Origin of the sequence: Bacillus sp. AFS012607, from assembly GCF_002558005.1 — a bacterium.
Lineage (GTDB): Bacteria > Bacillota > Bacilli > Bacillales > Bacillaceae_G > Bacillus_A > Bacillus_A thuringiensis_S.
This window is the reverse complement of sequence record NZ_NTVM01000039.1, coordinates 1-51,631: the sequence shown is the minus strand read 5'-3', so window position 1 is coordinate 51,631 and position 51,631 is coordinate 1. Positions and strand designations below refer to the sequence as shown.

Genomic DNA, 51,631 nt, shown 5'->3' with positions numbered 1-51,631 from the left:
ATGCCGAATATGATGCCAATCATGGATAACAATCAAATGCCGAATATGATGCCAATTATGGATAATAATCAACCACCGAATATGATGCCATATCAAATGCCGTATCAACAGCCTATGATGCCGCCGAATCCATATTATCAACAACCAAATCCATATCAAATGCCATATCAGCAAGGGGCGCCGTTTGGACCGCAATATACGTCTATGCCAAACACGAATATGATGCCAATGGATAATAATATGCCGCCGCTTGTGCAGGGTGAGGAAGATTGTGGATGCGGAGGAGAAAGTAGACTATATAGTCCACAACCAGGCGGTCCGCAATATGCGAATCCTTTATATTATCAACCAACTCAATCTGCATATGCACCACAGCCAGGAACGATGTATTATCAACCAGATCCACCAAATGTATTTGGAGAGCCCATTTCAGAAGAAGAGGCCGAAGAAGAAGTTTAAAAAGGCGGGAGTATTTCCGCCTTTTTTGCATGCGTGTTAATTAAGGAAATGAAGGGTTTTTATGAAGTGCTAGAAAATTCCCAGTGAAATATTAACAGTGTAAAAACCCTCTCTGTTACTCATCATAAGAGGGAGCTTTTCAGAAGAGAAGCTCATTCTAACAGAGGGGGTTTTTGTATTGAATACGAAAGTAAAAGTGATTGCTGCTTCTTTGTTAGTTACCAGTGCATTAGCTGCATGTGGTACACCAAAAGATAACAATGCAATGGATGGACGTAACTACAATTACGAGCGTACATCTTATAATGATACACACCAGTATCGTGATAATGTAACGCGTAATGATCGCTATACAGATTATGTAACATATAGAAATGGTCGTAACGATACAGGATATAACAATTATTACCGAGATGTAAATTACAACGGTCAAATTGCTAATCCACATCCAACACGTAATATTACAATGAACAATTCATACATTAACAATGATGGTAAAACAGCAGAAAAAATTACAAATCGTGTGAAACGTATGAATAACGTGGACCGTGTGTCTACAGTTGTATATGGAAACGATGTGGCGATTGCGGTAAAACCGCGTAATACAGTGACAAATGAAACGGCGATGGCGAACGAAATTCGTCAAGCTGTTGTAAATGAAGTTGGAAACAGAAATGTCTATGTTTCTGTAAGAAATGATATGTTTACTCGTGTCGATGCAATGAGCACACGTCTACGTAACGGTACAGTTACAAACGATTTTAATCGTGATATAGGAAATATGTTCCGAGACATTCGTTACGGTTTAACTGGTACTATGCGATAGCAAAACAAAAGAGGAAGGGATAGCCCTTCCTCTTCATTCATCGTTGTCTTGTAAACGACGTTTTTTAATAAAATAACTAACGGAGTAAGAAACTAAAAAGCATATGAGGAAAACACTACCTGTTAGAATAGCTTTAAATAGAGGTCTTTCAGGAATGAAAATGAGATAAATAATAGTAATAATAATTCCAATAAGAAGAGAGCGTAAAACAAGCTTGTAATAAGGGGTTAATTTTATTTCCTTTTCGCCTTCTTCTACATCGATTGAAACACTTAACTGTAAATAAGCAAGTAAAATACTCGTAAGCATAAATAATAGCCATAATGGAGATTTCGTAATTTGATCAATTCCTTCAGTGAATCCGATATAGCCTAAAATCTCAACTACCCCAATGTATTGAAAAAGAAAGGCCATACGTATGTTTTTTAACGTTTGAAGAATGAGACGTTCATCCTTTATTTTTTCACAATATTCATCCCCTACTTATTATGATTTCGCTTTTATATCTATTGTAATATATATTACAATTATCAATTTATAATTTACATAAAATAATTTGGATGAAAGAGGAAATAAGATATTTTTATAAACATGTTGCACTTATACTTTATTAATGTTATATTAACAAAGCGATGAGCTAATTTACGTAAGACGAGAGATATGCTTAAGTGCTAAACACGCGAATGTGGTCGCCTGGTCTCTCGCCGTAAACGCATCAAGACGCCTGCTTTGCAGGCGTCTTTCATTTTATATAAAAGTAAATGATACATGCAGATGAGGTAAATGCCTATCTGCATTTTTTATTTTTTCGAAAGAAATGTAATATGGATAAAACCCCCATTTCCGGAAAAACTACTAATGAAAGTTTGATTTTGCCTAGAAGAGGTGAACGGAAATGAAATGGATACTGATTGCGGTGCAAGCTTTCGTTATGATGTTTTGTTTCGTTTATGAAACGAATGTGAAGGCGGAAGGGCCAGTACCAGAAGTAACGAAAAAAGAACCCGAAGTTACAATTTTATTAGAGCGTATGTATGTTGATGGAGAAGTAAGTGAGGAAATACTTACAGAAAAAGTGGTGGATTTAGAAAAGTTTTTACAGCAGTATAAAGAATGGCAGCTCGTTGATCGTGATGATGTACAAATTGTATTGCAAAAGAAAGTTGATGATATTTCTCCGTTATTAAAAACGAGCGGTTATTTTGGCGTGTCAGAGGAAGGGATATTACAAATTTTCAAAGGTGTACCGAAAAGTGATAATGCGATTCACTCCTTCTTCCAAATTGATATGAAAAAGCTTGAGAGTTATGAGCGTGCGAAATTGAAGCGTGGTATTCGGATTAAATCAAAAGAAGGTTTTGTGAGAACGATTGAAAAAATGAAGCAATACGCAGTGCAAAATAAGAAAAAAAGCAGCTCATGGTGAGCTGCTTTTTCTTACTTATTCTTAGCTAAAATTTCTTTTGCGATTTCATCGATTAGCATATCTTTTCCGATTGGATTGAATGCTTTCGTATTGAAGATTTCGTTTGATACTTCATATACATGATTGTTTTTCACAGCTTTATTGTCTTTCCAAACGGCACTGTTTTTGTAGTCTTCGTAAACTTTATCAGCTTCGCCGCCAAAGTTTACAATAAACATTTGATCAGGTTGGAATGCAACAAGACCTTCTAGCGATACTTGCGCCATTGTTTGTTTTAAATCTGTACCTTTTGTTGCTGGAAGTTTTAAGTCATTAAAGATGATGTCACCGTATCCGAAGCTGCCGTATACGCGGAAGTTTTGTGGTGTAACTGCAACGAACATAAAGTTCTCATCTTTTGTTTTCTCTTTAATTTTTTTAGATAAAGAGTCTGCTTTCTTATCGTAGTCTGCAATCCATTTGTCTGCTTTCTTCTCTTCGCCAAATAGCTTACCTACTTCTTTAAATTTACCACGCCAGTCTTCTAAGTTTGTTTCTAGAACAACTGTAGGTGCAACCTTTTCTAGTTGATCATAAATTTTTAATTGACGGTTGTTTAAAATAATTAAGTCTGGTTTTAAAGCAGTAACAGCTTCTAAATCAACTTTAGGTGCCCAGTACCAACCTACTGCTTTTACTCCATCTAACTTATCTGTTAAGTGATTTTGGATTTTATCTTTATATGTATTTGCTGTACCAACAGGTTTGTGTCCAAGAAGTAATAGTTCTTCTGTTGATCCAGATAAGTCAACAATTCTCTTTGGATTTACTGGAATTGTTGCTTCACCTTTAGCATGTTTTACAACTTTTGTTTTCGGTTGTTCTTTTGCTTTCGATTCTTCTTTTTGAGAAGAGCAGCCAACGATAGAAAGAACAACAAGCATAATAGTAAATAAAATAAATAGCTTACGTTTCATCCTGATGTAACCCCTTTAATTAGTATTGATAATCATTATCGACCTCTGTATATTAAGGTGCTTTAACCTTTCTGTCAATGGAAAATAACAGAAGTTTCAAGTGGAGAACATTTGTTGGGGCAGTCTCGCTTTTCTATCATTAAATATGTTAAAATGGAATACATGATTTAAGAGGGAGAGATCGTATTTTGTTTGAATATGTTACAGGTTACGTGGAGTATGTAGGGCCGGAATATGTCGTAATTGATCATAATGGAATTGGTTATCAAATTTTCACACCGAATCCGTATGTATTTCAAAGAAGTAAGCAAGAAATCCGTGTCTATACATATCATTATGTGAGAGAAGATATTATGGCACTTTACGGGTTTAAAACACGTGAAGAGCGTTTATTATTTACAAAGTTGTTAGGCGTGTCTGGCATTGGGCCAAAAGGCGCTCTTGCAATTTTAGCTTCTGGTCAAACAGGACAGGTCGTTCAAGCGATTGAGCATGAAGATGAGAAGTTTTTAGTGAAATTCCCAGGCGTCGGAAAGAAAACAGCACGCCAAATGATTTTAGATTTAAAAGGAAAACTAGCAGATGTCGTACCAGATGCATTTGTTGATTTATTCTCAGACACAGAACGTTTTGATGAGAAGAAAGGTTCATCAGCTGAGCTTGATGAGGCACTGGAAGCTCTGCGCGCACTTGGATACGCAGAACGCGAAGTTTCTCGCGTTGTACCAGAGTTATTAAAAGAATCATTAACGACGGATCAGTATATTAAAAAGGCACTTAGTCTTTTACTAAATGGTAAGAGGTGAGTATAATGGACGAACGTCTCCTTTCAGGGGAATCTGCATATGAAGATTCGGATTTAGAATATTCATTACGGCCACAGACGCTCCGTCAGTATATTGGCCAAGATAAAGCGAAACATAATTTAGAAGTATTTATTGAAGCGGCGAAAATGCGTGAAGAAACGTTAGATCATGTGCTTTTATATGGACCACCAGGTCTTGGTAAAACGACGCTTGCGAATATTATTGCTAATGAAATGGGCGTTAATGTTAGAACAACTTCAGGTCCGGCAATTGAAAGACCAGGAGATTTAGCTGCTGTATTAACAGCGCTTCAGCCAGGAGATGTATTATTTATTGATGAAATTCATCGTTTGCATAGATCAATTGAAGAAGTATTGTATCCTGCAATGGAAGACTTTTGCCTTGATATCGTAATTGGAAAAGGGCCTTCAGCACGTTCTGTACGCCTAGATTTACCGCCATTTACATTAGTTGGAGCAACGACACGCGCCGGAGCATTATCAGCGCCGCTTCGTGACCGATTCGGTGTACTTTCAAGGTTAGAGTATTACACAGTAGATCAGCTTTCTGCGATTGTTGAACGTACAGCAGAAGTATTCGAAGTTGAAATTGATTCGTTAGCTGCACTAGAAATTGCAAGGCGTGCTCGTGGTACACCTCGTATTGCAAATCGTCTTTTAAGACGTGTACGTGATTTCGCGCAAGTTCGTGGTAACGGAACGGTTACGATGGAAATTACACAAATGGCATTAGAGCTACTGCAAGTAGATAAATTAGGTTTAGATCATATTGATCATAAATTACTGCTTGGTATTATTGAGAAATTCCGTGGTGGTCCAGTTGGATTAGAAACGGTTTCAGCAACAATTGGAGAAGAATCTCATACGATTGAAGATGTGTATGAGCCGTATTTATTACAAATTGGCTTTTTACAACGAACGCCAAGGGGCCGAATTGTAACGCCGCTTGCGTATGAACATTTCGGAATGGAGATACCAAAAGTATGACGGAGATGCCAAAGCTGCTTATTACAGCGGGGATCTTACTCATTGTTGTTGGATTAGCTTGGAAGTTCATTGGAAGGCTTCCAGGCGATATTTTTGTTAAAAAAGGAAACGTTACCTTTTATTTTCCTATCATTACATGTATTGTGTTAAGTATTGTATTATCTTTTATTATGTATATAATAAATCGATTCAAATAAGAAATAGGTGGATATAGCTATGGATATAAATCTGTTTGATTTTCATTTACCAGAAGAACTTATTGCACAAGTCCCGTTAGAAGATCGTGAAACATCAAGATTAATGGTGTTAGACCGTGAAACAGGTGATATTGAGCATAAACATTTTACGGACATTCTTTCCTACTTACATGAGGGGGATTGTTTAGTTTTAAATGAAACGAAAGTTATGCCTGCTCGTTTGCATGGTGTGAAAGAAGATACAGGCGCACACATTGAAGTACTTCTTTTAAAACAAGAAGAGGGCGATAAGTGGGAAACGCTTGTAAAGCCAGCGAAACGTGTAAAAGAAGGAACTGTTATCTCTTTTGGCGAAGGAAAATTAAAAGCAACTTGCACAGGAACTGCAGATCAAGGTGGACGTCAGCTTGAATTTTCATATGACGGCATCTTCTATGAAATTTTAGATGAACTTGGGGAAATGCCACTTCCTCCATATATTAAAGAGACGCTAGAAGATCGCGATCGCTATCAAACAGTATATGCGAAAGAAATTGGTTCAGCAGCAGCGCCGACTGCGGGACTTCACTTTACAGAAGAGTTACTTGAGAAGTTAAAGCAAAAAGGCGTTCAGTTAGCATTCATTACACTTCACGTAGGACTTGGAACATTTAGACCAGTTTCTGCAGATACGATTGAAGAACACCATATGCACGCAGAATATTACCATATGTCTGAAGAGACAGCGGCATTATTAAATCGTGTAAAAGAGAATGGTGGACGTATTATTACTGTAGGTACGACATCAACTCGTACGTTAGAAACAATTGCAACAGATCATAACGGTAAGCTTTGCGCCGCTTCTGGATGGACAGATATTTTCATGTATCCGGGATATGAATTTAAAGCAATTGATGGTTTAATTACAAACTTCCACTTGCCGAAATCAACATTAATCATGCTTGTAAGTGCATTTGCAAATAGAGATAATGTACTTCATGCTTACAATGAAGCAGTAAAAGAAAAATATCGTTTCTTTAGCTTCGGTGATGCAATGTTCGTTGCATCTCACGCTAAAATGAGAAACAAATAAAAGGAGTAAGTTATGACAGCAATTCGTTATGAATTTATTAAGACATGTAAACAAACGGGTGCCCGTTTAGGTCGTGTGCATACACCGCACGGTTCATTTGATACACCAACATTTATGCCAGTTGGTACACTTGCGACAGTTAAGACAATGTCACCAGAAGAATTAAAAGCAATGGATTCTGGCATTATTTTAAGTAATACGTATCATTTATGGCTACGTCCAGGTCATGAAATTATTCGTGAAGCAGGCGGCTTGCATAAATTTATGAACTGGGATCGTGCAATCTTAACAGACTCTGGTGGTTTCCAAGTATTCAGTTTAAGTGACTTCCGTCGTATTGAAGAGGAAGGCGTTCACTTCCGTAACCACTTAAATGGAGATAAATTATTCTTATCACCAGAAAAAGCGATGGAAATTCAAAATGCATTAGGTTCAGATATTATGATGGCATTTGATGAGTGTCCACCATTCCCAGCTACTTTTGAATATATGAAGAAGTCTGTAGAACGTACAAGCCGTTGGGCAGAACGTTGCTTAAAAGCGCATGAACGTCCACAAGATCAAGGTTTATTCGGTATTGTACAGGGCGGGGAGTACGAAGAGCTTCGTCGTCAAAGTGCAAAAGACCTTGTTTCAATGGACTTCCCTGGTTACGCTGTAGGTGGTTTATCTGTAGGTGAGCCGAAAGATATTATGAACCGTGTACTTGAGTTTACAACACCACTTCTTCCAGATAATAAGCCACGTTACTTAATGGGAGTAGGTTCTCCTGACTCATTAATCGATGGTGCAATTCGTGGTATTGATATGTTTGACTGCGTACTTCCAACTCGTATCGCTCGAAATGGTACATGTATGACAAGTGAAGGTCGTCTAGTTGTAAAAAATGCGAAATTTGCAAGAGACTTCGGTCCGCTTGATCCAAATTGTGATTGCTATACATGTAAAAATTACTCTCGTGCGTACATTCGTCACTTAATGAAATGTGATGAAACGTTCGGAATTCGTTTAACGTCTTATCACAACCTTCATTTTCTGTTAAACTTAATGGAGCAGGTGAGACAAGCTATTCGTGAAGACCGTCTTGGCGATTTCCGCGAAGAATTCTTTGAACAGTATGGCTTTAATAAACCGAATGCTAAAAACTTCTAATACATAATTTAAAAGGAGGAACAAAAGATGAATGCAGGTATGATGAATATCGTTATGATTGTTGCGATGTTTGCGATTTTCTATTTCTTATTAATTCGCCCGCAACAAAAGCGTCAAAAAGCAGTTGCTCAAATGCAAAACGAATTAGCAAAAGGTGATGCTATCATAACAATTGGTGGCTTACACGGTACAATCGAATCAGTAGATGACACGAAAATTGTTATTAAATCTGGTGGTTCACACTTAACTTTCGATCGCAATGCGATTCGTGAAGTTGTGAAAAACTAATGTGGAAGGCCCTGCATGAAATGTGCAGGGCCTTTTTTAGTTACTTTGCTTTGACATATTTACACCGAAAATACCACCGAGTGTACTCGCCCCCATTAATGCTAATTGATAAAGTAATTGTGAGTTCGATAAAGTTTGAGAAAAGCCTAAATAGTTAACTAGAAAAACGAGTATAGTGAACGTGAGACCTGTTGTGAGACCTACCAGCCACCCTTTCCCCTGTGCTTTGTTGCCAGCAATAAAACCAGACATAAGCATAGATAAAAGAGCGAGTATAAAAATAGTAACGGCTAATGTCCCTTCGTTTATATTCGTAAACTTTAATAAAAGAGCCATAATCATGCTAGTAAGAGATGCGAGAATTAATAGTGTAGTAATACCGAATCCGATTGCAGTGGATAATTTTTTCGTTCCATCCATTTATACATTCCCCCTTTTTAATACAAGCATATTTTCCTTTTGTCTAAGTTAGACTAGTTTCTTTTTTATAGGGGAGTCTATACGTAAAAAAGGAGATGTAGAAATGGAATGGATATCAATAATTGGACGGACAATGCTTTTGTATACCATCATCTTAATTATTTTTCGTCTTATGGGTAAACGTGAGATAGGAGAGCTAAGTGTATTAGATTTAGTCGTATTTATTATGCTTGGAGAAATGGCTGTAGTAGCAATTGAAAATACCGATAAATCACTTTGGCATCAATTAATTCCGATGACTTTTCTTATGTGCATCCAAATTATTTTGTCAGTCATTTCCCTAAAGTATCAACGCTTTCGGCATTTAATAGAAGGTGAGCCGGCTATTCTTGTAAACGCGGGGAAGATTGATGAAAAGAAGATGAGAAAGCAACGTTATAATATAGATGATTTAATGATGCAATTAAGGGAGCAAGGAGTTGGAGATATTCGGGATGTAGAATATGCTATTTTGGAACCGTCTGGGAAGTTATCTGTCTTTCAAAAACAAAAAAATAAACAGGATGTATTGCAGTTTACTCTTCCTCTTATTATTGATGGAGAAATTCAATCTAGTCATTTACAAATGATTGAACATACAGATGAATGGCTTATTGAGAAATTAAAAAACTTAGGTTATAACGATGTGACACAAATTTTATACTGTAGTTTTCAAAACGGAAAATTTTTTGTTGATGTAAAAGAAAATTAGAGATTTATTCTTTGAAAGAGTAAGAATGATTAGTTTAACTAATAATCAGTGGAGATTACCCCACTGATTAAAGTTTCAACTTATTTCAAAAATGAAAGTTTACGAATGATAGGGAGACGACTTAACTCTTCTTTTCGAATGAGTTTGAAGGTGAAGAGAAGTACGATATAAACAATTGTTGTTAAAGTGATTTCCCATAATGTTTGTATGCCGAGGGAATGAGAGAAAATAATATATTTATGAATATAAAAACCGAAGGCGCCTGCGATACCGATGGCAAGTCCGCCGAAAATATAGTCTTTTGCGTAAATGGTAAATGTAATCTTTTTTAAAACAGTAGCGTAGTGAAGAAATGTTACTGTTACAATATTTGCAGCGATAGCGAGAGCAACTCCCATCATTTGAAATTCTGGCCTTGAGGCTAGTACAAAAATAACAATTAATTTCACGGTGGCGCCAATAAATGTATTCATCATTGCAGCTCTTGCTAAGTTTAAAGCTTGCAAAACAGAGGTCAGTGGACTTTGGAAATAATGAAATAAAAAGCAAGGTGCAAGAAGTTGAATGAATGCTGTTGCGCTGTCTGATCCGTACATAAGAGTTAAAACAGGAGAAGCGAATACATATAATATAACGACAGACCATCCCCCGGTAATTAATGAAATTCGAAGTGCTTGTTGTAAGCGGTGCTCCACTAATTTATGTTGTCTTTTTGCCATCGCTTCACTAATAGAAGGGACGAGCGCTGTAGAAAGAGCGTATGTAATAAAGGCGGGTAGTGATAGGAGCGGGAATGCATAACCGTTTAACATGCCGTATTGCTGGGTTGCAACAGAAGCAGCGACACCAGCGATTGCTAAGCTTTGCATAACGACAATAGGTTCAAAAAAATATGAAACGGAGCCGATTAAACGACTTCCTGTAGTGGGAAGAGCTATATCCATAAGGGAATAAAATGTTCCTTTGCTCTCCTTTACAGTAGTGAAAAATCCAGAGCGTATTGATAAATGTTTTTCGCGCTGAAATAACGTGAGTAAAAATAATAAGGATGCAACTTCACCGAGAACAGCTGATAACATAGCACCGGCTGCAGCATATTCTACGCCGTAAGGTAAAAATAATTGAATGCATATAGCGATAATGGTAATGCGGACAACTTGTTCTAGAACTTGTGCATAAGCGCTAGGTTTCATATTTTGTTTCCCTTGAAAGTAACCGCGCAAAACAGAAGAAATGGCAATAACAGGAACGACGGGCAAAATGGCTATTAATGGATAGTACGTTCTTTCGTCGGTTAATAATGTTTTTGCTAAAATAGGTGTGAGGAACATAATTCCGATTGTTAATATGATACTAATAACGGATGTAACAGCTAGTGATACAGTTAATATTTTTTTAACTCTTTGTTTATCGTTCACAGCTTCCGCTTCTGCTACAAATTTTGCGATTGCGACAGGAAGACCGATTTGTGTTAATGTAATTGCTAAAATGAATGTAGGAACGGCCATCATATAAAGACCAACGCCTTCTTCACCTAAAATACGTGCCATTACTATACGATTGATGAAACCGAGTATTTTTGTAATAAATCCGGCTATCATTAAAATAAATGCGCCTTTTAAAAAGCTTTGTCTCGTCATGTTCTTCTCCTACCTTCTCAAAATCAATGGAATGATTTACAATAATTTATATGCACGTACGAGACAAGAATGACAAGCATTTAAGAGAGTGAACTATGATAGCGCTCTTGAAAGTAGTTATTGCTGTCCATTAGAGCGGGATTAAAGCGACTTTTTCGTGCTGAAATAAGAAGGAGATGTTATAGATGTTAGATAAAGAGGCTTTGGTAGAATCATACCGCGGACAGTTACAAGTCGTTTTAGAAAGTAAAGTAGAAGAGTTTCACATGTTCGGTTACGACCGAGTGACAGATGATGATATTTGGAAGTTTCTCAAAGTGAAAAAGTGGAAAAAGATAGACAGTGATGTTAGATTATATGAATTGGTAAATGATGTATTAAGAGTAAGTGCTAATGAGTATATGACATATTTAACTGTTGAAGCGTACCAAGCGCCACTTTGGTCATTTGATGAGTACGAAAATAAATAACCGACTGCAATTGGTTTGTTCTTCCTTTTGCAGTATAATGATATGTATTGATAAAGAGGAAATAATTATGTCTAAGATTATATATAAAGGAGGTAGTGAAGAGGAAAATAAATGATGAAAGTCTAGGTAGTGTAAAAGCTTACCTATACAGCTAGTGATGAACTAGCAAAAATTATAGAAAGGAAGTCTACTAACTAGGCGTATGCACACGTATAAAAGTGAATCGTAAGAGATTTATTTAAAGTGTTAGTAGCAGAAAGAGGGTACATATGGCAAAGCGTGGTACGAGAATTGCCGCCTTTTTCCTCATCGTCTTATTAATCGGTGGAGTAATTGGTGCGGCGGGAAAAGACATAGCAAAAGGAATTAGTCTAGGACTAGACCTTCGCGGTGGTTTTGAAATTCTGTATGAAGTAAAACCAGCCAAAAAAGGTGATAAAATCGATCGAGACGTACTTGTAAGTACAGTAGGTGCTCTTGAAAATCGTGTCAATGTTCTCGGTGTAAGTGAGCCGAACATTCAAATCGAAGGGCAAGATCGAATTCGTGTACAGCTTGCTGGTGTACAAGATCAGCAAAAAGCACGTGAAATGTTATCAACACAAGCGAAATTAACATTCCGTGATGTGGATGATAACCTTCTTATGGATGGAACGGATTTAAAAGGCGGCGGAGCGAAGCAAACATTTGATGAGCAAGGCCGTGCGAGCGTAGGTCTTACACTGAAAAGCGCTGAAAAATTCCGTGCAGTAACTGAAAAAATTTCTAAAATGCCACCACCAACGAATTTAATGGTAATTTGGCTTGACTTTGAAGAAGGAAAAGATTCGTATAAAGCAGAATCTGCAAAACCGAATCCGAAGTTCTTATCAGCGGCAACAGTAAGCCAAGTATTTAACCAAGCTGAAGTATCTATCGTAGGTGGAAACTTCACAGTTGAAAGTGCGAAACAACTTTCATCTTTATTAAATGCAGGTGCACTTCCTGTTGATTTAAAAGAAATGTATTCAACATCTGTTGGAGCGAAATTTGGTCAACAAGCGTTAGAGCAAACGATTTTCGCTAGTGCGATTGGTATCGCTCTTATTTTCTTATTTATGCTTGTATTCTACCGTTTACCAGGACTTGTAGCGGTTATTATGTTAGGTCTATACATTTTCGTTACATTACTTGTCTTTAACTGGATGCATGCAGTTCTTACGTTGCCAGGTATTGCGGCGTTAGTGCTCGGGGTAGGTATCGCAGTTGATGCGAATATTATTACGTACGAGAGATTGAAAGAAGAGCTGAAAATTGGTAAGTCCATGATGTCGGCATTTCGTGCTGGTAACCATCGTTCATTAGCAACAATTCTAGATGCAAACGTTACGACTCTTGCAGCAGCTGGTGTGTTATTCGTTTATGGTAATAGCTCTGTAAAAGGATTCGCAACAAGTTTAATCGTAAGTATTTTAGTTGGTTTTATTACGAACGTATTCGGTACTCGTTTCTTACTAGGTTTACTTGTAAAGAGCCGTTACTTTGATAAAAAACCAGGATATTTTGGTGTGAAACAAAAGGATATTATTCCATTAACAAAAGGTGTAGTACATCCGCCAACGAGATTTGATCGTATTAACTTTGTAAATATCGGTCATAAATTCCTTATCTTCTCGATTGTAGTTGTGATTGCGGGTGCAATTATCTTACCAATTTTCAAATTGAATCTTGGTATTGACTTTGCAAGTGGTACACGTATTGACTTGCAATCAAAACAAGCCGTTACGGTGTCTGATGTTCATAAAGATTTTAAAGAATTGAACATTGATGTGAAGGAAGAAAATATTGTACCGACTGGAGATGACAATAAAGGTTTCGCAGTTCGTACATTAGGTGTTTTATCAAAAGATGAAATTGCGAAAACAAAAACATTCTTCCACGATAAATATGGTACAGATCCAAACATAAGTACAGTTTCACCGACAATCGGGAAAGAAATTGCACGAAATGCATTTATCGCTGTACTGATTGCTTCTGCAGTTATCATTTTATACGTAAGTATTCGATTCCGATTTACGTATGCGTTATCTGCAGTGCTTGCGTTACTACATGACGCATTCGTTATGGTTGTTATGTTTAGTATTTTCCAATTGGAGGTAGACTTAACGTTTATCGCTGCAGTACTAACAATCATCGGTTATTCTATTAATGACTCGATTGTTACATTTGATAGAAACCGTGAATTATACAAACAGAAAAAACGAGTTCGCGATATAAAAGACTTAGAAGAAATCGTAAATGCAAGTATTCGCCAAACGCTTGGTCGTTCGATTAACACAGTATTAACAGTGTTATTCCCAGTAATTGCACTGCTTATCTTCGGTAGTGAGTCATTACGTAACTTCTCGTTTGCGTTACTTGTTGGATTAATTGTAGGTACGTACTCTTCTGTTTTCGTTGCTTCTCAAATTTGGTTAATGCTTGAAAACCGTCGTTTGAAAAGAGGTAAAAACAAGAAGAAGGTTGAGAAAGTAGAATCTGAACCGCAAGTATAGAAAAGATGATGTCTCTTTATGAGGCATCTCTTTTTTCGTTTGTGGATACAATAAGATAGCAACTTTTTAATGGGAATAATATGGAAGAAAGTGGTGGTTTTATCGCTGTTTTTGTTAAAATAAAATGATAGGTTAAGAAAAGAAGGGATTTTAATTATGGAAAAAGATGAACGTTTTAAACAGGCCGAGTTTGGTGCTATTGTCGGGATCGTTGGTAATATTATATTAGCAATTGTAAAGGCGGTAATTGGTTATATTGGGAACAGTAAAGCACTGTTAGCAGATGCGGTGCATTCTGCATCAGATGTAATTGGTTCGCTAGCTGTACTTTTTGGATTGCGAGCGGCAAAGCAGCCACCTGATGAAGATCATCCGTATGGTCATGGTAAAGCGGAATCGATTTCAGCGATTATTGTTGCGGTATTATTATTTATTGTGGGACTCGAGATAGCGATTTCGTCTATAAAAGCTTTTTCGCAGGAACTAGAACCACCGAAAGGAATTACGATTTTTGCTGTTGTTCTTTCGATTATCGTGAAAGAAGGAATGTTCCAATATAAATTCCGATTAGGGAAGAGGGTAAATAGTGATGCAATTATTGCAAATGCATATGAGCACCGTTCGGATGTATTTTCTTCAATTGCAGCTTTAATCGGTATTTGTGCAGCTATAATCGGTGGTAAGCTTGGTGTAGACTGGCTTGTATACGCTGATCCGATTGCAGGATTAGCTGTTTCACTTCTTGTTGTAAAAATGGCATGGAGCATTGGAGCGGAAGCAATTCATGCAACGCTTGACCATGTTCTTCATGAGGAGGATGTTATTCCGCTTAGAGAAGCAGTTCTTCAATTAGATGGTGTGAAAAAAATTGGTTCTTTATATGCACGGGAGCATGGTCATTATGTTATTGTCGATATTAAAGTGTCTGTAGATCCATACATTACTGTAGAAGAAGGACACCGCATTGGAAAACATGTGAAAGAAATACTTATGAAACAAGAGAATGTACAAAATGTATTCGTACATATAAATCCGTATTCTCCAAATTAAACATCATTAACATTTTTGTATATAGATATTGCATCGTAGTTTGCATTATATTGTCACCCCTTAATCTGTCTTGTATAATAAACAGGTTAAGGGGTGATTTCGTGTTACAACCGAAGACGCGTTGGAAAGAAAAAGAATATAATGACGAGCGAGTGAGTGAATTAGCAAGTAAATTACAGTTATCGCCACTTGTCGTTTCATTATTCCTCGGTAGAGGACTAGATACAGAAGATAAGATTTTAGATTTTTTAAATACAGAAAATCAAGAATTTCATGATCCATTTTTATTAGAAGGAATGGATAGAACGGTAGAACGTGTAAATAAGGCGATTCAAAATGGAGAGCAAATATTAATATTTGGTGATTACGATGCGGACGGAGTAAGTAGTACGACGGTTTTATATCTTGCTCTTCAAGAATTAGGTGCAGAAGTAGAATTTTACATTCCAAATCGTTTTACAGAAGGGTATGGACCGAACGAAGAAGCGTTTCGTTGGGCGCATAGCGCAGGGTTCTCACTGATTATTACTGTCGACACTGGCATCGCAGCAGTACATGAAGCGAATGTAGCAAAGGAGCTTGGAATAGATCTAATTATTACAGATCACCATGAGCCACCGCCAGAATTGCCAGAAGCACTTGCGATTATACATCCGAAATTAGATGGCGGTGTATATCCGTTTCACTATTTAGCTGGTGTAGGTGTTGCGTTTAAAGTTGCGCATGCACTATTAGGCCGTGTACCAGAACATTTATTAGAGATTGCAGTAATCGGTACAGTAGCCGATTTAGTATCACTTCATGGTGAAAATAGGTTGCTAGTGAAACGCGGTTTAAAACATATGCGTATGACGAAAAATATCGGACTAAAGGCGCTATTTAAAGTTGCTAACGTTTCGCAAAGTGAAATTACAGAAGAGAGTATTGGCTTCTCACTCGCACCGCGTATTAATGCGGTCGGACGTTTAGAAGATGCAGCGCCGGCTGTACACCTTTTATTATCAGATGATCCAGAGGAAGCGAAAGAGTTGGCCGAAGAAATTGATGAGCTGAACAAACTGCGAAAAGATATTGTAAAGCAAATTACAGAAGAGGCTATCGCTGAAGTTGAAAATAACTTCCCACCAGAAGAAAACAAAGTATTAGTACTTGCAAAAGAAGGCTGGAACCCAGGGGTAATTGGAATTGTTGCTTCTAAATTAGTTGAACGTTTTTATCGTCCGACGATTGTATTAAGCATTGATCCTATTAAAGAAACAGCAAAAGGCTCAGCGCGTAGTATTGCAGGATTTGATTTGTTTGCAAACTTATCAGATTGTAGAGAGTTATTGCCACACTTCGGAGGGCATCCGATGGCAGCGGGAATGACGCTACATATGAATGATGTAGATGAATTACGTCGCCGCTTAAATGAACAAGCAGATGCAATTTTAACAGAAGAAGATTTTATTCCAATTACAGCAGTTGATGTTTTTTGCAAAGTAGAGGATGTAACGCTAGCGGCAATTGAAGATATGCAAAAACTAGCACCGTTTGGTATTGGAAATCCGAAACCACGTATTGCAGTGAAAGATGCAGAGTTAGAAAGTATTCGCGCAATCGGATCAGATGGCTCTCATTTAAAAATGGCTCTTCGTGATGGACAAGCAACACTGGATACAATTGGATTCGGTTTCGGTGCATATGCGAAAGAAATCTCTCCAGTTGCAAAGGTATCTGTAATAGGGGAAGCATCCATCAATGAATGGAATAATTTTAAGAAGCCACAACTAATGGTACAAGATATTGCTGTAGAGGCGTGGCAATTATTTGATTGGCGTAGTATGCGTAATGCAGAAGCAAATTTAGCAGAACTTCCGAAAGAAAAAATAACAATGGTGTATTTTTCTGAAGAGGTATTGAATAAATTTTCTTTAGAGGACTATAAAGAAAAGCTTATGCATGCGTCAGAAGTAACGCATTTAGATGATCAATACATCGTGTTACTCGATTTGCCAAAAGGAACAGATGAATTACGTGAGTTATTTAAAGTAGGATTCCCAGCGCGAATTTATACGCTGTTTTATCAAGAGAATAACCATTTATTTAGTACAGTTCCTACGAGAGAACATTTTAAATGGTACTATTCTTTCTTAAACCAAAAAACACCATTTTCTTTAAGACAATATGGAGAACAACTATGTCGTCATAAAGGTTGGTCAAAAGATACAGTAAATTTCATGACACAGGTGTTTTTTGAGTTAGAATTTGTTACAATAAAAGATGGCGTCATTTTTATGGCAGACAAAAAACAAAAGCGTGATTTAATTGAATCGAACACATATCGTGAGAAAATGAACCACTTACAATTAGAAAAAGAATTGGTTTATAGCACATATCAGCAACTATATACATGGTTTGAAACGATTCGTAATCATAAAGAAGTAGAACAGTTAGGGTAAAGGATTTGTATTTACAAACCTTTTAGATCTGAGGAGGATTCAGAAATATGGATTTCAAGCAACATATCGCAATTGTACCGGATTATCCGAAAGAAGGTATTGTGTTCAAAGACATTACACCTTTAATGAATGACGGTAAAGCATACAAAGCAGCAACAGATGCAATCGTTGAGTACGCAAAAGAAAGAGATATCGATGTTGTAGTAGGACCAGAAGCTCGTGGTTTCATTATCGGTTGCCCAGTTTCTTATGCGTTAGAAGTAGGATTTGCACCAGTTCGTAAATTAGGGAAATTACCACGTGAAGTAATTACAGTTGACTACGGTAAAGAATATGGTAAAGATGTTTTAACAATCCATAAAGATGCAATTAAGCCAGGTCAACGCGTATTAATTACAGATGATCTATTAGCTACAGGTGGAACAATCGAAGCGACAATTAAGTTAGTTGAAGAGCTAGGCGGAGTTGTAGCAGGAATTGCATTCTTAGTAGAGCTTACTTACTTAGATGGTCGTAAAATGTTAGATGGTTACGATGTATTAGTATTAGAAAAATACTAATCACTATATAGGTAAAACTACGGTGATAAAAAGTACCCGTGAATCTCTTGGAGAGGAGCGGGTACTTTTGTATAATTGAACAAAAAATCATGGTGAAATGTCAGTAAAATCTTTTCCTTTTCACAATTCACAATCATTGGGTTATAATGATAGAATATAATTTATTCTATTAAATAAAGATAAAGTCAATTTTCAATAAAAGGTGATTCGATGGCAAATGAGCAGGTACTAACAGCTGAACAGGTACTCGAGAAAGCAAGTCAATATTTAGCGGATGAAGATATTGAGCTAGTGGCACGTGCCTATGAATATGCACGTGATGCGCATAGCGAACAATATAGAAAATCGGGTGAACCGTATATTATTCATCCGATTCAAGTTGCAGGTATTTTAGTTGATTTACACATGGATCCAGCTACGGTATCAGCAGGTTTCTTACATGATGTAGTGGAAGATACAGAGATTACGTTAGAAGATATTGAACGGGAATTTAACAAAGAAATTGCTATGCTTGTTGATGGTGTTACAAAGCTTGGGAAAATCAAATATAAATCTCACGAACAACAACAAGCAGAAAACCATCGCAAAATGTTTATTGCAATGGCTCAAGATATTAGAGTTATTTTAATTAAACTAGCTGATCGTCTTCATAACATGCGTACATTGAAACATTTGCCTCAAGAGAAGCAGCGTCGCATAGCGAATGAAACGTTAGAAATCTTTGCACCTTTAGCACATAGACTCGGAATTAGTACTATTAAATGGGAGCTAGAGGATACGTCACTTCGCTATTTAAATCCACAGCAATATTATCGTATTGTAAATTTAATGAAGCGTAAACGTGCAGAACGTGAAGAATATTTAGACGAAGTAATGACTGGTATTCGTGAGAAATTAAAAGAAGTTGCAATTCAACCTGAGATTTCTGGAAGACCGAAACATATTTACAGTATCTATCGTAAAATGGCACTGCAAAATAAGCAGTTCAATGAAATTTACGATTTATTAGCTGTACGTGTTGTTGTAAATAGTATTAAAGATTGTTATGCGGTGCTTGGAATTATTCATACGTGCTGGAAGCCGATGCCAGGTCGTTTTAAAGATTATATTGCAATGCCAAAAGCAAATCTATATCAATCTCTTCATACGACCGTAATTGGACCGAAAGGTGACCCACTTGAAGTGCAAATTCGTACGAAAGAAATGCACGAAATTGCAGAATTCGGGATTGCGGCACACTGGGCGTATAAAGAAGGAAAAACAGCAGAAACAACAGGTACATTAGAGAAGAAACTCACATGGTTCCGTCAAATATTAGAATGGCAAAATGAAGCTTCTAATGCAGAAGAATTTATGGAGTCATTAAAAATTGATTTATTCTCTGACATGGTATTCGTCTTTACACCGAAAGGCGATGTAATGGAATTACCACTTGGATCGGTTCCGATTGATTTCGCGTATCGTGTCCATTCGGAAATTGGGAATAAAACAATTGGTGCAAAAGTAAACGGTAAAATGGTGACGCTGGATTATAAATTAAAAACAGGCGACATCATTGAAATTTTAACGTCGAAACATTCCTATGGCCCAAGTCAAGATTGGGTAAAACTTGCTCAAACATCTCATGCAAAAAATAAAATTCGTCAATTCTTTAAGAAACAACGTAGAGACGAAAATATTGAAAAAGGCCGTGAACTTGTTGAAAAGGAAGTACGTGGTCTAGAGTATGAGATGAAAGAAGTATTAGCGCCTGATAACTTAAAACGCGTCGCTGAGAAATTTAACTTTGCAAATGAAGAAGATATGTTTGCAGCAGTTGGATATAGCGGAATTACAGCTTCGCAAATTGTTACGCGACTAACGGACAAGTTCCGCAAACAACGCGAAGAAGAAGAGATTGTTGAAGTTAAAGAAGTTCGTAAACCGATGAAAATTCGAAAATGGGATTCTGGTGTAAAAGTAAGCGGTGCTGATAATTTATTAATCCGTTTATCGAAATGCTGTAACCCAGTTCCGGGCGATGATATCGTTGGATATATTACAAAAGGCCGAGGCGTATCGATTCACCGCCGTGATTGTGTAAATGTTCATACAGAAGAAGCTGTAGAAAGATTATTAGAAGTAGAGTGGGAAGGTAGCCCTGAAAAAGAAATTGAGTATAACGTTGATATTGAAATTTCAGGTTACGATCGCCGTGGTTTATTAAATGAAGTACTGCAAGCTGTTACAGAGACGAAAACGTACATTTCAGCTGTTTCTGGTAGAAGTGACCGTAATAAGATGGCGACAATTAATATGTCAATCTCAATTCGTAACTTACAACATTTGAAAAAAGTAGTAGAACGCATTAAACGTGTTCCGGAAATTTATGCAGTACGACGCATGATGCATTAATAGGGAGTGTAGAAAGATGAGAGTTGTTTTACAACGATCAAAGAAAGCGTCTGTCACGGTAGACGGTGAGATCGTAGGACAAATTCCGTTCGGTTTAACATTACTAGTTGGCATTACGCACGAAGATACAGAAAAAGATGCAACTTACATTGCGGAAAAAATTTCAAACTTACGTATTTTTGAAGATGAGAGCGGAAAGATGAATCATTCTGTACTTGATGTAGAAGGACAAGTTCTATCTATTTCGCAATTCACATTATACGGAGATTGTCGCAAGGGGAGACGTCCAAACTTTATGGATGCTGCGAAACCTGACTATGCAGAGCGTTTATACGATTTCTTTAATGAAGAAGTTCGCAAACAAGGATTGCATGTAGAAACAGGGAAATTCGGAGCAATGATGGACGTTTCTTTAATCAATGATGGTCCGGTGACCTTAATTGTAGAAAGTAAATAGTGTTGATAAAAAAGAGAGGGTTATATAATCCTCTCTTTTTTATACATTGTTGTATGTTTTGTTCATTTATCATACGATTAATTTGAAGGGGAATAAAAGGAAAAGAAGGTGTAGTATGCTTCAAGAATTTAATATAGCTTTACGTTTTATGCTAGAGTTATGTATTCTTGGGATTGTTGGATACTGGGGGTTTCGAGTAGGAACAACAACAGCTATAAAAATTACACTTGCTATTATTATTCCGATTGTTGTTGCTGCCATTTGGGGGTTATTTGGAGCTCCACATGCAGAATGGGAAGTAAAAGGTATATTACATGTATTATTAGAAATTATCGTATTTGGAGTAGGTGTTGCAGCATTATATCATTTGAAGCATCATATGCTAGCAAGTGGACTGGCTATTGTTATTGTTATAAATCGAATACTAATGTTTATTTGGAATCAATAGCAGTTTCGGTTATGTATAACTCTCTCATCAATATGGAACAATAAAAAGTAAAACATCCATATTGAATGTGAGGGATATACGTATGCGCATGAATGAAAAAGGGCATTCTGTTACAAATGGTGCAAATCAACTATTTAACGTGAATTTTCATGATTTTATTTCAAAAGAGCAAAACAATACTTCAATGGAGCTTGCTTCCGAGTTTGGGATTTCTCTTCAAGATGTAAAGCGTCTAAAGAAGCAGATTGAACGTTCTTAGAGCACTTGACAATCCTACTTAACAAACGTATAGTAATTTTATATTTACATATGAATATAACCGTTGATAGAGAAGAGTAAATGAGACACACATGGAAAGAGAAGGAATGTCTTAGGCTGAAAACATTTCTGCATGATGACTGATTGAATGACACTCTAGAGGTTTCAACTTGAACGGCATATATGCTTAGTAGGGATGAACGCATATTTAAGCGTTATTAAAAAAGTGGAAGCATACGTGCTTCAATTAGGGTGGCACCACGGGTATAATACTCTCGTCCCTACTGTTTAAACAGTAGAGGCGGGAGTTTTTTTATTTTTATTAAGATTAAAACAATTTGAGGAGGAACTGAATATGTCTATTCAAATCCCACGCGGAACGCAAGATATTCTTCCAGGCACTGTTGAGTTATGGCAGTATATCGAAGGGCAAGCACGCGAAATTTGCCGTCGTTACAATTATAAAGAAATTCGTACACCAATTTTTGAGCACACGGAGCTATTTTTACGTGGTGTTGGTGATACGACAGATATCGTACAAAAAGAAATGTACTCATTCCAAGATCGTGGAGAGCGCAGCTTAACATTACGTCCAGAAGGTACTGCACCTGTTGTACGTTCTTACGTTGAAAATAAAATGTTTGGTGATGCAACACAACCAACGAAATTATACTATATCGGTCAAATGTTCCGTTATGAAAGACCACAAGCAGGTCGCTATCGTCAATTCGTACAATTCGGTATCGAAGCAATCGGCAGTAATGATCCTGCAATTGATGCAGAAGTAATTGCACTTGCTGTTGAATTTTACCGCGGCATGGGCTTAAAAAATATTAAAGTTGTATTAAACAGTTTAGGTGATGCAGCGAGCCGTCAAGCACACCGTGATGCATTAATCGCACACTTTGAGCCACGTATCGGCGAATTCTGCTCTGACTGTCAATCTCGCTTAGAAAAGAACCCACTTCGAATTTTAGACTGTAAGAAAGACCGTAACCATGAATTAATGGGAACAGCACCATCTATTACAGAATACTTAAACGAAGATTCAGCAGTATACTACGACAAAGTTCAAGAACTATTAACGATGATGGATGTTCCATTTGAAAAAGATCCGAACTTAGTACGTGGTTTAGACTACTATCAACACACTGTTTTTGAAATTATGAGTGAGGCAGAAGGTTTCGGTGCGATCACTACATTAAGCGGTGGTGGCCGTTATAACGGACTTGTACAAGAAATCGGTGGACCAGAAATGCCAGGTATCGGTTTTGCAATGAGTATTGAACGTTTAATTATGGCGCTAAAAGCTGAAAATATTGAATTACCACTTGAACATAGCATTGATTGTTACGTTGTAGCGCTCGGTGAAAAAGCGAAAGACCATGCTGCAAAAGTTGCGTTCAATCTTCGTAAAGCTGGATTGTCAGTTGAAAAAGATTATTTAGATCGCAAAATGAAAGCACAATTTAAATCAGCAGATCGTCTAAAGGCGAAATTTGTAGCTGTATTAGGAGAAGATGAGCTGGATAAAGGTATCATTAACTTAAAAGATATGGCAACAGGTGAACAAGAAGAAGTAGCGTTAGATGTATTTGCTTCATACGTAGCAGAGAAATTAATATAGGGGGAACTTACAGTGGCTGAAAGAACACATGCATGTGGAAAAGTAACAGTAGAAGCTGTTGGACAAACAGTTCAATTAAAAGGTTGGGTACAAAAACGCCGTGACTTAGGTGGATTAATCTTTATCGATTTACGTGACCGCACAGGTATCGTACAAGTTGTATTTAACCCAGAAACATCAAAAGAAGCGTTAGAAGTAGCAGAAACAATTCGTAGTGAATACGTATTACACGTAGAAGGTACAGTTGTTGAACGTGGTGAAGGCGCAATTAATGACAATATGGCAACTGGTCGTATTGAAGTACAAGCAACAAAAGTAAATGTACTAAATGCAGCGAAAACAACGCCAATTATCATTGCTGATGATACAGATGCATCAGAAGATGTGCGTTTAAAATATCGTTATTTAGACTTACGTCGTCCTGTAATGTTCAACACATTCAAAATGCGTCACGACGTAACAAAAACAATTCGTAATTTCTTAGATACAGAAGAGTTTTTAGAAGTCGAAACACCAATTTTAACGAAAAGCACGCCAGAAGGAGCTCGTGACTATTTAGTACCAAGTCGTGTACATGATGGTGAATTCTATGCATTACCACAGTCACCACAGTTATTTAAACAGCTTCTTATGGTCGGCGGATTTGAGCGTTACTATCAAGTAGCACGTTGTTTCCGTGACGAAGATTTACGTGCGGATCGTCAACCAGAATTCACGCAAATCGATATCGAAGCTTCATTCTTAACACAAGATGAAATTTTAGATATGATGGAGCGTATGATGACGAAAGTTATGAAGGATGCAAAAGGTGTAGAAGTTAGTGCACCATTCCCTCGTATGAAATATGCTGATGCAATGGCTCGCTACGGTTCTGATAAGCCAGATACACGCTTTGAAATGGAACTAACAGACTTATCTGAGTTTGCAGCAGGTTGTGGATTTAAAGTGTTTACAAGTGCTGTAGAAAGCGGCGGACAAGTAAAAGCAATTAATGCAAAAGGTGCTGCAAGTAAATACTCTCGTAAAGACATCGATGCATTAACTGAATTTGTGAAAGTATACGGTGCAAAAGGTCTAGCTTGGCTTAAAGTTGAAGAAGACGGCCTAAAAGGACCGATTGCGAAATTCTTCGGTGAAGAAGATGCAAACGTGTTAATGACTACATTAGAAGCTACTGCTGGCGACTTATTACTATTTGTAGCAGATAAGAAGAGCGTTGTTGCAGATAGCTTAGGCGCACTTCGTTTACGTCTAGGTAAAGAGCTTGAGTTAATTGACGAAAGTAAATTTAACTTCCTATGGGTAACTGATTGGCCACTTCTTGAGTACGATGAAGATGCAGATCGTTACTTCGCAGCTCACCACCCATTCACAATGCCATTCCGTGAAGATGTTGAGCTACTAGAAACAGCACCAGAAAAAGCACGTGCACAAGCATATGACCTTGTATTAAACGGTTATGAGCTTGGTGGCGGATCACTTCGTATTTACGAGCGTGACGTACAAGAAAAAATGTTCAAAGCACTTGGATTCTCACAAGAAGAAGCGCAAGAGCAATTCGGATTCTTATTAGAAGCATTCGAATACGGTACACCACCACACGGCGGAATCGCATTAGGTTTAGACCGTCTTGTTATGTTACTTGCAGGCCGTACGAACCTTCGTGATACAATTGCATTCCCGAAAACAGCAAGCGCAAGCTGCTTATTAACAGAAGCTCCAAGCCCAGTTGCAGAAGCACAGCTTGAAGAATTGAACTTAAAATTAAGCTTGAAAGAAGAGAAGTAAGAATAGGGTCTAGATGGTTATACTATAACCGTCTAGACTTTTTTTGAGAGGAAGTTTAAAAAAGTCCGGTTCAGATGGAGGTCGCATCTCGTCGTTACTTCGCCAGTCCGGTGCTCGAGTAGTTAAAGCTACACTGCGCTCCTCCTGGCATAAGCGCCTCGAGCTGCTCGTCCCTCTGAATCCTCCTTTTTAAACATGTATTGAAGAGGAAGTTTAAAAAAGTCCGGTTCAGATGGAGGTCGCATCTCGTCGTTGCTTCGCTAGTCCGGTGCTCGAGTAGTTAAAGCTACACTGCGCTCCTCTTGGCATAAGCGCCTCGAGCTGCTCGTCCCTCTGAATCCTCCTTTTTAAACATGTATTGAAAGGGAAGTTTAAAAAGTCCGGTGTACACTATGTTTTCATTTTCGAAATATGTATTTTTAGGAATTCTATAACTTTTTCTATACAAATAGTCGGAAAAACGCTAGAATACATGGTAGACCATTTTTGTAATAGGAGTGTAGAGCTGAATGTTACATCAATTTTCACGTAATGAATTAGCCTTCGGTAAAGAAGGACTTGAAATATTAAAAAATAGTACAGTCGGTATTTTAGGAATTGGTGGCGTAGGGTCATTTTCGGCAGAAGCGTTAGCACGTTCTGGCGTAGGACGTCTCGTATTAGTTGATAAAGACGTTGTAGATATTACAAACGTAAACCGTCAAATTCATGCTTTAGTATCTACTGTAGGACGTTCAAAAGTAGAATTAATGAAAGAGCGTATTGCAGACATTAATCCGGAATGTGAAGTAATTGGACTAGAAATGTTTTATACAGATGAAACATATGAAGAGTTCTTTAAACACGGTTTAGATTTCGTAGTGGATGCATCTGATACAATTACGTTCAAAATCCATTTAATTAAACAATGTTTACGTCGTAAAATTAAAATTATCTCATGTATGGGTGCAGCAAATAAAATGGACCCAACTCGTTTCCGTATTGCGGATATCTCTAAAACACATACAGATCCAATTGCGAAAGTAATTCGTACGAAGCTTCGTAAAGAGGGTATTAAAAAAGGTGTAAAAGTTGTCTTCTCTGACGAGAATCCAATCGTAATTCGTGAAGAAGTACGTAAAGAGATCGTACCAGACGAAAATGCAAAAATTCGTAAAGCGAAATTACCACCTTCATCAAATGCATTCGTACCATCTGTGGCAGGCTTAATTATGGCAAGTCACGTTGTACGTGAACGTATTAAAAACGTAGAAGTGAAACGTGTGGGGCAAGAATAAAGTGAAAGCATATATCCATTTTGGATATATGCTTTTTTATATGTATTAAAGAAATAAAAATATTTGCATTACTACTAGTTCAAATGTGAGCAAGGCTAGTAAGTAATGATTATATTTACCCAATCTATTTTGGGCGTTTCTTTGTATGACAGGGAGGAATGTTATTGTCAATCTTTGTCGTTAAATCGATATCCTTTGTCGAATCGTTGATATATTGCAAGTTGTGATAGATATATTTGAAAAATCGTTGATATAATTTCAATTACCGATATATATGGTTCACCGAAAACAAACAAGGATGTCACTTTTTTAACTAAGTGACATCCTTGTTTTTAATTCTCTGCAGAATAAATAATATCTAAATTCCCGTTTTGATCGGTTTTGAAAATCGGGGCAATTTGATCTTCTTGCTCTTCGACTGAAACAAGTTTTCGAGCACGATCCATAATTCTAACAAGCATCGCGTAATCTTCTTCGATTGCTTGTTGTTTTTTTGTGAGTACCGCTAATTTTGCTTCAAGTTCATTATTCGTTTTTTGTAGGGAAGTGAGCTGATTTTGTAATACATCATTTTCAGTTTGCAACTTTGCGATTGAAGGGTTATTATGTTCCATGTTTTGCAAAAATGAGATGACATTTTGCATTGTAAGTTCCTGTTTACTTGGCGTAATATCTTCTGAAAACTCAGCATCGATTACGAGTTGTTTCGTTTTCGTGAACTGATCTTTTTCTATTTTAGCTTCAGAACGTTTTAATTCTTTACGTTGTTTTTTTGCAATCTGCACTGCATCTTCGTAATTCGCTCGTACTTCAGCATTCCATCTAAAGCCACAAGCTGCTGAAGTGCGGTTCAACGCATCGCCGACTTCATCAAATGCTTTTATTTGTGTACTTCCGCTGCGAATATGTCGTAAAACAGTTTCTGCTAAAAGGAGATCATCTTCTTTTGTCCATGCATCTTGACGTGTTTTCATAAGCGAAGCCTCCATAATGGTGACGTTTTCGTTTATGTTACCCTTTATTTTTCGTTTTATTCGAAGTTTGTAATCTTTCATAAACAGTAGAAAGTGCTTGCTCAAATTTTCCTGTCGTTTTCGGTTTATAATATTGCTTGTTTTTTATTTTATCAGGTAAGTATTGTTGCCTTACCCAGCCGTTTGGATGGTCGTGTGGATATAAATATCCAATGCCTCTTCCAAGTGATTCTGCGCCTTTGTAATGACTATCTTTTAAATGGCTTGGAATATCACCTGTTTGATCGTTACGTAAATCATGTAGTGCAGCATCCAGTGCTTTATAAGCTGAATTTGATTTTGGTGATAAGCATAGCTCGATAACGGCATTTGCAAGTGGGATGCGTGCTTCTGGGAATCCGACTCGTTCAGCTGATTCAATTGCAGCTAGTGTACGCGGTCCAGCTTGTGGGCTAGCAAGTCCAATATCTTCATAAGCCATAATAAGAAGGCGTCTGCCAATACTTTGTAAATCACCTGCTTCAATAAGGCGTGCTAAATAATGGAGCGCTGCATTTACATCACTTCCGCGCACTGATTTTTGAAATGCTGATAATACGTCATAATGAGCATCGCCGCCTTTGTCGTGAACGAAGCTCTTCTTTTGTAAGCATTCTTCTGCAATCTCGAGTGTGATTTCAGCCGCTTGATCGTCTGTAGTAAAGCTGGATAATACAGCAAGCTCAAGTGCGTTATAAGCGGAACGCATATCACCACCAGAGGCGTTTGTAAAGTGATGTAGTGCTTCATCTGTTATCGTTACAGCATATTCTCCAAGGCCTTTTTCTTTATCTTCTAAAGCTCTTTTTAACCCAATTAAAATATCATCTTCTGTTAGTGCGTGTAATTCGAAAATTTGACATCTGCTTCGAATAGCGGAGTTTATTGCATGGAATGGATTACTTGTCGTTGCACCAATTAAAGTAAGAAGTCCGCTTTCTAAATGAGGTAATAGAAAGTCTTGCTTTGCTTTATCTAGACGGTGAACTTCATCTAAAATTAAAACGAGGTGTCGATGCATCTTCGCTTCTTGTACGACAACTTCCATATCTTTTTTATTGTGAGTAACAGCGTTTAATAGACGAAACGGGGTACCGGTACTTCCTGCAATTGCACTGGCAATGGATGTTTTTCCTGTACCTGGAGGACCGTATAAAATCATAGATTGAAAATGATTTGCTTGGACCATTCGCCATAAAATCTTTCCTTCACCAACTAAATGCTGTTGCCCAATAATTTCTTGAATATTTGTAGGGCGCATTCGATGTGCGAGTGGTTGTTTCATTTAGACCGTCTCCCTTAACATATAATCTCGTTCTATCGTATCATTTTTTTCTACGGAATTTGAAATAGTATGCTGTTTTATGGGAAAAATGAAGATGAATATTTTCATTTTTCTTTCAATTGTAATAATTCCCGAGTTTTTCAATGTGATTTTATGTTATCATTTTGATACACAAGTTGAAATTTCTTATAATACTATATTATGCTATAATTTCATAGGATTTTAAATTGTGTTCTTTTTATAAATAAGATATAACCAATAGAAGTGAAAATTTGAAAAGAGGTGCAAAATAGATGAAGATTTCAACAAAGGGCCGCTATGGCTTAACAATTATGATCGATCTTGCAAAAAAGTTTGGTGAAGGTCCGATTTCATTAAAATCAATTGCGCAGGCGCATGACTTATCGGAGCATTACTTAGAGCAATTAATTTCACCACTTCGTAACGCTCGTCTAGTGAAGAGTACGCGAGGTGCATATGGCGGATATGTATTATCTGATCAACCAGCTAACATTACAGCTGGGGATGTGATCCGTGTATTAGAGGGACCGATTAGTGTTGTAGAAATGATAGAAGAAGAAGAGCCAGCACAGCGCCAGTTATGGATGCGTGTTCGTGATGCGGTGCAAGAAGTGTTAGATAGTACAACGTTAGAAGATTTAGTACGTTATGAGGAAGAAAATCACGGGGGCTATATGTTTTACATTTAATTCCTTGTGAAACGATTTGGAAAGAAGGAGATTTAATGGAACGCATTTACTTAGATCATGCTGCGACATCTCCGACTCACCCAGAAGTGGTCGAAAAGATGATTCCATATATGACAGAAATATTCGGGAACCCGTCTAGTATTCACTTTTATGGACGTCAAACTCGTCACACAGTAGATGAGGCGAGACGAGTGTGTGCACGCAGTATTCATGCGAATCCGAATGAAATTATATTTACGAGCGGTGGTACAGAAGCTGATAATTTAGCGCTTATAGGTGTAGCACGTGCGAACCGTCATAAAGGTAATCACATTATAACGACGCAAATTGAACATCATGCGATTTTGCATACGTGCGAATTGTTAGAGCGTGAAGGGTTTGAAGTGACATATTTACCTGTCGATGAAACAGGGCGCATTCAAGTTTCTGACATACAAAAGGCATTAACCGAAGAGACGATTCTTGTATCTGTTATGTTTGGGAATAATGAAGTAGGGACAATGCAACCAATTGTAGAAATAGGAAAGCTACTAAAGGAGCATCAAGCTTATTTCCATACAGATGCGGTACAAGCTTATGGTTTGGTAGAAATTGATGTGAAAGAGTTTGGTATTGATTTATTATCCATTTCAGCCCATAAAATTAACGGACCAAAAGGTGTAGGGTTCTTATACGCTGGTGCAAATGTGAAATTTGAGCCGTTATTAATAGGCGGAGAGCAAGAAAGAAAACGCCGTGCTGGTACGGAAAATGTGCCTAGTATTGCTGGGCTTCAGCATGCAATTCTTATTGCTGAAAAAACTCGTGAGCAAAAAAATGCCCAATATGAAGAGTTTAAAGATATAATGGTATCTGTCTTCAAAAATGAAGGCATTACTTTCGAGGTAAACGGAAACTTAGAACATCGCTTACCGCATGTGCTTAATGTAAGTTTTACAGGAATGAACATTGAACCGTTTCTTGTGAACTTAGACCTAGCTGGCATTGCAGTATCAAGTGGTTCTGCTTGTACAGCTGGTTCGATTGATCCATCACATGTATTAGTAGCGATGTTTGGAAAAGACTCCGATCAAATACGTTCATCCGTACGCTTTAGTTTTGGGCTTGGAAATACGAAAGAGCAAATTGAAAAAGCGGCGTACGAAACAGTGAAAATCGTGAAGCGATTAACACAAAATTAGCATGGGAGGTGACATGATGAACAAACTACCTCACGAAACACGCGTTGTCATCGGAATGTCCGGTGGCGTCGATTCATCTGTAGCAGCACTTTTATTAAAAGAGCAAGGTTATGATGTAATCGGAATTTTTATGAAAAACTGGGATGATACAGATGAGAATGGTGTCTGCACAGCAACTGAAGATTACAATGATGTAATTGAAGTGTGTAACCAAATCGGTATTCCGTATTATGCAGTAAACTTTGAAAAACAATACTGGGATAAAGTATTTACGTACTTCTTAGATGAGTACCGAGCTGGTCGTACACCAAATCCAGATGTAATGTGTAATAAAGAAATTAAATTTAAAGCATTTTTAGAGCATGCAATTGCGCTTGGTGCTGATTATGTAGCAACAGGCCATTATGCACGCGTTGCTTATATGGACGGCGAATATAAAATGCTTCGCGGCGTTGATGACAATAAAGATCAAACATACTTCTTAAATCAATTAAGCCAAGAGCAATTATCAAAAACAATGTTCCCGTTAGGTGAATTAAAGAAACCGCAAATTCGTGAAATGGCGAAAGAAGCTGGCTTAGCGACAGCGGCGAAAAAAGATAGTACAGGTATTTGCTTCATTGGTGAGCGTAACTTTAAAGATTTCTTAAGTAACTACTTACCAGCGCAACCAGGTGTAATGCAAACATTATCTGGTGAAGTGAAAGGAAAGCATGACGGTTTAATGTACTATACAATTGGACAACGTCATGGACTTGGAATTGGTGGTAACGGTGATCCGTGGTTTGCTGTTGGGAAAAACTTGAAAGAAAACATTTTATATGTTGATCAAGGATTCCATAACGAACTTCTATATGGTGATGAAGTTATTGCTACGAATGTAGGATGGGTAAGTAACAAAGTAAAAGAAACAGAATTTAAGTGCACGGCGAAATTCCGTTATCGTCAAGAAGACAATAAAGTAACGGTTCAAATCGTTGATGAAAATACAGTTCGTATTCTTTGTGATGAGCCAATTCGTGCAATTACACCAGGACAAGCAGTTGTGTTCTATGATGGAGATGAGTGCTTAGGCGGTGCTACAATTGATGAAGTATACCGTAGTGGTAAGAAATTGGATTATTTAGGATAAATGAGAAGCCTCTGCCGATTAGCGGTTAGAGGTTTCTTTTACATAAAGCGAATTTTCGTTCGCTTGGAAAATACATTCTTTGTTATAATTTGTTGTAGAGGTGAAGGACATGTCAAACAAACTTGAAACAGGTATTCAATATATGCAAGAAGGAAATTGGGAAGAAGCAGCTAAAAATTTTACAGAAGCAATCGAAGAAAATCCAAAAGATGCGCTTGGATACATTAATTTTGCAAATTTATTAGACGTATTAGGTGATAGCGAACGAGCGATTTTATTTTATAAACGTGCACTAGAGTTAGATGATAAATCTGCAGCTGCCTATTATGGTTTAGGAAATGTATATTATGGCCAAGAGCAATTTACTGAGGCGAAAGCTGTATTTGAACAAGCAATGCAAGCTGGATTACAATCAGCTGATGTAACATTTATGTTAGGTATCACACATGTACAGCTTGGAAATGATCGTCTTGCACTACCATTCTTACAAAGAGCAACAGAATTAGATGAAAACGATGTGGAAGCTGTATTCCAGTGCGGACTTTGCTTCGCTCGACTAGAACACATTCAAGAGGCGAAACCTTATTTTGAAAAGGTATTAGAAATGGATGAAGAGCATGCAGATGCGTATTACAATTTAGGTGTTGCGTACGTATTTGAGGAAAATAATGAGAAGGCTCTCGCTTTATTTAAGAAAGCAACTGAAATTCAGCCAGATCACTTTTTAGCGGGTAATGGCGTTCGTTTATTAGAGCAAGAAGCTGAATAAGATAAAAATATAGTTTAATGGGTAGTTATCCCTCATCTAAAGAGGTGGGGGATGTACTGCTCATTAAAGTGAAAATATCGGAAAGGAGAGGAAAGATGGGAAATCAACATGCAATGGATTTGTTTGAGGAAGAGAAAAAGTTTATAAAAGCGCAAGTTCTTCATACCATTTTCCACAACGAAGAAAACCTCTATTCCGTTGTCAGTATGAAAGTCATTGAAACGAATGAAACATATGACGAAAAGAAAGTAATGATAAACGGTCATTTTCCCCGCATGCATGAAGATGAAGTGTTTACATTGACAGGTCACTTTAAGGACCATCCAAAGTATGGAAAACAATATATGGTTGAAACATTTAAAAAAGAATTGCCGCAAACAAAAGCAGGTATGGTGCAATATTTAGCGAGTGATTTATTTAAAGGGATAGGAAAGCGTACAGCGGAAAAAATTGTGGATCATCTCGGGGAACATGCTATTTCTAAAATTATGGATGACCCTGAGGCGTTAAATGGTGTTGTTAACAAACAAAAGGCTCAGGAAATATATGAGACAATTGTTGAACATCAAGGATTAGAGAAAGTAATGAGCTTTTTAAATGGTTACGGTTTTGGAACGAAACTTTCTATTAAGATTTACCAGCAATATAAAGAGATGACATTAGAAGTGATTCGTAATAATCCGTATCAACTTATTGAAGAAGTGGACGGGATTGGTTTTGGACGAGCGGATGATATAGGGCGTGCGTTAGGAATATCGGGTAATCACGACGACCGTGTACGAGCGGGATGTTTTTACACATTAGAGAATGTCTCATTGCAACTTGGTCACGTTTATATGAGGAAAGATCAACTTGTAAGAGAAACGATGTCACTTTTAAACAATCAAGAAGGAAGAGTGACTGAGGAAGATATTATAGGTTGTATTGAAACAATGCAAAGTGAAGGGAAAGTCATCATAGAAGAAGAACGAGTGTATTTAGCAACTTTATTCTACTCTGAAAAAGGTGTTGTAAAGTCTATTCGTCGATTGATGAATCAAGAGGAAACACCTTCATTTCCTGAAGCAGAAGTGTTAAAAACATTAGGTGAAATTGAAGAACAGTTAAACGTGCAGTATGCACCGTTTCAGCAAGAAGCGATTCAAACGGCACTTCATAAGCCAATGATGTTATTAACAGGTGGACCAGGAACGGGGAAAACAACTGTTATTAAAGGGATTGTTGAAATGTATGCGTCACTTCACGGATTATCGTTAAATCCGAATGAATACAGTGATGATAATCCATTTCCAATACTATTAACAGCTCCAACAGGAAGAGCAGCGAAGCGGATGAGTGAATCGACAGGACTTCCAGCTTGCACAATTCACCGTTTGCTTGGCTGGACGCCAGAAGGATCTTTCCAGCGTAATGAAACGGATCCTGTCCAAGGTAAGCTCCTTATTATTGATGAATTTTCAATGGTTGATATTTGGCTTGCGAATCAGCTATTTAAGTCGCTACCGACGAACATTCAAGTTATCGTTGTAGGTGATGAAGATCAGTTGCCATCTGTAGGACCTGGACAAGTATTAAAAGATTTATTAAATGCAGGCGCAGTTCCGACAGTGAAGCTTACTGAAATTTATCGTCAAGCAGAAGGCTCATCTGTTATTCAACTTGCCCATGCAATCAAAGACGGCACGCTCCCGCCAGATTTAGCACAAAATAAAAAAGATCGTTCATTTATCAGCTGTACAGGGGCTCAAATTGTTGAGGTTGTGAAAAAAGTTTGTGAAAATGCTAAAACAAAAGGATTTAGTGCAAGGGATGTCCAAGTATTAGCGCCGATGTACCGCGGGCCTGCTGGTATTAATGTATTAAACGAAGCATTGCAACAAGTATTTAATCCGAAGAGGGAAAAGAGTAAAGAAATTGCTTACGGTGATGTTGTATACCGAAGAGGCGATAAAGTACTGCAACTCGTTAATCAGCCAGAGAGCCAGGTGTTTAATGGTGATATTGGAGAAATTGTTTCGGTGTTTTATGCGAAAGAAAACGTTGAGCAACAAGATATGATTATCGTTTCATTTGATGGAATTGAGGTAACGTATACAAAGCCCGATTTAAATCAAATTACGCATGCATATTGTTGTTCCATTCATAAATCACAAGGTAGTGAATTTCCGATTGTTATTATGCCGATCGTGAAAAGTTACAACCGTATGTTACGTCGTAATTTAATTTACACGGGCATTACAAGAAGTAAGAAGTTCCTTATTATTTGCGGGGAGGAAGCAGCTTTCAAATCCGGTGTAAATCGCCTTGATGATGCAATGCGTCAAACAACTTTGGCTAGTCGCTTGCAGGAATCACAAGGAGAAGTACAGATGGTCACAGTTAATGGCGAAGAAATGGACGTGGAAAACATTTCACCGTATGATTTCATGTAACAAGGTGAAATTATATAGTGAAACTTTCAAACGCATAGCGTTGAAAGGCTCCAGCGATGTATAAACGAATGCAGTTTGGACATAATGGCGAATAGAATCTGGGAGTCTGTAAGGAGATGAAAGCCATATGTTCATTTGTCCAAATTGCAAAGGGAAAGACATTGGAAAAATAGGTGTCAACCAATTTTATTGCTGGAATTGTTATATCGAATTATCGGTTTCAAAGGGGAAAATCCATACGCATCAAGTTGAGGAAGATGGTTCATTAAGCTCTCTTGATGATTTATTTGATGAGAATGAAAGAACGATCGGATAACGAAAAGGGGGATTTACTTTGAATCTACGCAATTCATTAATCGCATTAGGTGTTGGAGCTGCAGCATATCAATATGCTCGTAAGCAAGATGTATTTTCAAAACGCAATATGAAAAAAGCACGTAAGATGATTAAGTCTTACTTATAATCATTTCGATAAAGTGAAAAACTCCCTTATTGACGAGGGAGTTTTTTTATGCGCTCATATGCAAATAAAAAAGTCCGATTTCTGAGAAAAGATAAGATAGACCGTAGCAGCCAACGCCGAGTATTCCATACTGCCATAATTGCTTCGCTTTTTCTTTACGTGAGGAACGAATAAAGAACCCCTTCCAAATACCAAACCCGATACAAATCCATTCAAGAATCATAAAAAGTGCTGATAATCCAAGCATAAACAAAACCATAATTAGCCCTCCTGATTATATTAATTCATGCTGTATTCTCAGGGGTGGTTGTCCTTGTTATGTTATTTATATGTACGTCTTTAAAAAACAGTATGGTCCGTATGAAAAGATTTTAAAAGTTTCGCACATAACCTACCCCATTTATTTTCAAAATAAAGGTGGAGGAGGTTTTTCATGTGAAGAATCTTAAAATCATTTGGATATATCGTTTAGGATTATTATTACTTGTTTTTCTTTGTTTGCTCGTCTTTTTAAAAATTAAGCCACTATGGGCACCGATTATTTTTGTATTTAAAGTAGCAATCACGCCATTTCTTATCGCTTGTTTTATTGCGTATTTATTGCATCCTTTAATTGAAAAAATCCATAAGGAAGGGATGCCCCGTACACTTGCCATTTTGCTTATTTATATCCTTTTCTTTGGCGGAATTGGTTATGGGATTTATAAAGGAACGCCAGTCGTTATTAAACAGTTACAAGAGATTAATGAACAATTTCCGCAGTTTACAAAGATGTACGATTCGTGGATGGATGGCGTTACAGAACAAACAGCGAATTTCCCTTCGTTCATTCATGAAAAGGTGAAACAACTTTTTGTGGGTGTGGAAACGAAGATTCAAGCGCTTTTAAATAAAGTGATGAGTACAGCTCGTGGTGTACTCGATTCATTGCTCATTATTTTCTTAATACCGTTCATTGTATTTTACATATTAAAAGATTATGGTGAGTTTTATCATATCTTTTGGAAACTAGTCCCAAGTAAATGGCGAGGTACGGGGCAAATGCTTGCGAAAGAAATTGATAAGTCACTTGGAAGTTATATTCGAGGACAGTTATTTGTTTGTTTGGTATTAGGGGGAGTATCAGCTCTTTCTTTTTGGTTTATCGGTATGAAATATCCATTATTGCTTGGTATTATTATTGGGGTAACGGATATAATCCCGTACTTCGGCCCTATTTTAGGAGCGATCCCGACGTTAATGATTGCAGCAACAGTATCAACGAGCTTACTTATTAAGGCGGGTATTACGATTGCTATTTTGCAATTTGTGGAAAGTAACATTTTATCGCCTTACATTGTTGGTAAGTCACTTCGTATGCATCCCGTTATTATTATGCTTGCATTACTAGTTGGAGGGGAAGTAGCTGGTATTGTAGGGTTACTAATATCGGTTCCCATCTTAGCAGTTATTCGCACCGTCATTGTTCATGTGAAGCCTCTCTTGAAAAAAGAAGATGTGTAAGTATAGAAGCCCTCTATGTAAGAAATAGAGGGCTAATCGTATATTTATTTAGAAATCTGCTCGTGTATCTTTTGAACGAGGGAGCTCACATCATTTGTTTGAATATGTTTTATTTTTTTCCATTCGTTATCATACATAAATACAATTTGATTGTTGAAAAGACGCTTTTGTTCTTTTAGATTAGAAATTTTTGCGAAAGAGTACTCTTCAAATATTGGATTGTTACTTACATCTGGTCCATAAAAGAATAGCCTTCTGTTCGTTAAAATCAATAGGCCTGGTCTCGCGACGGAACGATAAATAAATATGTCTAATGAACATGCTGCGTAAAGTAATATTGTTTCGTTAGTCGCTAATATGTTTTTAGCTTTGCTAAGTAAGGTTGTCATTGTGATCGCTCCTTTATTTTATTAACAATAATTTAATTATAGCAAAAAAGGTAATATTTATAATTTTTTATAAATTATTCTTGTAAGGAGATTCCGATTTGTTAATAAACGCATAATATATGAAAAGGCTGTTAAGAATGAATAGTAGAATACCTATGATAAATAAGCAATTAATACAATATAAATGATTATCTACATTGACAAACTTAAGAGAATTCTATTATATTTAGTCATATAATACATTAAATCAATGACGGAACAAGTACGTTACAGTCCATTTATAGAGAGAAGCTTCCATATGGCTGAAAGAAGCTTTAAATGAAGGGTAACAGAAAGCTAATCCTGAGAGCAGCTAATCACTGCCGTCTTGCCACGTTACGGCACCATGAGGTGATGAATTGATTGTTATTGTAATCAATTCATAATTAGGGTGGTATCGCGAGTTAACTCTCGTCCCTTTTATAGGGACGGGAGTTTTTTNNAGGAGGAAAATACAATGAAACAACTAACAGGCGCACAAATTCGTCAAATGTTTTTAGACTTTTTCCAAGAAAAAGGACATGCAGTAGAACCTAGTGCATCACTAGTTCCACATGAAGATCCATCTCTTCTATGGATTAATAGTGGTGTAGCTACATTAAAAAAATATTTTGATGGACGTGTAATCCCACAAAATCCACGTATTACAAATGCTCAAAAATCAATTCGTACAAACGATATTGAAAACGTAGGGAAAACAGCTCGTCACCATACATTCTTTGAAATGTTAGGAAACTTCTCAATCGGTGATTACTTCAAAGAAGAAGCAATTACATGGGCTTGGGAATTCTTAACGAGCGACAAATGGATCGGATTCGATAAAGAATTACTATCAGTTACAATCCATCCAGAAGATGAAGAAGCATTCACAATTTGGAATGAAAAAATGGGCGTTCCAAAAGAGCGTATTATCCGCTTAGAAGAAAACTTCTGGGATATTGGTGAAGGACCAAGTGGACCGAATACAGAGATTTTCTATGACCGCGGGGAAGCTTACGGTAATGACTTTAGTGACCCAGAATTATATCCAGGCGGAGAAAACGAGCGTTACTTAGAAGTATGGAACCTTGTATTCTCTCAATTTAACCATAATCCAGACGGTTCATATACACCACTTCCTAAGAAAAACATTGATACAGGGATGGGTCTAGAACGTATGACATCTATCGTTCAAGATGTGCCTACAAACTTTGATACAGACCTATTCATGCCGATGATTGGTGCAACAGAATCAATTTCTGGTGAGAAATATCGTAATGGCGATTTAGAAAAAGATATGGCATTCAAAGTAATTGCTGACCATATCCGTACAGTAACATTCGCTGTTGGTGACGGTGCTCTTCCATCTAACGAAGGTCGTGGTTATGTATTACGTCGCTTATTACGCCGCGCTGTTCGTTATTCGAAGAAATTAAACATTAACCGTCCATTCATGTTTGAATTGGTACCGGTTGTTGGAGAAGTAATGAAAGACTTCTATCCAGAAGTACTTGAAAAGAAAGATTTCATTGCGAAAGTTGTGAAAAATGAAGAAGAGCGTTTCCATGAAACACTTCATGATGGTGAAGCAATTTTAGCTGAAGTTATTGCAAAAGCAAAAGAAGAAAAAACAACTGTTATTTCTGGAGTAGATGCGTTCCGTCTATATGACACATACGGTTTCCCAATCGAATTAACAGAAGAATATGCAGAAGAAGCTGGTATGACAGTTGACCAAGAAGGCTTCGAAAATGAAATGGAAAAACAACGTGAGCGTGCACGTGCTGCTCGTCAAGACGTTGACTCAATGCAAGTTCAAGGCGGTGTACTTGGAGAAGTTAAAGTAGCGAGTGAGTTCGTTGGTTACGGTACAGTTGCAACGGAAAGTAACGTTGTTGCACTTGTGAAAAACGGTGAGTACACAGATAGCTTACAAGCAGGGGAAGAAGGACAGTTAATTCTTGACGTAACACCATTCTACGCTGAGAGCGGTGGACAAATTGCTGACCGTGGTTACCTTCTTGCTGACGGCGTGAAAGTTCTTGTAAAAGACGTACAAAAAGCACCAAATGGTCAAAACTTACACAAAGTAGCTGTGGAAGAAGGCACGTTAACGAAAGATGCAGCTGTGAAAGCTGTTATCGATACGAAAAACCGTAGTAGCGTTGTGAAAAATCATACAGCAACTCACTTACTACACCAAGCATTAAAAGACGTACTTGGAACGCATGTTAATCAAGCAGGTTCTCTTGTAACTTCTGAACGTCTACGCTTTGACTTCTCTCACTTCGGTCAAGTGCAAGCTGACGAATTAGAAAAAATTGAGCGTATGGTAAACGAGAAAATTTGGGAAAGTATTAACGTTGAGATTTCTCAAAAATCAATCGGAGAAGCAAAAGAAATGGGCGCAATGGCATTATTCGGTGAAAAATACGGTGATGTTGTACGCGTTGTACAAGTTGGCGATTACAGCTTAGAGCTTTGCGGTGGTTGTCACGTTGATAATACAGCTTCTATCGGTATTTTCAAAATCGTTGCTGAGTCTGGTATCGGTGCAGGAACTCGTCGTATTGAGGCGGTAACTGGTAAGTCTGCATACGAATTAATGAACGATCAAGTAGGTTTATTAAAAGAAGCAGCAGGAAAAATGAAAACAAATCCGAAAGATATTTTAACAAGAGTTGATGGTCTATTTGCTGAAGTGAAACAACTTCAAAAAGAAAACGAATCTCTTGCTGCGAAATTAAGCAATATTGAAGCTGGAAACTTAACTGATTCTGTAATGACAGTTGATGGTGTGAATGTATTAGCAGCGAAAGTAAATGTTGCAGATATGAACAACTTACGTACGATGATGGATGATCTAAAAAATAAATTAGAGTCAGCAGTTGTTGTATTAGCGTCTGTTAATGACGATAAAGTAAACATCCTAGCAGGTGTAACGAAAGACTTAATTAGCCAAGGTTACCATGCTGGTAAACTTGTGAAAGAAGTAGCTTCTCGTTGCGGCGGTGGCGGTGGTGGCCGTCCTGATATGGCACAAGCAGGTGGTAAAAACCCAGCTCAAGTCGAAGAAGCTTTAGCATTTGTACAAGAGTACGTTAAATCTGTTTCAAAATAAAGAGATAGTAGTGTACAATGGTAGGGAGAGGAGAAGTTCTTCTCCCTATACTTACTATATAAGTGAGGTGCTTGAAATGGACGGTTTTGATAAAACAATGAAGTTTAGCATTCAAGATGAAAAACAGAGTGTCCATGTAAATGATGTACTTTTAACTGTGTATGATGCACTTCAAGAAAAAGGCTATAATCCGATTAACCAAATCGTCGGTTATTTATTAAGTGGAGACCCAGCATACATACCTCGCCATAAAGATGCACGAAGCATCGTTCGTAAGCTTGAACGTGATGAGATCATTGAAGAGCTTGTGAAGTCTTACTTGAAACATCATCGTGAGGAGTAGTTTATGCGGATATTAGGTTTAGATGTAGGTACAAAAACAGTCGGAGTTGCAATGAGCGACGAAATGGGCTGGACAGCACAAGGATTAGAAACAATTAAGATTAACGAAGAACGAGGTCACTTTGGTTTTGATCGTATTTCTGAGTTAGTAAAGCAGTACAATGTGGACAAAATAGTAGTAGGTTTACCTAAAAATATGAATGGTACAATTGGCCCACGTGGTGAAGCGTGCCAACAATTTGCAGAAAACCTACGAGAGCTGTTACAATTAGACGTTGTAATGTGGGACGAGCGTTTGTCGACGATGGCAGCGGAACGTCTACTCATTTCAGCGGATGTAAGCCGTAAGAAGCGAAAACAAGTAATCGATAAGATGGCTGCAGTCGTAATCTTACAAGGATTTTTAGATAGTAAATAAGAGGTGACCAAAATGGAAGAAAATCAAATTACAATTGTAGACGAAAAAGGTAACGAACATTTATGTGAAATTATTTTCACTTTTGATGCTGAAAAATTTGGTAAAAAATCATACGTAGTCTTCTCTCCAATCGGTGAAGTAGACGAAGATGGAGACCAAATTTATGATGCAATGGCTTATGAGCAAAATGAAGAAGAGGGCGGAAGTTTACTTCCAATCGAATCTGAAGAAGAGTGGGAAATGGTACAAGAAATGTTCAACACTCTTGCTGATGAGCAAGAAGCTGAATAATAAGTACTGAAAAGATGGACGACATACAGTCCATCTTTTTTTTGTATTTATATGTAAAATGAAAGATTTTTTGTCGAAACTGTGTAATCCTTTGTAGTATAATGAGACGGATTGTAGAAAAATAAAATGGATACTAAAAAAGATAGGCGAATTTGTTGTGGCTTTCCATCATGCTGTATAGAAACATATACATATGGTCTACAATTGAATAAGGAGGAAGAGTTTTGATAGAGAATCAAGTGAAAAAGAAGCGTAGACGCATCTTTTTATTTTCGATTATTGCACTGCTTTTAGTTTGTGGTTCAGTCTATGCGTATATTTCATCCGCATTAGGACCAGTTGATAGCGGGAATAAAAAAGAGATTGAAGTAGAAATTCCGAAAGGATCATCTACAAGTAAAATTGGAGAAATTTTAGAAGAAAAAGGCGCTGTGAAAAACGGTACAGTTTTTAGTTTTTATACAAAGGCTAAATCGAAAAGTTTACAAGCAGGTACATATTTATTAAATCCTTCGATGAATGCTAAAGATGTTATCGAACAAATGTCATCTGGCAACGTGCATCGTCCAGCTCTTTATAAAGTGACGATCAAAGAAGGAGCTCAAGTAACTGAAATTGCAGAAACGATTGCGGCAGAACTAAAGTGGAATAAAGATGATGTTACGCGTCAATTAAACGATAAAGCATTTATTCAAAAAATGCAGCAAAAGTATCCGAAGTTATTAACGGATAAAATCTTTGATAGTAATATTAAATACCCATTAGAAGGTTATTTATATCCTGCGACGTATTCATTTTATAAGAAAGATACGACGTTAGAAGAAATCGTAATTCCGATGCTTGAGAAAACAAATGCAATCATTGTTCAAAATGAGGCAAAAATGAAAGCAAAGAACTGGGATGTTCATCAGCTTTTAACATTATCTTCACTTATTGAAGAAGAGGCAACTGGTTTTACAGATCGTCAAAAGATCTCTAGTGTCTTTTATAATCGTTTAGAGAAAGGTATGCCGCTTCAAACGGATCCAACGGTATTATATGCACTTGGAAAGCATAAACAACGTGTATTATACGAAGATTTAAAGGTCAACTCACCGTACAATACGTATGTTGTAAAAGGATTGCCGGTAGGGCCGATCGCAAACTCTGGTAAACATTCAGTGGAAGCTGCGTTAGAACCTGCGCAAACAGATTATTATTATTTCTTAGCTGCACCAAGTGGTGAAGTGTACTATGCGAAAACATTAGAAGAGCATAATGCATTAAAGCAAAAATACATTACGAAAAAACAGTGAAATGGGGAGGGATAGCGAAAAAAGTCGCACATCCCTCTTTTTTGTGGTAAAATATATCGGGTTAAAAACTGGCAGAAGAATCGTTTTTAATATCAAAACGGGACGTACAAGCTAAGGGTAAAACTGGCTTGTATTTTTATTGCATTCTATGTGGGAAAAGACGTCATAGAGGCACTTCTCCATGTAAATAAGGAGGACCATTTATGGAGGATGCAGTTAACGAGTACCTATTATCATTTATTGATCCGAAAGATAAATTAATTCTTGAAATGGAAGAATATGCAACAGAAAATCATGTGCCGATTATGGATCGACTTGGAATGGAATTTATGCTGCAATTTTTACGTTTAATTGGACCGAAAAGCATTTTAGAACTTGGAACAGCAATCGGTTATTCTAGTATTCGTATGATGCAAGCTATTTCAAATTCACGTATTGTGACAGTTGAGCGCAATCGTGAGCGATATGAAAAAGCACTTGAATATATAGAACGTTCCCCAGTAACAGATCGTATTTCAGTTATTTACGGTGATGCGTTAGAGACAGGTGAACAAGTAAAAGAACACGGGACATTTGACGTTATTTTTATTGATGCAGCAAAAGGACAGTATCGTCGCTTTTTTGACTTATATGAACCGTTATTAAATCCTGGTGGCGTAATTATTTCAGATAATGTTATGTACCATGGTCTTGTAACGACAAAAGAGAAAATTGAAAACAGACGTACACGTGGTTTAATCCGTCGTATTAAGACGTACAATGAGTGGCTTATGAACCATGAAGGATACGATACAACGATTTTCCCAATTGGTGATGGAGTAGCTGTTAGTAAAAAGAGAGGGTGACCAAGGTATGAAGAAACCTGAATTGTTAGTAACGCCAAGAGCGGTGGCGGATATCGAACTTCTTGCGAAAGCAGGAGCAGATGCGGTAATGATCGGTGAGCAAAAGTTTGGTTTACGTTTAGCAGGGGAGTTTTCACGTGAAGATGTAAAACAAACTGTGAAGATTGCACATGAAAATGGTGTGAAAGTATACGTAGCCATGAACGCTATGTTCCACAACGATAAAGTAGAAGAATTAACAGATTACGTTTCATTTTTAAATGAAGTAAATGTAGATGCAATTGTTTTCGGAGATCCAGCAGTATTAATGGCTGTTCGCGAAGTAGCGCCAAATATGCAGTTGCACTGGAATACAGAAACGACAGCAACAAACTGGTTCACTTGTAATTACTGGGGACAAAGAGGAGCGAAGCGCGCTGTATTAGCTCGTGAGCTGAGCTTAGATGAAATTGTTGATTTAAAAGAAAATGCTGAAGTGGAACTAGAAGTACAAATTCACGGTATGACTTGTATGTTCCAATCGAAGCGTTCATTAGTAGGAAATTACTTTGAGTATCAAGGACGTAATCTTGACATTGAAAAGAAAAAATATGAAGAGAATATGTTCTTATATGACCCAGAGCGTAACAATAAATATCCAATTTATGAAGATGAAAATGGTACTCATATTATGAGTCCGAACGATATTTGTTTCATCGATGAATTAGAGGAACTAATCGAAGCTGAAGTTGACAGCTTAAAAATCGATGGTGTACTAAAAAGCTCTGAATACATTATTGAAGTAACGAAGAAATATCGTCAAGCGATTGATTTATGTGTGGAAGATCGTGATGCATATTATGACTTGAAAGATGCTCTATATAAAGAAATAGAAGAAATGCAACCAGTAAATCGTCCGTTAGACACAGGATTCTTCTTTAAAGAAACGGTTTACTAAACGAGGAGGGTGTAGGAAATGACTGTACAAGAAATTTCACGAGTGATCGATGGCAAACGTGTTATTGTGAAGAAACCTGAACTGTTAATCCCTGCGGGTAACTTAGAAAAATTAAAAGTAGCTATCCATTACGGGGCAGATGCTGTATATTTAGGTGGACAAGAATTTGGTCTTCGTTCGAATGCAGGTAATTTTACGCTAGAAGAAATGGCAGAAGGCGTTGAGTTTGCAAAGAAGTATGGAGCAAAAATATACGTAACAACAAATATCTTTGCACATAATGAAAATATGGACGGGCTAGAGGAATATTTAAAAGGGATTGAAAAAGCTGGCGTAACGGGGATTATCGTTGCTGATCCGCTTATCATTGAGACTTGTAAACGTGTAGCGCCTTCTGTTGAGGTGCATTTAAGCACACAGCAATCACTATCCAACTGGAAAGCAGCACAGTATTGGAAAGAAGAGGGTTTACATCGTCTTGTATTAGCTCGTGAAGCAAGCTATGAAGAAATGAAAGAAATCAAAGAAAAAGTGGATATTGAAATTGAAGCATTCGTCCATGGTGCAATGTGTATCGCATATTCAGGAAGATGTACATTAAGTAACCATATGACAGCGCGTGACTCTAATCGTGGCGGTTGTTGCCAATCTTGCCGCTGGGATTATGATTTAGTTCAAACAGTATCACAACATAAAGATGCAAAAGAGCTTCCTCTATTCCAAGAAGAAGATGCTCACTTTGCGATGAGTCCAAAAGATCTAAATTTAATTTTATCAATTCCGAAAATGATTGAAATTGGAATCGATAGCTTAAAGGTAGAAGGACGTATGAAATCAATCCATTACGTAGCGACTGTAGCAACTGTATATCGTAAAGTAATTGATGCTTATTGTGCGGATCCAGATAACTTTGAGTTTAAACAAGAATGGTTAGATGAGCTTGATAAATGTGCAAATCGTGATACAGCTCCTGCATTCTTTGAAGGGGTTCCAGGACATCAAGAGCAAATGTTTGGAAATCATAGTAAGAAAACAACGTATGATTTTGCTGGTTTAGTGTTAGATTATAATGAAGAAACGGGCATCGTAACGATTGAGCAACGTAATCATTTCAAACCAGGACATGAAGTGGAGTTCTTTGGACCAGAAATAGAAAACTTTACGCAAACGGTGGAGAAAATTTGGGATGAGGATGGAAACGAATTAGATGCAGCGAGACATCCGTTGCAAATCGTGAAATTCAAAGTGGATCAACGAGTGTATGTGAATAATATGATGCGCAAAAGCATACTTCAATAAGAAAGAGTGATAGTCGAATGGGGACGAATAAGCCTGTTGTAATTGGAATTGCTGGTGGTTCGGGATCAGGTAAAACGAGTGTAACGAAAGCGATTTTTGACCATTTTAAAGGTCATTCTATTTTAATCTTAGAGCAAGATTATTATTACAAAGATCAAAGCCATTTACCAATGGAAGAGCGTTTAAAAACAAATTATGATCATCCGCTTGCGTTTGATAATGATCTGTTAATTGAACATTTGCAGCAGTTGCTTGCATATGAGCAAATTGATAAGCCTGTATATGACTATACATTGCATACACGTTCAGAAGAAATTATTCCAGTTGAGCCGAAAGATGTAATTATTTTAGAAGGAATTCTTATTTTAGAAGACCCACGTCTTTGCGAGTTAATGGACATTAAATTATTCGTTGATACGGATGCTGACCTTCGTATTCTGCGCCGCATGCAGCGTGATATTAAAGAGCGCGGTCGTACGATGGATTCAGTTATTGATCAGTACGTAACTGTTGTACGTCCAATGCACAATCAATTTATTGAGCCTTCTAAGAAATTTGCGGATATTATTATCCCTGAAGGTGGACAAAACCATGTTGCAATTGATATTATGGTGACAAAAATTGCAACAATTCTTGAACAAAAAGTAAATTTGTAATAGCATAGTAAAAGATATACGGTAGGAAGGGATTTTTTCCCTTCCCATCGAATACAATGAAACATGCAACCTCATCTATATATAGGTGAGGGCATATTTATATCAACTTTCCATACATATCTTCTTTATATAAAGAAGAATTGGAAATACGGGGTTGTATGTGACAACTCCGCTAGTGCAAGGGTACTAGAAACCTCCGCTAACAATGGAAGCGGAGGAGTTTTCATATGGAACTCCTCTTTTTTTCGGGGGATTGGTATATAAAAGGAGTGGAAAATATGTCAACAGAAAAAACATACCCTATGACACAAGAGGGTAAGCAAAAACTAGAGAACGAACTTGAGCAATTAAAAACAGTAAGACGTAAAGAAGTAGTAGAACGTATTAAAATCGCACGTAGCTTCGGGGACCTTTCTGAGAACTCTGAGTACGATGCAGCAAAAGATGAGCAAGCGTTCGTAGAAGGACGTATTACACAATTAGAAAATATGATTCGTAACGCAGTTATCATTAAAGATAATGGCGAAGTATCTACTGTTGTTACATTAGGTAAAACAGTAACATTTAAAGAATTACCAAACGGAGATGAAGAAGCGTACACAATCGTAGGTAGCGCGGAAGCTGACCCATTTGAAGGAAGAATTTCTAACGATTCTCCAATCGCAAAAAGCTTATTAGGTAAGCAAATTGGTGAGAAAGTAACAATCCAAACACCAGGCGGAGAAATGCAAGTAGAGATTGTCTCTGTAAAATAAAAAAAAGATTCTCCTATCGGGAGAATCTTTTTTTTTGTAGAATGAAAAAAATTGTGTAAACCTTAGAGTAATTCGACAAAAAATGTCAAAAAAACACTTTAAGCTTTGATATCATAATTGGAGAATATAGGTTTTAAAAGGGAAAAGGGGCTAATTATGAAACATAAAATCTTTACAGGATTGGTGTGTAGTATATCCATATTAGGACTTGCTGCATGCGGAACGAATGAAGAAACTACATCATCAAAGGGAGAAAAAGTAAAGCAAGAAGAAAAAAAGGATATTAAAGCAACTGAGAGTTCAAAAGCCTTAGAAAATCCAAAAGATAAAAAGGAATTTAATGATTTTGATGTAGCGTATCAATTAGCTATTGTTATGAAAATATTTCAAGATGTAACGATTAAGTATGATTACGCAATTGGAAATCCAGATTATTTATTGCGAGATTCGATGGATCAAAAAACAATAGATGATATGAAGAATATGTTACAAGAACAGGCGAAGAATAATGATAAAATTTTAAAAGATGAAGTGAATCAAGCGTATACATATTTAAAACAATCGAAAGTAAGTAATAAAGATGATATTCAAAAAATAATAGATGCACAAAATAATTATTTACATATTGTAGATAAGATGATTACTTGTATTGATTCTGTAACAGTTGAGAATGCAAAAGAAAAAAGAAATGAAATGGATAATCTTAGTAAGGATTATTTAAAAATAGCGGCTAATGTAACAACCACCGTAATTGAAGTTGCTAAAAACACTGGAGTGAATGAAACTGAATTTAGATCGCTTCTTATGAAATTTTTAGAGAAGCCAAAGAAACAATAATAACCTTATATAATATCTGTTTTTGTTTTGGGGATTGTATAAATAAAATAGTACCTCGTCTAAACTATAATAGACGAGGTGTTTTTTTATGAAAATAAAACGGAGAATTGCAATTGTTTTAATTTGTTTTATGGGCATTATGTTTTTATTGCTTTGTCGTTTAATTCAAATCCAAATTATAGATACAGAATCATTTACTAATCGCAAAATAAATTTAATTGAAAAAAGTGTTACGCAACGTACGCAATCCATTGCAGTAGACGATGGACGTGGGCAGTTTATAGATCGTAATGGTAAAGAAATAGGGGAGGAAAAGTATCCTGTTTTAATTGTTTTTCCATTTTTACAAATAAAAAATGACATGTTAGAGAAAATCGCGCATATCATTGGTGTGTCGAGACAAGAGATCAGAAGACAAATGAAAAATAAAAAAAATGCATTTATACTGCAAGGGGAAACTGCTCCATTTCGAGTGACACGAGAGCAGATGGAGAAGGTGAATCAATTACATGTATTAGGTATTGTAGCAGCTGAAGTGCGATTAAAACAAACTGGGGAGATAAATCATTTAATTGGTGATGTAGGGGAGAACGAAAGAGAATTTCAAAAGCGATATGGAGAAGTGAAAAAAATTTCAAAACAAACGCCGATAGGTATTTCAGGATTACAGCAATCATTTGATGAATTTTTATTGACTGATGGAGAGGCAAAAGTATTGTATCAAGTAGATCGGCAAGGAGAACCAATTTTCGGAAAGCAAGCGAAATATACTTCACCAGGAAATCCATTTTACCCAGTTAGGATTCAAACTACTTTACATAAAGGGTTGCAGCAAAAAGCAGAAGAAGTGATTGAAGCAAATGAAATAAAGAAGGGGGGATTAGTATTACTTGATGTAAAGACAAATGAAATATTAGCGATGGTCAGTAAGCCGTCTTTACAAGTAAGAGATAAGAATTTATATGAGACTACACTTGAAAATCAAATGTTAACGCCGCATTTTCCAGGCTCTGTTTTTAAAACAGTAGTTGCAGCTGCAGTCATTGATCAAAAAGTAAATTTGTTTAATCGGACATTTAATTGTAATAAAGATTTATATGGTGAAAACGACCCACAAGTTGTGATGGGTACACTTAACTTCAAAGAGAGCTTTGCTAGGAGCTGTAACAGGACATTTTCCGAGTTAGGTAACGAGCTATTACAAAAGGATAGGACGGTGCTAGAAACATACGTAGCAGCTTTAGGAGCAAATGAAAAGGTCGGATGGAAAGGTTCTGTATTTCATACACCCCATTTCGAGCAAATGCCAGAAGAAAAAGGCTCTACTATTTGGGGGAATGAAGAAAACAAAAATAGTAAAAAAGCGGTAGAGCAAACAGCGATTGGACAGAAAGATGTACGTATATCACCTCTAGCAATTGCTAATATGATGGCGACGATTGCGAGGAATGGAAAAAAGATGGAAGTGAAAGCTGTTGAAAAAATAGTATATAAAAATGGAGCGGATTTTTTTACATTTGAGAACCATACGTTACATGGAAAACAGCTTTCGTATGAAACAGTGAAAACATTACAAGAGTTATTAAGAGGCGTTGTAACAAGGGAGAAAGGAACAGGAACGGCATTCCACTCGTTGCCGCTCAGTGTCGCTGGAAAATCCGGGACAGCGCAAACAGGGAAAGGGACGAGGGTGAATCGCTGGTTTGCAGGTTATTTTCCGTATGAGAATCCAAGATATGCTTTAGTTGTTGTTGATCTAGAGACTGATAACAAAGTGAATAAAGTCACACCTATTTTTAAAGATATGGTAGGAGCAATCTATCAATTGGAGAATGAAAAGTAATCTTGCAATTTATAGTGAATTGTTTTCATTTCATGAAAATATCATTGTAAATGTTCAACCTTTCTAGATTTAATGTTACAATAGCAATTAGGAAAAACTGCATGGAGGTTTGGAGAATGGCAGGAGGATCAAGATTCCAACAGAAACAACAAAAACGTCGTCAAAACGGTGTTTTAAATATTGCAATCGCTATTGTATTACTATTAGTAGCTATTGTAGCATATCAATTGTTCGTTCCTAGTACGAAAGAGCAAGCATCTTCTACTGATAAGAAAGTCTCTCAACAAACAACAAAGAATGAGAAAGCTGGAAAATCAGAAGATAAAGAATCTGCTAAGAAAAAAGAAAAAGAAAAAGAGNNAGGAAGAAAAGAAAAAAGCTGAAGAAGAAGCGAAAGCTAACGAGAAAGTATCAGCTGAAAAAACTGTATCCAAGGCAAAAGAGGCTTATACAAAACCTTCTTGGAAAGCTGTAGGAACAGAACAAGGTTCATCACCAGCGATGACGTTTAAACAGGGGTCATCAGATTGGAATGAGATGCAAAGTGCAATTGCTGCAGGTATTGAAGTACCGAAGGAGCAATTAGTATTCCATTTTGTTGGAAGAGACAAAACTGGAAAGAGTAAAGCTTATGGTGACGTTCAAGATAAGCAAAGTGGAAAAAGATATTACGTAAATATTGATTGGATAGATAATGAGGGCTGGAAACCAGTACTTGTTCAAACTCTAAACTAAAAAAGAGAAGCTCCNNGGAGCTTCTCTTTTTTAGTTAACGCAATTTCTTTAATTTAAAATGAACAACCGCGCTATAATACGGTCTTTTGCTTTCAGGATCCATAACCATTTGATGTGAGATGTGATGAACTTCAAGCATAAGTGCTTTATTATTATCGATTTGTTCACTAATTTTTCGTTCTAAAGAAGCTAAGTCTCCCGCTTCAAAAAATTCTACTTTATCTTCTAACATTTCAAAGGTAAATGACATGAAGACGGCCCCTCTCCTATGTAATCAACTATAGTGTAACAAAGAAAAGAAGGAAATACCATGTACATTTCAATTGACATTTTTAGAAAGAGGGAATATCATACTGATAAAACCGATAAGAAAAAGGGGAATTTTTATGGGCACAGAATTTAATGGTTTATTTGATGAGTGGGCTCATACGTACGACTCATTCGTACAAGGCGAAGATATACAATATAAAGAAGTTTTCGCCCATTATGAGGATATTCTAGAGGATGTAGTTAACAAGTCATTTGGTAATGTATTAGAATTTGGTGTCGGTACAGGTAATTTAACAAATAAATTATTACTTGCTGGCCGCACAGTTTACGGTATAGAACCGTCGCGTGAAATGCGTATGATTGCAAAAGAGAAATTGCCAAAAGAATTTTCGATTACAGAAGGTGATTTTCTTTCGTTTGAAGTCCCAAATTCAATTGATACCATTGTAAGCACCTATGCATTTCATCATTTAACAGATGATGAAAAAAATGTAGCGGTTGCGAAGTATGGTCAATTGCTAAACAAAGGTGGTAAAATAGTGTTTGCTGATACGATATTTGCAGATCAAGATGCATATGATAAAACTGTTGAAACAGCAAAACAAAGAGGTTTTCACCAGTTAGCAAACGATTTGCAAACGGAATACTATACACGTATTCCAGTTATGCAGACTATTTTTGAAAACAATGGCTTCCATGTAACGTTTACGAGATTAAATCATTTCGTTTGGGTAATGGAGGCAACTAAGCAATAGAAAGAGGGATTAGATTGAGAATTGCTGTAATTG

General features: G+C 37.1%; 51 protein-coding genes, 2 pseudogenes and 2 other annotated features. Of the genes and pseudogenes, 44 read left to right on the top strand and 9 right to left on the bottom strand.

Annotation, left to right across the window (positions count from 1 at the left end):
• Together CN409_RS28805 and CN409_RS28800 are read left to right on the top strand one after the other, a co-directional pair.
• Positions 1–459, top strand: a pseudogene (locus tag CN409_RS28805) (hypothetical protein); the annotation flags it as partial.
• A gap of 178 nt (positions 460–637) precedes the next feature.
• Complete coding sequence (locus CN409_RS28800; RefSeq protein ID WP_001093530.1) at positions 638–1,285, top strand: YhcN/YlaJ family sporulation lipoprotein; 648 nt, start codon at positions 638–640, stop codon at positions 1,283–1,285.
• A gap of 33 nt (positions 1,286–1,318) precedes the next feature.
• On the opposite strand, the gene CN409_RS28795 is transcribed toward CN409_RS28800, so the two are convergent.
• Complete coding sequence (locus CN409_RS28795; protein ID WP_000874881.1) at positions 1,319–1,699, bottom strand: hypothetical protein; 381 nt, start codon at positions 1,697–1,699, stop codon at positions 1,319–1,321.
• A gap of 481 nt (positions 1,700–2,180) precedes the next feature.
• Between CN409_RS28795 and CN409_RS28790 the strand changes: the two genes are divergently transcribed.
• Positions 2,181–2,711 carry a BofC C-terminal domain-containing protein gene (locus CN409_RS28790; protein ID WP_000871202.1) on the top strand — a complete coding sequence of 177 codons (531 nt, stop codon included), beginning with the start codon at positions 2,181–2,183 and terminating at the stop codon, positions 2,709–2,711.
• An 11-nt stretch (positions 2,712–2,722) separates the two neighbouring features.
• Here CN409_RS28790 and CN409_RS28785 read toward each other — a convergent pair whose 3' ends face one another.
• Complete coding sequence (locus tag CN409_RS28785) at positions 2,723–3,667, bottom strand: iron-hydroxamate ABC transporter substrate-binding protein (RefSeq protein WP_000823610.1); 945 nt, start codon at positions 3,665–3,667, stop codon at positions 2,723–2,725.
• A gap of 188 nt (positions 3,668–3,855) precedes the next feature.
• On the opposite strand from CN409_RS28785, the gene ruvA reads away from it, so the two are divergent.
• The 6 genes from ruvA to yajC are packed head-to-tail and all read left to right on the top strand — an operon-like array spanning position 3,856 to position 8,189.
• On the top strand, positions 3,856–4,473 hold the full coding sequence (ruvA, locus tag CN409_RS28780) for a Holliday junction DNA helicase RuvA (protein ID WP_000464511.1): 618 nt from the start codon (positions 3,856–3,858) through the stop codon (positions 4,471–4,473).
• A 5-nt stretch (positions 4,474–4,478) separates the two neighbouring features.
• Positions 4,479–5,480 carry a Holliday junction branch migration DNA helicase RuvB gene (ruvB, locus tag CN409_RS28775; RefSeq protein WP_000344464.1) on the top strand — a complete coding sequence of 334 codons (1,002 nt, stop codon included), beginning with the start codon at positions 4,479–4,481 and terminating at the stop codon, positions 5,478–5,480.
• On the top strand, positions 5,477–5,677 hold the full coding sequence (locus CN409_RS28770) for a DUF2905 domain-containing protein (protein WP_000138162.1): 201 nt from the start codon (positions 5,477–5,479) through the stop codon (positions 5,675–5,677). Before ruvB ends, CN409_RS28770 begins: the two co-directional genes overlap by 4 nt.
• Before the next feature lie 19 nt (positions 5,678–5,696).
• Positions 5,697–6,749 (top strand): tRNA preQ1(34) S-adenosylmethionine ribosyltransferase-isomerase QueA, encoded by a 1,053-nt coding sequence (gene queA / locus CN409_RS28765; protein WP_000354016.1) that lies wholly within the window; start codon positions 5,697–5,699, stop codon positions 6,747–6,749.
• A 12-nt stretch (positions 6,750–6,761) separates the two neighbouring features.
• Positions 6,762–7,901, top strand: a complete 1,140-nt coding sequence (gene tgt, locus CN409_RS28760) for a tRNA guanosine(34) transglycosylase Tgt (protein WP_000125365.1) — start codon at positions 6,762–6,764, stop codon at positions 7,899–7,901.
• 27 nt (positions 7,902–7,928) lie between these two features.
• Positions 7,929–8,189 carry a preprotein translocase subunit YajC gene (gene yajC / locus CN409_RS28755; protein ID WP_000991113.1) on the top strand — a complete coding sequence of 87 codons (261 nt, stop codon included), beginning with the start codon at positions 7,929–7,931 and terminating at the stop codon, positions 8,187–8,189.
• A gap of 36 nt (positions 8,190–8,225) precedes the next feature.
• On the opposite strand, the gene CN409_RS28750 is transcribed toward yajC, so the two are convergent.
• Positions 8,226–8,609 carry a TIGR04086 family membrane protein gene (locus tag CN409_RS28750; protein WP_000349145.1) on the bottom strand — a complete coding sequence of 128 codons (384 nt, stop codon included), beginning with the start codon at positions 8,607–8,609 and terminating at the stop codon, positions 8,226–8,228.
• A 103-nt stretch (positions 8,610–8,712) separates the two neighbouring features.
• Here CN409_RS28750 and CN409_RS28745 point away from each other — a divergent pair, with 103 nt between their 5' ends.
• On the top strand, positions 8,713–9,360 hold the full coding sequence (locus tag CN409_RS28745; protein WP_000454822.1) for a DUF421 domain-containing protein: 648 nt from the start codon (positions 8,713–8,715) through the stop codon (positions 9,358–9,360).
• 80 nt (positions 9,361–9,440) lie between these two features.
• On the opposite strand, the gene spoVB is transcribed toward CN409_RS28745, so the two are convergent.
• A complete protein-coding gene (gene spoVB, locus CN409_RS28740) occupies positions 9,441–11,000 on the bottom strand; it encodes a stage V sporulation protein B (protein WP_000198293.1) in 1,560 nt (519 codons plus the stop codon).
• 185 nt (positions 11,001–11,185) lie between these two features.
• On the opposite strand from spoVB, the gene CN409_RS28735 reads away from it, so the two are divergent.
• The 12 genes from CN409_RS28735 to CN409_RS28675 all read left to right on the top strand — a co-directional run bounded on the left by CN409_RS28735 (position 11,186) and on the right by CN409_RS28675 (position 26,304).
• Positions 11,186–11,470 carry a post-transcriptional regulator gene (locus CN409_RS28735; RefSeq protein WP_000884549.1) on the top strand — a complete coding sequence of 95 codons (285 nt, stop codon included), beginning with the start codon at positions 11,186–11,188 and terminating at the stop codon, positions 11,468–11,470.
• Between the two features lie 269 nt (positions 11,471–11,739).
• Positions 11,740–14,004: a protein translocase subunit SecDF gene (gene secDF / locus CN409_RS28730; protein WP_001119057.1), complete on the top strand. Its 2,265-nt coding sequence runs from the start codon at positions 11,740–11,742 to the stop codon at positions 14,002–14,004.
• 156 nt (positions 14,005–14,160) lie between these two features.
• Positions 14,161–15,054, top strand: coding sequence for a cation diffusion facilitator family transporter (locus CN409_RS28725; RefSeq protein ID WP_097981569.1), 894 nt, complete (start codon positions 14,161–14,163; stop codon positions 15,052–15,054).
• Between the two features lie 101 nt (positions 15,055–15,155).
• The gene (gene recJ, locus CN409_RS28720) at positions 15,156–17,495 is read left to right on the top strand and encodes a single-stranded-DNA-specific exonuclease RecJ (protein ID WP_000941227.1); all 2,340 of its coding nucleotides are present in this window, start codon (positions 15,156–15,158) and stop codon (positions 17,493–17,495) included.
• Between the two features lie 47 nt (positions 17,496–17,542).
• Entirely contained in the window at positions 17,543–18,055 is a 513-nt protein-coding gene (locus tag CN409_RS28715) for an adenine phosphoribosyltransferase (RefSeq protein ID WP_000346215.1), read from the top strand.
• Between the two features lie 210 nt (positions 18,056–18,265).
• Positions 18,266–20,449 (top strand): GTP diphosphokinase, encoded by a 2,184-nt coding sequence (relA, locus tag CN409_RS28710; RefSeq protein WP_001262795.1) that lies wholly within the window; start codon positions 18,266–18,268, stop codon positions 20,447–20,449.
• A gap of 16 nt (positions 20,450–20,465) precedes the next feature.
• Positions 20,466–20,906, top strand: a complete 441-nt coding sequence (locus CN409_RS28705; RefSeq protein WP_001266969.1) for a D-tyrosyl-tRNA(Tyr) deacylase — start codon at positions 20,466–20,468, stop codon at positions 20,904–20,906.
• A 115-nt stretch (positions 20,907–21,021) separates the two neighbouring features.
• Positions 21,022–21,354, top strand: coding sequence for a YrdB family protein (locus tag CN409_RS28700; protein WP_000938750.1), 333 nt, complete (start codon positions 21,022–21,024; stop codon positions 21,352–21,354).
• An 82-nt stretch (positions 21,355–21,436) separates the two neighbouring features.
• A complete protein-coding gene (locus CN409_RS32120) occupies positions 21,437–21,613 on the top strand; it encodes a hypothetical protein (RefSeq protein WP_001242605.1) in 177 nt (58 codons plus the stop codon).
• 54 nt (positions 21,614–21,667) lie between these two features.
• Positions 21,668–21,898, top strand: a binding site (T-box leader).
• A gap of 69 nt (positions 21,899–21,967) precedes the next feature.
• Positions 21,968–23,239, top strand: a complete 1,272-nt coding sequence (gene hisS, locus CN409_RS28690) for a histidine--tRNA ligase (RefSeq protein ID WP_000027086.1) — start codon at positions 21,968–21,970, stop codon at positions 23,237–23,239.
• Between the two features lie 12 nt (positions 23,240–23,251).
• On the top strand, positions 23,252–25,027 hold the full coding sequence (aspS, locus tag CN409_RS28685) for an aspartate--tRNA ligase (RefSeq protein WP_000840901.1): 1,776 nt from the start codon (positions 23,252–23,254) through the stop codon (positions 25,025–25,027).
• Positions 25,028–25,536: 509 nt separating this feature from the next.
• A complete protein-coding gene (locus tag CN409_RS28675) occupies positions 25,537–26,304 on the top strand; it encodes a tRNA threonylcarbamoyladenosine dehydratase (protein ID WP_000903182.1) in 768 nt (255 codons plus the stop codon).
• Between the two features lie 332 nt (positions 26,305–26,636).
• On the opposite strand, the gene CN409_RS28670 is transcribed toward CN409_RS28675, so the two are convergent.
• Both CN409_RS28670 and CN409_RS28665 read right to left on the bottom strand, forming a co-directional pair.
• Positions 26,637–27,278 (bottom strand): RsfA family transcriptional regulator, encoded by a 642-nt coding sequence (locus CN409_RS28670; protein ID WP_000857697.1) that lies wholly within the window; start codon positions 27,276–27,278, stop codon positions 26,637–26,639.
• 37 nt (positions 27,279–27,315) lie between these two features.
• Positions 27,316–28,602, bottom strand: a complete 1,287-nt coding sequence (locus tag CN409_RS28665; RefSeq protein WP_000812913.1) for a replication-associated recombination protein A — start codon at positions 28,600–28,602, stop codon at positions 27,316–27,318.
• A 293-nt stretch (positions 28,603–28,895) separates the two neighbouring features.
• On the opposite strand from CN409_RS28665, the gene cymR reads away from it, so the two are divergent.
• The 7 genes from cymR to CN409_RS28630 all read left to right on the top strand — a co-directional run bounded on the left by cymR (position 28,896) and on the right by CN409_RS28630 (position 35,289).
• Positions 28,896–29,312, top strand: coding sequence for a cysteine metabolism transcriptional regulator CymR (cymR, locus tag CN409_RS28660; protein WP_000704116.1), 417 nt, complete (start codon positions 28,896–28,898; stop codon positions 29,310–29,312).
• Positions 29,313–29,347: 35 nt separating this feature from the next.
• Positions 29,348–30,493: a cysteine desulfurase family protein gene (locus tag CN409_RS28655; RefSeq protein ID WP_000439891.1), complete on the top strand. Its 1,146-nt coding sequence runs from the start codon at positions 29,348–29,350 to the stop codon at positions 30,491–30,493.
• A 16-nt stretch (positions 30,494–30,509) separates the two neighbouring features.
• The gene (gene mnmA / locus CN409_RS28650) at positions 30,510–31,625 is read left to right on the top strand and encodes a tRNA 2-thiouridine(34) synthase MnmA (protein ID WP_001038011.1); all 1,116 of its coding nucleotides are present in this window, start codon (positions 30,510–30,512) and stop codon (positions 31,623–31,625) included.
• Positions 31,626–31,734: 109 nt separating this feature from the next.
• Positions 31,735–32,394, top strand: a complete 660-nt coding sequence (locus tag CN409_RS28645) for a tetratricopeptide repeat protein (RefSeq protein WP_000066406.1) — start codon at positions 31,735–31,737, stop codon at positions 32,392–32,394.
• A 95-nt stretch (positions 32,395–32,489) separates the two neighbouring features.
• Entirely contained in the window at positions 32,490–34,826 is a 2,337-nt protein-coding gene (gene recD2, locus CN409_RS28640; protein WP_000528079.1) for an SF1B family DNA helicase RecD2, read from the top strand.
• Between the two features lie 127 nt (positions 34,827–34,953).
• Positions 34,954–35,142 carry a hypothetical protein gene (locus tag CN409_RS28635; RefSeq protein WP_000469281.1) on the top strand — a complete coding sequence of 63 codons (189 nt, stop codon included), beginning with the start codon at positions 34,954–34,956 and terminating at the stop codon, positions 35,140–35,142.
• A gap of 18 nt (positions 35,143–35,160) precedes the next feature.
• Positions 35,161–35,289, top strand: coding sequence for a YrzQ family protein (locus tag CN409_RS28630; RefSeq protein ID WP_001053553.1), 129 nt, complete (start codon positions 35,161–35,163; stop codon positions 35,287–35,289).
• A gap of 46 nt (positions 35,290–35,335) precedes the next feature.
• Here CN409_RS28630 and CN409_RS28625 read toward each other — a convergent pair whose 3' ends face one another.
• Positions 35,336–35,548 (bottom strand): hypothetical protein, encoded by a 213-nt coding sequence (locus tag CN409_RS28625; RefSeq protein ID WP_000242539.1) that lies wholly within the window; start codon positions 35,546–35,548, stop codon positions 35,336–35,338.
• A gap of 176 nt (positions 35,549–35,724) precedes the next feature.
• Between CN409_RS28625 and CN409_RS28620 the strand changes: the two genes are divergently transcribed.
• The gene (locus CN409_RS28620) at positions 35,725–36,792 is read left to right on the top strand and encodes an AI-2E family transporter (RefSeq protein WP_000793127.1); all 1,068 of its coding nucleotides are present in this window, start codon (positions 35,725–35,727) and stop codon (positions 36,790–36,792) included.
• A gap of 44 nt (positions 36,793–36,836) precedes the next feature.
• On the opposite strand, the gene CN409_RS28615 is transcribed toward CN409_RS28620, so the two are convergent.
• Positions 36,837–37,181, bottom strand: a complete 345-nt coding sequence (locus CN409_RS28615) for a PH domain-containing protein (RefSeq protein ID WP_063675729.1) — start codon at positions 37,179–37,181, stop codon at positions 36,837–36,839.
• 241 nt (positions 37,182–37,422) lie between these two features.
• Positions 37,423–37,642, top strand: a binding site (T-box leader).
• 35 nt (positions 37,643–37,677) lie between these two features.
• Here CN409_RS28615 and alaS point away from each other — a divergent pair.
• From alaS to CN409_RS28550, 13 genes and pseudogenes are all read left to right on the top strand, one after another.
• A complete protein-coding gene (gene alaS, locus CN409_RS28610; protein WP_000811809.1) occupies positions 37,678–40,320 on the top strand; it encodes an alanine--tRNA ligase in 2,643 nt (880 codons plus the stop codon).
• 76 nt (positions 40,321–40,396) lie between these two features.
• The gene (locus tag CN409_RS28605) at positions 40,397–40,663 is read left to right on the top strand and encodes an IreB family regulatory phosphoprotein (protein WP_000348591.1); all 267 of its coding nucleotides are present in this window, start codon (positions 40,397–40,399) and stop codon (positions 40,661–40,663) included.
• A gap of 3 nt (positions 40,664–40,666) precedes the next feature.
• Entirely contained in the window at positions 40,667–41,080 is a 414-nt protein-coding gene (ruvX, locus tag CN409_RS28600; RefSeq protein ID WP_001221202.1) for a Holliday junction resolvase RuvX, read from the top strand.
• 12 nt (positions 41,081–41,092) lie between these two features.
• Entirely contained in the window at positions 41,093–41,371 is a 279-nt protein-coding gene (locus CN409_RS28595) for a DUF1292 domain-containing protein (protein WP_000392246.1), read from the top strand.
• Positions 41,372–41,595: 224 nt separating this feature from the next.
• Positions 41,596–42,666, top strand: a complete 1,071-nt coding sequence (gene mltG, locus CN409_RS28590; protein WP_000572141.1) for an endolytic transglycosylase MltG — start codon at positions 41,596–41,598, stop codon at positions 42,664–42,666.
• Positions 42,667–42,869: 203 nt separating this feature from the next.
• On the top strand, positions 42,870–43,511 hold the full coding sequence (locus CN409_RS28585; RefSeq protein WP_000389103.1) for an O-methyltransferase: 642 nt from the start codon (positions 42,870–42,872) through the stop codon (positions 43,509–43,511).
• A gap of 7 nt (positions 43,512–43,518) precedes the next feature.
• Complete coding sequence (locus CN409_RS28580; RefSeq protein WP_000742792.1) at positions 43,519–44,448, top strand: peptidase U32 family protein; 930 nt, start codon at positions 43,519–43,521, stop codon at positions 44,446–44,448.
• 18 nt (positions 44,449–44,466) lie between these two features.
• Entirely contained in the window at positions 44,467–45,747 is a 1,281-nt protein-coding gene (locus CN409_RS28575; RefSeq protein ID WP_000217970.1) for a peptidase U32 family protein, read from the top strand.
• Positions 45,748–45,764: 17 nt separating this feature from the next.
• Complete coding sequence (udk, locus tag CN409_RS28570) at positions 45,765–46,403, top strand: uridine kinase (RefSeq protein ID WP_000537080.1); 639 nt, start codon at positions 45,765–45,767, stop codon at positions 46,401–46,403.
• Positions 46,404–46,681: 278 nt separating this feature from the next.
• On the top strand, positions 46,682–47,158 hold the full coding sequence (greA, locus tag CN409_RS28565) for a transcription elongation factor GreA (RefSeq protein WP_014894880.1): 477 nt from the start codon (positions 46,682–46,684) through the stop codon (positions 47,156–47,158).
• A 156-nt stretch (positions 47,159–47,314) separates the two neighbouring features.
• Positions 47,315–47,995: a hypothetical protein gene (locus tag CN409_RS28560; protein ID WP_000680875.1), complete on the top strand. Its 681-nt coding sequence runs from the start codon at positions 47,315–47,317 to the stop codon at positions 47,993–47,995.
• A gap of 88 nt (positions 47,996–48,083) precedes the next feature.
• Positions 48,084–49,838 carry a peptidoglycan D,D-transpeptidase FtsI family protein gene (locus tag CN409_RS28555; RefSeq protein ID WP_097981571.1) on the top strand — a complete coding sequence of 585 codons (1,755 nt, stop codon included), beginning with the start codon at positions 48,084–48,086 and terminating at the stop codon, positions 49,836–49,838.
• 116 nt (positions 49,839–49,954) lie between these two features.
• Positions 49,955–50,573, top strand: a pseudogene (locus tag CN409_RS28550) (YrrS family protein).
• Positions 50,574–50,607: 34 nt separating this feature from the next.
• On the opposite strand, the gene CN409_RS28545 reads toward CN409_RS28550, so the two are convergent.
• Positions 50,608–50,823, bottom strand: coding sequence for a YrzA family protein (locus CN409_RS28545; protein ID WP_000010984.1), 216 nt, complete (start codon positions 50,821–50,823; stop codon positions 50,608–50,610).
• A gap of 136 nt (positions 50,824–50,959) precedes the next feature.
• On the opposite strand from CN409_RS28545, the gene CN409_RS28540 reads away from it, so the two are divergent.
• Positions 50,960–51,598: a class I SAM-dependent DNA methyltransferase gene (locus CN409_RS28540; protein WP_097981573.1), complete on the top strand. Its 639-nt coding sequence runs from the start codon at positions 50,960–50,962 to the stop codon at positions 51,596–51,598.
• Positions 51,599–51,631 lie beyond the last annotated feature (33 nt).

What these genes read in the sequence shown, in the direction of transcription:
- CN409_RS28795 (WP_000874881.1), bottom strand. Translation starts at nt 1,699, where the DNA reads ATGGCCTTTCTTTTTCAATACATTGGGGTAGTTGAGATTTTAGGCTAT.
- CN409_RS28790 (WP_000871202.1), top strand. Translation starts at nt 2,181, where the DNA reads ATGAAATGGATACTGATTGCGGTGCAAGCTTTCGTTATGATGTTTTGT.
- CN409_RS28785 (WP_000823610.1), bottom strand. Translation starts at nt 3,667, where the DNA reads ATGAAACGTAAGCTATTTATTTTATTTACTATTATGCTTGTTGTTCTT.
- ruvB (WP_000344464.1), top strand. Translation starts at nt 4,479, where the DNA reads ATGGACGAACGTCTCCTTTCAGGGGAATCTGCATATGAAGATTCGGAT.
- CN409_RS28770 (WP_000138162.1), top strand. Translation starts at nt 5,477, where the DNA reads ATGACGGAGATGCCAAAGCTGCTTATTACAGCGGGGATCTTACTCATT.
- queA (WP_000354016.1), top strand. Translation starts at nt 5,697, where the DNA reads ATGGATATAAATCTGTTTGATTTTCATTTACCAGAAGAACTTATTGCA.
- tgt (WP_000125365.1), top strand. Translation starts at nt 6,762, where the DNA reads ATGACAGCAATTCGTTATGAATTTATTAAGACATGTAAACAAACGGGT.
- yajC (WP_000991113.1), top strand. Translation starts at nt 7,929, where the DNA reads ATGAATGCAGGTATGATGAATATCGTTATGATTGTTGCGATGTTTGCG.
- CN409_RS28750 (WP_000349145.1), bottom strand. Translation starts at nt 8,609, where the DNA reads ATGGATGGAACGAAAAAATTATCCACTGCAATCGGATTCGGTATTACT.
- CN409_RS28745 (WP_000454822.1), top strand. Translation starts at nt 8,713, where the DNA reads ATGGAATGGATATCAATAATTGGACGGACAATGCTTTTGTATACCATC.
- spoVB (WP_000198293.1), bottom strand. Translation starts at nt 11,000, where the DNA reads ATGACGAGACAAAGCTTTTTAAAAGGCGCATTTATTTTAATGATAGCC.
- CN409_RS28735 (WP_000884549.1), top strand. Translation starts at nt 11,186, where the DNA reads ATGTTAGATAAAGAGGCTTTGGTAGAATCATACCGCGGACAGTTACAA.
- secDF (WP_001119057.1), top strand. Translation starts at nt 11,740, where the DNA reads ATGGCAAAGCGTGGTACGAGAATTGCCGCCTTTTTCCTCATCGTCTTA.
- CN409_RS28725 (WP_097981569.1), top strand. Translation starts at nt 14,161, where the DNA reads ATGGAAAAAGATGAACGTTTTAAACAGGCCGAGTTTGGTGCTATTGTC.
- CN409_RS28715 (WP_000346215.1), top strand. Translation starts at nt 17,543, where the DNA reads ATGGATTTCAAGCAACATATCGCAATTGTACCGGATTATCCGAAAGAA.
- relA (WP_001262795.1), top strand. Translation starts at nt 18,266, where the DNA reads ATGGCAAATGAGCAGGTACTAACAGCTGAACAGGTACTCGAGAAAGCA.
- CN409_RS28705 (WP_001266969.1), top strand. Translation starts at nt 20,466, where the DNA reads ATGAGAGTTGTTTTACAACGATCAAAGAAAGCGTCTGTCACGGTAGAC.
- CN409_RS28700 (WP_000938750.1), top strand. Translation starts at nt 21,022, where the DNA reads ATGCTTCAAGAATTTAATATAGCTTTACGTTTTATGCTAGAGTTATGT.
- CN409_RS32120 (WP_001242605.1), top strand. Translation starts at nt 21,437, where the DNA reads ATGCGCATGAATGAAAAAGGGCATTCTGTTACAAATGGTGCAAATCAA.
- hisS (WP_000027086.1), top strand. Translation starts at nt 21,968, where the DNA reads ATGTCTATTCAAATCCCACGCGGAACGCAAGATATTCTTCCAGGCACT.
- CN409_RS28675 (WP_000903182.1), top strand. Translation starts at nt 25,537, where the DNA reads ATGTTACATCAATTTTCACGTAATGAATTAGCCTTCGGTAAAGAAGGA.
- CN409_RS28670 (WP_000857697.1), bottom strand. Translation starts at nt 27,278, where the DNA reads ATGAAAACACGTCAAGATGCATGGACAAAAGAAGATGATCTCCTTTTA.
- CN409_RS28665 (WP_000812913.1), bottom strand. Translation starts at nt 28,602, where the DNA reads ATGAAACAACCACTCGCACATCGAATGCGCCCTACAAATATTCAAGAA.
- cymR (WP_000704116.1), top strand. Translation starts at nt 28,896, where the DNA reads ATGAAGATTTCAACAAAGGGCCGCTATGGCTTAACAATTATGATCGAT.
- CN409_RS28655 (WP_000439891.1), top strand. Translation starts at nt 29,348, where the DNA reads ATGGAACGCATTTACTTAGATCATGCTGCGACATCTCCGACTCACCCA.
- mnmA (WP_001038011.1), top strand. Translation starts at nt 30,510, where the DNA reads ATGAACAAACTACCTCACGAAACACGCGTTGTCATCGGAATGTCCGGT.
- CN409_RS28645 (WP_000066406.1), top strand. Translation starts at nt 31,735, where the DNA reads ATGTCAAACAAACTTGAAACAGGTATTCAATATATGCAAGAAGGAAAT.
- recD2 (WP_000528079.1), top strand. Translation starts at nt 32,490, where the DNA reads ATGGGAAATCAACATGCAATGGATTTGTTTGAGGAAGAGAAAAAGTTT.
- CN409_RS28635 (WP_000469281.1), top strand. Translation starts at nt 34,954, where the DNA reads ATGTTCATTTGTCCAAATTGCAAAGGGAAAGACATTGGAAAAATAGGT.
- CN409_RS28625 (WP_000242539.1), bottom strand. Translation starts at nt 35,548, where the DNA reads ATGGTTTTGTTTATGCTTGGATTATCAGCACTTTTTATGATTCTTGAA.
- CN409_RS28615 (WP_063675729.1), bottom strand. Translation starts at nt 37,181, where the DNA reads ATGACAACCTTACTTAGCAAAGCTAAAAACATATTAGCGACTAACGAA.
- alaS (WP_000811809.1), top strand. Translation starts at nt 37,678, where the DNA reads ATGAAACAACTAACAGGCGCACAAATTCGTCAAATGTTTTTAGACTTT.
- CN409_RS28605 (WP_000348591.1), top strand. Translation starts at nt 40,397, where the DNA reads ATGGACGGTTTTGATAAAACAATGAAGTTTAGCATTCAAGATGAAAAA.
- ruvX (WP_001221202.1), top strand. Translation starts at nt 40,667, where the DNA reads ATGCGGATATTAGGTTTAGATGTAGGTACAAAAACAGTCGGAGTTGCA.
- CN409_RS28595 (WP_000392246.1), top strand. Translation starts at nt 41,093, where the DNA reads ATGGAAGAAAATCAAATTACAATTGTAGACGAAAAAGGTAACGAACAT.
- CN409_RS28585 (WP_000389103.1), top strand. Translation starts at nt 42,870, where the DNA reads ATGGAGGATGCAGTTAACGAGTACCTATTATCATTTATTGATCCGAAA.
- CN409_RS28580 (WP_000742792.1), top strand. Translation starts at nt 43,519, where the DNA reads ATGAAGAAACCTGAATTGTTAGTAACGCCAAGAGCGGTGGCGGATATC.
- CN409_RS28575 (WP_000217970.1), top strand. Translation starts at nt 44,467, where the DNA reads ATGACTGTACAAGAAATTTCACGAGTGATCGATGGCAAACGTGTTATT.
- udk (WP_000537080.1), top strand. Translation starts at nt 45,765, where the DNA reads ATGGGGACGAATAAGCCTGTTGTAATTGGAATTGCTGGTGGTTCGGGA.
- greA (WP_014894880.1), top strand. Translation starts at nt 46,682, where the DNA reads ATGTCAACAGAAAAAACATACCCTATGACACAAGAGGGTAAGCAAAAA.
- CN409_RS28560 (WP_000680875.1), top strand. Translation starts at nt 47,315, where the DNA reads ATGAAACATAAAATCTTTACAGGATTGGTGTGTAGTATATCCATATTA.
- CN409_RS28555 (WP_097981571.1), top strand. Translation starts at nt 48,084, where the DNA reads ATGAAAATAAAACGGAGAATTGCAATTGTTTTAATTTGTTTTATGGGC.
- CN409_RS28545 (WP_000010984.1), bottom strand. Translation starts at nt 50,823, where the DNA reads ATGTCATTTACCTTTGAAATGTTAGAAGATAAAGTAGAATTTTTTGAA.
- CN409_RS28540 (WP_097981573.1), top strand. Translation starts at nt 50,960, where the DNA reads ATGGGCACAGAATTTAATGGTTTATTTGATGAGTGGGCTCATACGTAC.